Consider the following 57671-nt stretch of genomic DNA (forward strand, 5'->3'; position numbering starts at 1 on the left):
CAGTGCCGATCCGTCAATCGCTATTATGGCGGTGATCATGTGATCTTTCTCGGTGCGGTCGAGGCCTATGCCTACAACGCAAAAGAGCCGCTGCTGTTTGCGCGGGGCGCGTATGGCCGGTTTTTGGCCGATGACGAGCGCAAGAAGTCGCCGTAGGACATCCAGGGAAGCCGGTCGGTTCAACGGTCCGTGGCCGAGAGCTTGTAGATTTCCAGAGCGTCCGCGTCTGCGCCGCGCGCAGCCTTGGCCAGCCTGAAGATCTGTCCCGCGAGCTTTGCCATCGGCACCGGCGTTGACGTTGCCTGGGCGACATCGGCCACAGTGTCGAGATCCTTTAGCATCGTCGCGATGTGGCCGAGCGGTGGCGAGTGGATCCCCTGGACCATGCGTGGCACGAAGAGCTGGAGCGGGATCGAATCCGCAAAGCCGCCCGCGAGCGCCTCGGGCAATCGACTTGCGTCAATTCCGGCATTCGAGGCAAGGCGCGTCGCCTCCGCGAGCACGGCCATTGCGCATCCGACGATGACCTGATTGCAAAGCTTTGTGGTCTGGCCAGCGCCGATGGGACCCATGTGGGTGAACCTCTGCGCCATGGCTAGGACATAGGGCCGCGCCCGCGCGATATCAGAGGCCGCTCCGCCTGCCATGATGGCAAGCGTGCCTTCTTCGGCACCCTTCGTGCCGCCGGACACCGGTGCGTCGATCCAGCCTGCGCCATTCGCAGCTTTCAAACGCGCCGCAAGCCCACGAGCGGCCTCGGGATGGATCGATGAGAAGTCGACCACGAGCTTGCCTGCGCCGGGAGCGGCCGCAAAACCTTCCGGTCCGAAGATTACCTCTTCGACGGCAGCGGCATCTGTCACGCACATGAACACGATGTCGGAGTTCGCCAGCAGGTCGCGCGGCGTGTCCGCGCGCTCGGCGCCGGCGTCGACGAGCGGAGCGACCTTGCCTTCCGAGCGATTCCAGACGCTGACGTGATAGCCGGCCTTGAGCAGGCGCCGGACCATTGGCGTCCCCATCAGTCCGAGGCCGAGATAGCCGAGCTTCTCGACGCTTTGCGGGTTTGCCTTGCTCGCATCAGCCATAGGTTGCCTCCATGTGTCGCGGCGCAACGCCGCGCGACCGCTGCGCACCATACATAACGGATCCCGCCGCGAAACCGGCCGCCTTGCATGGCTTGCCTGATTGTTTGAACCATGAAACATTTGGAGCGGTCGGGTCGGGTGGCGTCGGTCGGCGCCCGGAGCAACGGAGTGGGCACGATGCGGGCAGTTTCGACGTGGATGCTGGCAATAGGGGCCGTGGCGGCCATGATCGCGGGCGCAAGTCCCTCGCGGGCGCAGCAGACGATCCGGGTCGGCTGGACCATCCCGGCCGAGGAATCCAAATACTGGATGATGCGCAGGCCGGCCGAATTTCCCGATATCGGCAAGACCTACAACATCGAATGGACCCAGTTTCAGGGCACCGCGCCGATGACGCAGGCCTTGGCGGCCGGCGCACTGGATTGCGCGACGCAGGCGCCACTCTCGCTTGCCAACGGCGTGGTCGGCGGCAATCTCAAGGCCTACATCGTGGCGCAGCATGTCTTCGAGAAGCCCGGTGGCTTCTCGGTCTACTGGGCGGTCATGGATGACTCGCCGATCAAGACCATTGCGGATCTCAAGGGCAAGACAGTCGGAATTTCCGTGATCGGCGGCGGCACGCAAGGCCCGTTCAACCTGCTGCTGAAGCAGAACGGCGTCGATCCGGCCAAGGACATCAAGCTGGTCGAGGTGGGCTTTGCCGTGTCCGAAGATGCCCTGCGTCAGGGTCGGGTCGACGCGGTCAACATGAACCAGCCGTTCGCGGCGCGAGCAGAGGCTAAGGGCGGCACAAGAAAACTGTTCTCGCTGTCGCAGGCCATGCCGAATATCGTGCACATCCTGGAAGCCTGCCGTGCCGATTTCGTCGACAAGAATCCTGAGCTGGTCAAGGCCTATGTCCGTGATATCACGTCGGGCATGAAGAAGGCACTCGCGAACCGCGAGGAGACGTTGAAAGTGGTCAATGAAGTCTTGAAAGCGCCCATCCCGGTGCTCGACACTTATCTGCTCAAGGATAACGATTTCGGTCGCGACCCCGGTGCGGCGCCGAATTTCCCGGCGATCCAGAAGATGCTCGACATCTATGCGGAAACCGGAATGCTGCCGAAGCTGGATGTCGCGCAGTTCAAACACCCGACGATTGTCGCCCCACTGCAATAGGCGATCGGGCGGTTTGCTGGATCAATGAGGTCGCAATGTCCCGCCGCGCAGGACATTGCATGAAGATGATGCAGGCATGAAGAAGTTGCGATCACGGATAACGACTGACGGCCTCGACCGGGCTCCGCACCGTGCCTTCATGCGCGCGATGGGGCTGGACGACGCGGCCATTGCCAAGCCGATGGTCGGCATCGTCAGCATGAAGGGCGAGCAGACGCCCTGCAACATGACCCACGACTTCCAGGTCGCTGCGGCCAAGACCGGGATCGAGGAGGCCGGCGGTACGCCGCGCGAATTCTCAACCATCTCGGTGTCCGACGGGATCAGCATGAATCACGAGGGGATGAAGTTCTCGCTGTTCTCGCGTGAGCTGATCGCCGATTCCATCGAGGCGGTCGTCCACGGCCTCGCCTACGACGCGCTGATCGGATACGGCGGATGCGACAAGACGCTTCCGGGCGTGATGATGGGCATGGTTCGTTGCAACGTGCCTGCCATCTTCATCTATGGCGGCAGCTCGCTGCCGGGCCGCGTGGATGGACGCACGCTGACTGTCCTCGACTCTTACGAGGCCGTGGGCAGCTACATGACTGGAGAGATCGACGCTGCGACGCTCGAGCGGATCGAGCGTGCCTGCCTGCCGACCATTGGGGCCTGCGCCGGTCAGTTCACTGCCAACACCATGGGAATGGTATCGGAGGCGATGGGCCTGACCATCCCCAATGTGTCGATGGTGCCCGGCGTCTATGCCGAGCGAGCGCAGATCTCGCGCCGTGCCGGACGCCTGATCATGGAGATGCTCGAACGAGGCGGGCCGGTGCCGCGTGACATCGTAACGCGGAGATCTCTGGAGAATGGTGCCGCGATTGTTGCCGCCACGGGCGGGTCCACCAACGCCGCGCTGCATCTGCCGGCGATTGCGAACGAGGCCGGCATTGCGCTTACGATCGATGATGTTGGCGAGGTCTTTGCCAGGACGCCGCTGATCGGAAACCTGCGGCCGGGCGGCAAGTACACGGCAAAGGACGTCTACGACATCGGCGGCGCGGCCGTTGTGATCCGCGAGTTGATTCGAAGTGGGCATATCGATGGCGGCTGCCTAACCATCACGGGCCGTACGCTTGCGGAAGAATATGGCGCCGCCAATGCGCCCGATGGTGAGGTGGTTTACGCGGCCGGCGCCCCCATCATGCCTGATGGTGGGGTGGCGGTTCTGAAGGGCAATCTCTGTCCCGATGGCGCCGTCATCAAGGTCGCGGGCCTGAAGAGCCAATTCTTCGAGGGTGTGGCGCGCGTCTTCGAGGATGAAGAGGGTTGCATCGCGGCTGTTCGCGACCGCAGCTACAAGGCTGGCGAGGTTTTGGTGATCCGCAATGAAGGACCGGTGGGTGGTCCTGGCATGCGCGAGATGCTCGGCGTCACCGCGCTGATTTACGGCCAGGGCATGGGCGAGAAGGTGGCCCTGGTTACGGATGGGCGGTTCTCCGGCGCCACGCGCGGCATGTGTATCGGCTATATATCTCCGGAGGCGTTTGTTGGCGGCCCGCTGGCGATTGTCCGAGATGGCGACAAGATCCGGATTGATGCCGCCCGCCGCCGCATGGACTTGCTGGTCGACGAGCAGGAACTCGCTGCCCGCCGCCGCGATTGGAAGCAACGACCGCCGCGTCATCGCGCAGGTGCGCTGGCGAAATATGCGCGTCTGGTCGGCCAGGCACCAGGTGGAGCGGTCACGCATCAGGGACCGGCGGAGTGGCCGTGGTTCGACTGAAAAGTCGCGCACGTGCGAAATAGCGATCCGTCTGGCAAGTTTCTTGCTAAGCTCGTTCCGCTGATGCAGGACATTCCGCAGGTCGGTTGCGTGACGTTCGCGCGCGAGTGAAGCGAGAGACGGGATGAAGGTAGTGCCTTCGAGATCGAGCGAATGGGTGAGACCGGTGACGTCACAAAAGCCGGCTTCTGCTATCATCGAGATCGACCGCGTCTCGCAGGTCTTCCAGACCTCGGCGCGCAAGGATCATTTGGCACTATCGGATATTTCCTTGACGATCGAGGAGAGGGCGTTCGTTTCGATTCTCGGTCCTTCCGGCTGTGGCAAATCGACATTGCTTTACATTGTCGGCGGCTTCGTCAATCCGACCAGCGGCGCCGCAAAGATGAAAGGACAGGCGATCACGGGGCCGGGTCCGGATCGCGGACCGGTGTTCCAGGAGTTCGCGCTGTTCCCATGGAAGACCGTGCTGGGCAACGTGATGTATGGCCCGCGCCAGCAAGGCGTGAGAGCCAACGAGGCAGAAGCACAGAGCCGTGCTCTGATCGAGATGGTCGGCCTGAAGGGCTACGAGAGCTTCTATCCGAAAGAGTTGTCGGGCGGCATGAAGCAGCGCGTCGCGTTGGCCCGGACGCTGGCCTACCACCCCGAAGTGTTGTTGATGGACGAGCCGTTCGGTGCGCTCGATGCGCACACCCGGACGCGCTTGCAGAATGATCTTCTGAACATCTGGGAGCGTGACCGTAAGACAGTGCTGTTCGTCACCCACTCGGTCGACGAAGCCGTCTTCCTCTCGGACAAGGTCGTGATGATGTCGAAGTCTCCCGGGCGTATCCGGCAGGTCATCGACATCGATCTGCCCCGGCCGCGTCGCCGCAACGAGCTGTTGCTCGATCCGCGCTACCAGAAGTACGTCGTCGACATCGAGCGCATGTTCGATGAAAGCGACGATGCCGGTTCGCTCTCGTGATATCGCCGGCAGCCATTGCGAGACGTGTTGCGCCGGTGCTGGCTTGCATCGGACTGTTGGCGGTATGGCAGGTCGCGTCGCTTGCGCTGAAGAACGACAGCTTTCCAACGGCTATCGAAGCGATCCGCGCGATCCCGGATATCCTGGGCGACCAGGAATCTCTGATCAACATTCTGGCGTCGCTCCGCCGCATGGCGATCGGGTTCGGCATTGCAGTGCTGGTTTCGATTCCGCTAGGCCTGTTGATGGGTCGTAGCCGGGCAGTCGCGGCATTCTTCAATCCGCTGCTGATGGTGATCTATCCGGTGCCGAAGGCGGCCCTGATGCCGATCATCATGCTATGGCTCGGCGTCGGTGACATCACCAAGACACTGGTGATCTTTCTCGGCGTAAGCCTTCCGGTGATCTATCATAGTTTTGAGGGCGCCAAGGCGGTCGAGGAGAAAATGCTGTGGTCCGGCGCAGCGATGGGGCTTTCGCCCTTGCAGCGCCTGGTCCGGATCGTGTTGCCGGCCGCGCTCCCGGAGATCCTGACCGGGTGCCGCACCGGCCTGGTGCTGGCGCTGATCACGATGATCACCAGCGAGATGATCGCGCGGCAATCGGGAGCAGGGAACATCCTGTTCAACGCGCTCGATATGGGCCAATACGACACGGTGTACGCGATGATCATCATCGTCGGCGCGATGGGCATCTGTCTCGATGCGGTCTTCGAGCGCGTCCGCGCAAGGCTGGTGCGCTGGTCCGAGCCTCGGTTTGACATACCGTTGAGCTTCTCATGATGTCGCGTTTCCTCTCGGCCAACGTCATGTTTGGACTCGCGCCGATCGTACTGGTGATCGTGCTGTGGCAAGTGTTGGTGTCATTCGGCTTCGCGCCTGTGGTTTTGTTGCCGGCGCCGGGGGTCGTCTTCAGCCGACTGCTCCAGCAACTCGCGACGTGGACGTTTCAGCAGGAAATCGCGGCAACCCTGATCCGGCTCTTCGCCGGCTTCGCGATTGCGGTCGTCCTCGGCGTCAGTATCGGTATCGCGGCCGCTGCCAGTCCGGCGATCAACGCCATAGTTCGGCCGATCGTGCGGGTGCTGGCGCCATTGCCGAAGGTCGCGCTCTATCCGGCTTTGCTGCTGTTACTTGGCTTCGGTCACGGATCGAAGATCACGCTGGTGGCGGCGGACGCACTCTTCCCTATTCTCCTGTCGACCTATTACGGTGCTTCGACGGTGGAGCAAAAGCTGATCTGGTCGGCGATGGCAGCGGGAACGCCGCGCTATGAAATCCTCTTCAGGGTCGTCTTGCCGGCGGCGATGCCGTCGATCCTGACCGGATGTCGGATCGGCCTTGTCATTTCCTGTATCGTGGTGTTTCTGGCCGAGATGATCACGTCGACCGACGGATTGGGGCACGCGCTCGTGACCGCGGCCCGAACCTTCCAGGCCGTCGATATGTTCGTGCCGCTCATCACGATCTCGCTGCTAGGGTTGATTCTCAACGGCCTGTTGGGCGCCGTGCGATCGTATCTCTTGCGGGGCTTCCCCGAGGCGTGACCTGACGAACAAGAAACCAGAAGACCGGGAGCAAACCATGCTGGCTGATCGCATCGAGGCAAAATGGATCGACGCGTTTTGCGAGATCTTTGAGCGTTGCGCCATCAAATCCGGCGATACCGCGGCGATCCTCTCGGAGACGCAGTCGCGTGCGTTGAATGTACACCTTGCAGAGCTTGCGCTGTTGCGTATGGGGGCGAAGCCTTTTCATGTCGTCATGCCGACGCCACGCAATCGGAATATAGTTCCGGTCCGCTCGACCGGCGCCAGCGAAGCGATCCAGAAGCTTGGGCCGGTCATCACGGCGCTTCAGCAAGCGGGCTTCGTGGTGGATTGCACGATCGAAGGCCTGATGCATGCGGTGGAGACGCCTGAGATACTGAAGGCCGGCGCGCGGATCCTGGTGATCTCCAACGAGCATCCCGAGGCGCTGGAGCGGATGGTGCCGGATCCGGCGCTGGAGAAGCGGGTTCGCGCCGCGGCAAAGATGTTGCGTGGGACGAAGCAGATGCGGATCACCTCGAAGGCCGGCACGGCGCTCGACGTCGACATGGTCGGAGCATCCACGGTCGGCGTGTGGGGCTGGACCGACAAGCCCGGCACGCTGGCGCATTGGCCGGGCGGCATCGTCGTCAGCTTTCCCAAGAGCGGGACGATCAATGGCACGCTGGTGATGGCCCCGGGCGACATCAATCTCACGTTCAAGCGGTATTTGACGTCGCCGGTGAAGATGACGTTGAAGAACGATTACGTCGTCGAGCTGGAAGGCGAGGGCACGGATGCCGCAATGATGCGCGCCTATCTCGCCGCCTGGGGCGATCGGGAGGCTTATGCCGTGTCGCACGTCGGTTTCGGCATGAACCCGGGTGCGCGCTACGAGGCGCTCTCGATGTATGACCAGCGCGACACTAACGGCACCGAGATCCGCGCCGTCTCCGGCAATTTTCTGTTCTCGACCGGTGCCAATGAGTTTGCCGGCCGTTATACCGCAGGCCATTTCGACCTGCCGATGATGGGAACGACCATCGAGCTCGACGGTGTTGCGGTGGTGCGGGAAGGCGTGCTTCAGGACGTTTTTGGCTAACTGCGGTCGAGTACCGGCGGGCGAGCAAGATCGAAGTGCCGGAGCAGGTCGACCATGGCCTGGAGGCGCTTTGCGCGATAGGCGTCAACGTCCATGCCGGAATAGTCGAGGAAGCCGGCCCCCGTGCGCAGGCCGATCCGGCCCTCGTGCATGTTGCGTGAAATCACGTCCGGTGCGCGATAGCGGTCGCTGCCGAGCGCGCCCTCCAGATACCGGCTGGCGTAGTAAAGTATGTCACCGCCGCCCCAGTCGATGAATTCGAGCAGCCCGAGCACGGCATAGCGGAAGCCGAAACCGTAGCGGATCGCCTTGTCGATCTCCTCCGCGCTGGCGACGCCTTCCTCGACCATGCGCGCGGCCTCATTCATCGCCAGCGCCTGGATGCGCGGAACGATGAAGCCAGGTGTCGCCGCGCAGACCACCGGGACCTTGCCGATGCCTTCGAGCAGGGCCTTGACCTCGTCGATGATGGCAGGATCGGTGGCTTTGCCGGGCGAAACCTCGACCAGCGGGATCAGATAGGCCGGGTTGAGCCAGTGCACGTTGAGGAAGCGGCGGGGATTCACGATCGCGCCCGAGAGATCATCAACGAGGATGGTCGAAGTGGTCGATGCAATGATCGTGTCGGGGCCGACCTGTTTTGAAGCCGCCCCCAGCACCTCGCGCTTGAGCTCGACGACCTCGGGAATGCCCTCGAACACCATTCCGGCTTCCGACAACGCAGCGCCGCTCTGGCTGGCCGGCACCACCGAAACTCGCCCGATCAGCGGATCAACGTCGGTCTCGGTCAGCAATCCCAGCTTCGAGAGGCTAGCGAAGGTCTTCCTGACCTCGCCGAGCGCGTCTGCCTCCAGCCTGGCGAACTCCTCCGCTGAACGGGCCTTGATGTCGATCATCGTGACCATGTGGCCCGCATAGGCGAATGCGACGGCGATGCCGCGTCCCATGCGTCCGGCCCCGAGACAGGCAATGTTGGCGCGACGGGTCATCGGTCAGTACCCCCCATGAAGCAGTATCTGCAATTCGGCCTTGTGAAGCTTGCCAAGTCCCAGCGTCTCCAAGGTTCGGCCGCTCTGCGCAAAATCCTCGCCGCAGATCGCGCCGCCAATGGCCAGGAAAGCCTTGGCGAGCGGTGTGGCCACGCCCGCCAATTCGGCGACCGAGACCAGCAAGGATAACCCAAGCCGCAGATCCTCCCGCATGTAGCGGTGCTCGGTCAGCACGATCCGCTCGCGCCAGTCGCCGGAATCCGTCAGGCGATCATGTGAGCCACGGCCATACATCCAGATCTCGCCTTCCTTGGCGTAGTGATGGGCGAGCGGAAAATGCGGTGCGCCATATCCAAGCGCCTCGCGCACGGCGATCCTTTCGGCATCGAGTGCGTCGGTCACCCGTCGGATCGCGGTCTGCGTGCCCTCCTTGTGGATATCCCACCGCTCGAAATGCTCGATGGGGCCCGCATTCATCACGATCAGCGGCGGATGAATGATGCAGCCCGCATTCATCAGCGCGCCGGATAGTGCGTCACCGCACGGCTCGATCACATCGGGGAAGGCGCGTCCAATCACTTCAAGCGCGTGTGGCGCCTGATCGAGCGGGAATACGCCGACCGGCAGCCGCTTGGCCCGGATGGTGATCGCGACCTCGAATGGCCCGTGCTTGCGGGTGAGCCATGGCAGCGTGCCGGTTTCAGCGAAGCTCGCTTTGGCACGATTGCCGGCGTCGCGCGCAGCCTGGGCAAAGATCATCGAGCCGAATGTCGCGGGCGGCAGAAACACGACCTGACCGTCCTGCAGATGCGGAGCGAGAAGCCGGGCGATGTCCTGCTGAGCGAAGGCAGGGGCAGGGCACAGGATCAGCTCGGTATCGCCAACGGCTTCGGCGAGGTCGGTGGTCACCAGCGCCAGCTTCACGTCGTGCTGGCCATTATGGTCCTTTACGAGGATGCGGGAGCCGGCGGCACGGTGTGCTTTGACCTGTTCTGCGTCACGGCGCCATAGCCGGACCTCTTGCCCCGATAGCGCAAAATCGCCTGCGGCCGCGAAAGAGCCGTTCCCCCACCCAGAACCGCAATCTTCAAGATGTCTCTCCTTGCGCGCGTGACTGCGCATCAAGCTGCTTCAGCAGGAAATGCTGAACCTTGCCAAGCGCCGTGCGCGGCATGTCGGCGACGAAAACGATGTCGCGCGGAACCTTGTAGCGGGCGAGCTGAGCCTGAACGTGTGCTCGCAACTCATCTGCTTCAGGTCGGCAGCCCGATCGTGGGATGACATAAGCGATGGGCACTTCGTCCCAGCGCGGGTCCGGCCGGCCGATCACGGCGCATTCGCTGACGTCTGGATGTTCGAGCAGCACCCTTTCGACCTCGGCCGGATAGACGTTCTCGCCGCCGGAAATGATCATGTTCTTCTTGCGGTCGCGCACCCAGAAGTAGCCGTCCGAGTCACACAGCCCTATATCGCCGGTGCGATACCAGCCGTCGTGCAGCGCATCGCGTGTGGCGTCCGCATTGCCCCAATATTCGAAGAAGACGTTGGGGCCGCGCACCGCGATCTCGCCTGGCGCGCCCGCCGGCACCTCGTTGCCGGCCTGATCGATCACTTTTGCTTCGCAGCACAGGCCGGCAAGCCCGGTCGATCCCGTGCGCGACAGGTCGCCGCCGAGGCGAGTATAGACTGCGATGGGGCAGGTTTCCGTCGAGCCATAAACCTGGAGCACCGGCACGCCGCGCGCGACGAAGCGATCGATCAGGTGTGGCGGCACGATGGTCGAGCCAGTGGCGACGGCCTTCAGCGATGAGAGATCGGTCGCGGCCCAGGCGGGGTGCTCGCTGACGGCCTGGATGATCGCCGGCACCATGACCGTCAGGGTCGGCCGATCCCGTTCGATGGCCGCAAGCGCCGTATCCGGGGTAAAGCGAGCGTGGATTAAGACGGTCGCGCCAAGCTGGAGCGCCGCAGTCGTCTGGATGTTGAGCCCGCCGACATGGAAGAATGGTAACACCGTCAGCACATGATCGTCCGACGTCATATTGTGCATGTGCTGGCTCATGACGCCATTCCAGAACAGCGCCTCCTGGCGCAGCACAGCACCTTTCGGCCGCCCTGTCGTTCCTGACGTATAGACGATGAGCAGCGGGCAGGAGAGATCGGCGTGCGGATTGCGTCCGCTGCCTCCTTACGCGCCAGCAGGCTTTCGAACGTCATTCCGCGCGGTGGCACAAAATCGAGGCCGATGACGGTGGTCCCCGGTGCGAGTTCGGCAAGAACTCCATCAAATGCCTGCTCGAGCACCAACACCTTGGCTCCGGCGTCCTTGAGGATGAAGAGTTGCTCGGCGACAGCCAACCGCCAGTTCAGCGGCACCAGCATCGCTCCGAGCCGCGCGCATGCATAGAGCAGGACCAGATAGTCCGGCCGATTCAGGCTCAAGATCGCGATGCGGTCGCCGCGGCCGACACCGAATTCCTTCTTCAAGCCTGCTGCAGTCCGATCGATACGATCGGCGAACGTCGCGTAGCTCAGCCGCTCCCCCTCGAAGACGATGGCGGTCTTGTCTGGCGAAAACGCCGCATTGCGATCGATCAGACTGCAGAGGTCCACCGTCAGTCGTCCGTTTCGCCTGCCTCGTACAGCGCCTCGCGACCGATTCGGTCGAGGCAGAGCTCGGCCGTCCAGGGTAGCATCAGCGAGCCGCAGCGGCTATCGCGATAGATGCGCTCCAGGGGTAGCGAGCGGAGCATCGCCTGCCCCCCGCAGGTACGGATCGCAAGCGCGGCGAGCTCGTTGGCGCCTTCCATCACCGAATATTGCGCGGCATAGGCCCGCAGCACCTGCTCCTTGCTCGGGTTGGCACGCGCTTCGGTAACGGCCTGGAACCAGATCGCCTTGATCTGCTCGAGCTTGATCTGCATCTGCGCGACCGCGATCTGCTTCGTCGGGTACATCCGGCGCTTGACCGGAGGCGTGCCCTGCACCTCGCCGCGCAGATAGCGCACCGTGAAATCGTACGAGGCTTGCGCGAGGCCCATATAGGTGGGCGACAGCGTCAGGAACATATGCGGCCAGCGCATCGCCGCCTGAAAGTAAACGCCGCGCGGCATCAGCGCAGAATCGACCGGCACGAAGACGTCTTTGAACAGCAGCGTTCGCGAGACTGTGCCGCGCATACCGAGCGGATCCCAGTCGCCGACGACGGAAACGCCTTGCGACTTCGCAGAAATCGCAAGGTAAAGGGTGTTGCGGCGCGAGGCCTTTTCACCTTCCTCGATCTCCGTGCAGAGCACGCCGTAATAGTCGGCGTGGCCGGAGAGCGAAGCGAAGATCTTCTTGCCGTTGACGATCCAGCCGCCTTCGACAGGCTTTGCTTCCGTGCCGAAGGCAACGCCGCCTGCGGCCGCCGCGCCACCTTCGGAGAAGGGCTGCGAATAGATCGCTCCGTCCTCGACGATGCGCTTGTAGTGGACGGCCCGCCGCTTTTCGTGTTCGGCGCGGGTCTCCGCATCCATGTCTAGATCATCGGCCAAAGGCCCCGACCACAGCGTCGAACAGACGTGCATGTTCCAGGTCAGCGCGGTCGCGCCGCAATAGCGGCCGATCTCCGCCGCTGCCAGGGCGTAGGTCTGGTAGTTCGCTCCCAGCCCGCCGTGCTTCTTCGGCACGGCGATGCCGAGCAAGCCGACGCGGTGCAGATCGCGATAATTCTCGGTCGGGAACACCGCCTCGCGATCGTAGGCGGCGGCACGACCTGCGAACACGGTTTGGCCGATCTCGCGCGCCCGCGCGATAATCCGGGCTTGTTCGTCGCTCAAGCGGAATGCGACGGGATCGAAGATCGGCGCATCCAGCGCGACGTTGTCGCTCGTGCCAATGGTCTTGCTGACTTGCATGGTCATGGCGCAGTCACCCGTGTTTTGCAGCGACGGAATCGACGAAGCTGCCGAGGGCCTTGTCGAAGGCATCAGGCCGCTCAAGGTTGGCGAGATGGCCAATGCCGGGGAGTTCGACATATTCGGCGGCGGGAATGTAGGTCGCCGTTTCCGCCATCATTGGTGCAGGCGCGTTGTTATCTTTGGAACCAGACAACAGCAGCGTCGGCACGGAAATGTCCTTCAGCGTGCTGCGTTGGTCGAACCCGATCAACGCCAGCATCATGGCGCGATAGCTCGCTTCGGGCACACTCCCCATGCACTCGCGCGCAAGCTCCATTCCCCCGGAATCAGGATCGTCGCCGACGAGCTCCTTCACCAGGGAAGGTGCCAGCGATTTCATGGTCTCGCCGCGATCGAGCGGATCCAGGCGTGCCGCGATGAACGTCTTCTGCCAGTCGCCGTCGGCCTTGCCAAAGGCCGGGCTGGTTTGCGCGAGGACGACCGCGCGCGCCAGTTTCGGCGATTGCACTAGCCATTTCTGGACGATCATGCCGCCGATCGAATGGCCGACCAGAATAGGGCTCGTCGCCCCGATCTGCTCGATGAATTGCTGGAGCGCATCGGCCAGGCCAGCGATGCTGACGCTGGCGAGTGGCGCCGAGCCGCCATAGCCCGGCATGTCCCACGCGATCGCGCGGAAACGATTGCCGAATGTGGTAAGCTGCTGCCGCCAGGCCCGCGCTGCACCGCCAATGCCATGCAGGAAAATCAGGGGTATCGCATCCGGATCGCCCGCCGCTTCATAGGCGAAGCGTCCGTCCTTGTTATCATTGGCGCAGGCTGCGACACGCGACATCCTTTTTGCTTGCCCCCGGCGATGCTAACAGGCCTGTGGGGGATGGGAAGCGATAATTTTATACTTAAAGCAATTTTCAGGCCGATCGCTCCTGCGTGGGGTTTGCGGGCGTCAATCCGCGCTTTCGTTGCAATAATTTGAAGGTTAAAATATATCGGAGGAACGATCAGCAGATATTGAGGGAGCCCGCGTATGTCCGCATTGCCGCATTCGCCGCACGCGCTGGTGACCGGTGGAGGTCGCGGCATCGGCCGCGCGATCGCGGCGTCCTTCTCGACGCTGGCGCCACCGTGACGGTGCTCGGGCGGAACGCGGCTACTCTCGAAGAGGCGGTGAACGCAGGCGTTGCACATTATGCCGCCGTTGCCGATGTCTCGGACGAAGCTGCACTAAAGGCAGCAATCGCCGCGGCGCATGCGCGAAAGCCGATCGATATCCTGATCGCCAATGCCGGCAGCGCCGAATCCGCGCCGTTCGCAAAATCGGACAGCGCCCTTTTTGCGCGCATGATGGACGTCAATTTCATGGGGGTTGTCCATGCTATCAGCGCAGTGTTGCCGGGGATGAAGAACCGCCCCTACGGCCGCATCGTCGCGATTGCATCGACGGCCGGGCTCAAGGGCTACGCTTACGTGAGCGCGTACACGGCGGCGAAGCACGCCGTGGTCGGTCTCGTGCGTTCGCTTGCGCTGGAGATGGCCGGCAGCAACGTGACCGTGAATGCGGTCTGCCCCGGCTTCACCGACACCGATCTGGTCGCGGGCAGCATCGATAACATCATGAAGAAGACCGCGCGAAGCCGCGAACAGGCGATTGCCGAACTCGCCAAGTATAATCCGCAGGGACGCCTGATCAGGCCTCAAGAAGTGGCAAATGCCGTACTGTGGTTGTGCAGTGAGAACGCTGGTGCGATCACCGGGCAGGCGATAGCGGTCGCCGGTGGCGAAATCTAGCGTACGTGGCCGAGGTGCGGAACAAGGAAGCTAAGGAGATCGCATGAGCAGACCAGCCAATCCCGTCACCGTGCCGCTTGCGGACTATTCGCCGCGACACTTCCTGCTGGCCGTGGTCGACGCCGTTGCCACTGTGACGCTCAATCGTCCGGAACGAAAAAATCCGCTGACCTTCGAGAGCTACCGCGAATTGACGGATTTCTTCCGTGCCTGCGCGTTCGACGACGCGGTGAAGTCCATCGTCGTCACCGGTGCCGGCGGCAATTTCTCGTCCGGCGGTGACGTGTTCGAGATCATCGGCCCGCTGGTGAAGATGGACACCAAGGGGCTGACGGCGTTCACGCGGATGACCGGCGATCTCGTCAAGGCGATGCGGGCGTGCCCGCAGCCGATCGTGGCCGCGGTCGAGGGCATCTGCGCCGGTGCCGGCGCGATCATCGCCATGGCGTCCGACATGCGGCTTGCCGCGAGTGGGGCCAAGGTCGCGTTCCTGTTCAACAAGGTGGGTCTCGGCGGCTGCGACATGGGCGCCTGCGCGATCCTGCCGCGGATCATCGGCCAGTCCCGCGCTTCGGAGTTGCTATACACGGGCCGATTCATGACCGCCGAGGAGGGCGAGCGCTGGGGCTTCTTTAGCCGCATCGTCACACCGGAGCAGGTGCTGCCCCAGGCGGAGTTGCTGGCCAAGCAGGTCGCGGAAGGGCCGACCTTCGGCAACACCATGACCAAGCGGATGCTGGCAATGGAATGGGCAATGTCGGTGGAGGAAGCGATCGAAGCAGAGGCCATCGCCCAAGCCCTGTGCATGACGACGGCCGATTTCGAGCGCGCCTTCGAGGCCTTTGCCAAAAAGGCCAAACCGGTTTTCAGAGGCGACTGAGCGGCCTTTTCCTGCGGACGGCCTGGAAGGGGACTTGCCAGAAATTATTTTAGGCTTAAAATAGTTTTCATGGCCGGGTGAATTGGCGAGGCTCCCATGAAAGTCGCGATCATCGGTGGCGGACCTGCAGGTCTTTACGCTGCAATCCTGCTCAAGAAGCAGCGCCCGAACGCCGACATCGCAGTGTATGAGCGTAACCGCGCCGACGACACGTTCGGCTTCGGCGTGGTGTTCTCGGATGCCACGCTCGACAATTTTGAAAAGCACGATCTTCCGAGCTACCGCCGCATTACCCAGGAGTTCGCCTATTGGGACGATATCGCCGTGCATTTTCGTGGCACGGTGCATCGGGTCGGTGGTAACGGATTTTGCGGCTGCTCGCGGCAAAAATTGCTGCTGATCCTGCAAGAGCGCGCGCGCGAACTCGGTGTCAGCCTCAATTTCGAGGTGGAGATCGATGACGAGTCGCGCTTCGCGGATGCCGACCTCGTCTTGCTCGCCGACGGCATCAACAGCCGCTTTCGCGAGAAACATGTCGAGCACTTCCAACCGGAAGTCGATCTCCGGACCAACAAATTCGCCTGGATGGGCTCCACCAGGCCGCTCGATGCCTTCACCTTCATCTTCCAGGAGACGGAGTGGGGGCCCTTTATCGCCCATGCCTACCAGTACGAAGCCGGTCACTCGACCTGGATTTTCGAGACCGATCCGGAGACGTTCGAGCGCGCGGGCCTGGCAGGGCTGAATGAGACCCAGTCCGCTGCACGAATGGCCGATATCTTCGGCTGGTTCCTCGATGGGCACAAGCTGCTCACCAACCGGTCGACGTGGCGAAACTTCCCAATGGTCCGCAGCAAGCGCTGGGTCAAGGACAACATGGTGCTACTCGGCGACGCCAAGGCGACCGCGCATTTCTCGATCGGCTCGGGAACCAAGCTCGCGATGGAAGATGCGATTGCGCTGGCCGACGCCATGGCAAAGGCACCCGACATCAAAGCTGCACTGGATGTCTATGAGCACGGCCGGCGCGAAGAAGTCGAGAAGACCCAGCACGCGGCCGACGTCTCGCTGGTCTGGTTCGAGCATGTCGACCGCTTCTGGGATTTCGATCCCGTGCAGTTCGCCTTCGGCGTGATGACGCGCTCGAAGGCGATCACCTATGACAATCTAAAGCTCCGTGCGCCCGATTTCGTCGCTGAAGTCGAGAAGTCATTCGCCAAGCAGGTGCGCAGCAAAGGCTTTGACGTCAACACCGACAAGCCGATGGTGCCGCTATTCCAGCCGTTCCGACTTCGCGAGATGGAGATCGCCAATCGTGCCGTGGTGTCGCCGATGTGCATGTATTCGGCGAAGGAGGGTGTTCCCGGCGATTTCCACCTCGTGCACTACGGCTCGCGCGCCATCGGCGGCGCCGGCCTGATCTTCACCGAGATGACCTGTGTCAGCCGCGATGCGCGGATCACACCCGGCTGCGCCGGATTGTGGAATGACGAGCAGGAGGCCGCGTGGCGGCGCATCGTGGATTTCGTCCACGGCAACTCCGCTGCGAAAATCTGCCTGCAACTCGGGCACGCTGGCCGCAAGGGCGCGACCAAGTTGATGTGGGATGGCATTGACCGCCCGCTGGACGAAGGCGGCTGGGACGTGGTCTCGGCATCGCCGCTGCCTTACTTCCCCGACAGCAAGGTGCCGCGCGAACTTGACCGGGCCGGCATGAACGCGGTGCGAGCTTCGTTTGTCGCGGCGGCCGAGCGCGGCGAGCGCTGTGGCTTCGATATGCTGGAATTGCACTGCGCCCACGGCTATCTGCTCGCGAGCTTCATCTCGCCCCTGACGAACACGCGCGCCGACCAATATGGCGGCTCGCTTGAAAACCGGCTGCGCTTCCCGCTCGAGATATTTGAGGCTCTGCGGGGTGTGTGGCCGAAGCACAAGCCGATGTCGGTGCGCATCTCCGCGACTGATTGGGCGGATGGCGGCATCACCGGCGATGATGCGGTGGCCATTGCGCGTTCGTTCGCCGAGGCCGGTGTCGATCTCGTCGACGTCTCGACAGGGCAGACCGTGCGCGATGCACAGCCAATCTATGGCCGCATGTTCCAGACGCCATTCTCTGATCAGGTCCGCAACGAGGCGCGCGTGGCCACCATGTGTGTCGGCAACATCACGACCGCGGACCAAGCCAACACCATTTTGGCCGCCGGCCGGGCCGACCTCGTCGCGCTCGGGCGGCCGCATCTGGTCGACCCCTTCTTCACCATGAAGGCGGCGGCCTGGTACGGCGCAAACGACGCGTTCTGCCCGCCGCAATATCTGCCCGGGAAAGACCAGATTTTCCGCAATAGCGTGCGCGACCGGCTGGATATCGAGGAGCTGAGAATTAAGGCTAAGCCAAAGACCCGGGCCGAGCTCAAGGCGGAAGCGACAAAGCCGCTTGCGGCGGAGTGACCGCCCGTGCGACTTTAACTCCGTTGCCTGCGTAGCGAGTGGAGTTAAGGGCGATGAAGGCGATTATCGTCGGCGGCGGTATCGGTGGTCTCACCACGGCGTTGATGCTGCGGGCCCGCGGCATCGGTTGCGAGATTTTCGAGCAGTCCGATACGATCCGCGAACTCGGCGTCGGTATTAATACGCTGCCGCACGCCATGCGAGAGCTTGCCAGCCTCGGCCTGCTGCAGAAGCTCGATGACGTCGCGATCCGCACCGACCAGCTCTACTACCTCAACCGCCATGGCCAGGAGGTCTGGCGCGAAGCCCGCGGGGTGGACGCCGGCCACGACGTGCCGCAGTTCTCGATCCACCGAGGCCGCCTCCAGAGTGTCATCCACCGCGCCGTCGAAGAGCGGCTTGGGACGGAGGCGATCCACACCGGCCGCCGGCTGGGCGCTTTCACGCAGGACGAGGGCGGCGTCACCGCTTACTTCTTCGATCGCACGGGTTCGCATGTCCATACCGCGCGCGGCGATATTCTGATCGGCGCCGATGGCATCCACTCACGCGTGCGCGACACGCTGTTTCCAAACGAAGGGCCGCCGTGCTGGAACGGCCTGATGCTGTGGCGCGGCGCGCGCGATTGGCCGCTGTTCCTCACCGGCAAGTCAATGATCGTCGCCGGTGGCCTCAACGCCAAGGTGGTGATCTATCCGATCGCAGAAGGATCGAGCCCGGCGAGCCGTCTGACCAATTGGGCGGTGCTGGTGAAGGTGGGCGAGGGGAACGCGCCGCCACCACGGAAGGAGGACTGGTCACGCCCGGGCCGGCGCGAGGAGTTGATGCCGCATGTCGCGCGCTTCTCCGTGCCCTATATCGACGTGAAGAGCCTGATTTCGGCGACGCCGGAGTTTTACGAGTATCCCACCTGCGACCGCGATCCGCTGCCCTACTGGTCATCCGGGCGCGTCACGCTGCTCGGCGATGCCGCGCATCCGATGTATCCGGTCGGCTCCAATGGCGCCTCGCAGGCGATCCTAGATGCGCGCTGTCTTGCGGACGCGCTTGTGCGCGCCGAGCATCCGCGTCAGGCCTTGATGGAATATGAGAAGAAGCGTTTGCCGATGACGGCGGATATCGTTCGCTCCAACCGCCGCGGCGGTCCCGAGGGCGTCATCGACGCCGTCGAGCAGCTCGCGCCCGACGGTTTCGACAATGTCGACAACGTGCTGAGCTATTCCCAGCGCGAGGCGATCGTGCGTGGCTACGCCACCAAGGCCGGCTTCGCCGCCGTGCCGGGACTTGCGGCGGTGCGCGCTTAAACCGCGCCGCTAGCCGGCGCCGGGAGGCGGCGGCAAGAAGTGGATGTTGAATTCGGCGGCCATCGCCACCACGTCCTCCGGCTTCTGTTCCTTCATGTTGTGAAGGCCCCAGAACAGGTCGAACAGCTTTTTGGTCGGCGAGACCCAGAACAGCACTTTTGCGGTCTGGTCCGATTTGTTGAAGATGCCGTGCGGCACGCCCATGCCGAGGCGGATCAGATCGCCAGGCGTTGCCTGCGCCTCCGAATTGCCGAGCATGAAGTCGAGCTTGCCCTCCAGCATATAGAGATATTCGTCCTGGTCGGGATGGATGTGCGGCGGCACGAACGTGCCCGGCGGCAGCGTGGCGTGCCAGGAGAAGCTGTTCTCGGTGTTGCTCTTCGGCACATAGGTCTGGCCGAGGATGTTCCAGGAGATGCCCTGGATCCCCTCATTGGCCCGCGTGATGCCGGTGATTTCGCTCTTCATTGCAGTCCTCCCTTAACGCGACGCATATTCTTAGTTGCGCTTTGCAATCCTTGGCATAGCGGTCGCCGTAGTTCTCGAAAACCTTCTGGACGATCTCGGTCTGGAATTTGCCATCGGGACGCTTGGCGACCTTGGTGAGGTAAAAATCCTGGATCGGATAGCCGTTGGTGTTGAACTTGAACGAACCACGCAACGAGGTGAAGTCCGCCCTCTTCAGGGCTGCCGCAACCGCGTCCTTATTGGAGAGATCGCCCTTCACGCCCTTGACCGCACTGTCAATCAGCATTGCGGCGTCATAGGCCTGGAAGGCGTAGGTGCCGGGCACGCCGTTATAGGCGGCCTCATAGGCGGCAACGAACTTCTTGTTCTGGGGATTGTCGAGATTGGGCGCCCAGTTCGCGCCGCCGAACATGCCGACGGCCGCATCTTGCTGTGCCGGCAGGGTCGATTCATCTACCGTGAAGGCTGAGAGCACCGGAATGCCGTCGGCGAGACCGGCCTGCTTGTACTGCTTGACGAGATTGACGCCGAGGCCACCCGGCATGAACGTGAAGAGAGCATCGGGCTTCTGCGACGCAATCTTGGAAAGCTCCGGCTGGAAGTCCAGCGTGTTGAGTGGCATGTAGGACTCTTCGACGATCTCGCCCTTGTAGTCGAGCTTGAAGCCGGCGACCGAGTCCTTGCCGGCCTGATAGTTCGGCACCATGAGATACATACGCTTGTAGCCGCGATCCTGCGCCACCTTGCCGAGGATCTCGTGGACCTGATCGTTCTGGTACGACGTCACATAGAAGAACGGATTGCAGTCCTTGCCGGCAAATGTCGACGGGCCTGCATTGGGGCTGATCAGGAAGGTCTTCGATTCCGTGACCGGCCGGTGGATCGCCTGCAGGATGTTGGAGAAGATCGGCCCGACCACGAAATCGACCTTCTCGCGCTCCAGAAGGCCCTTGACCTTCGTCACCGCCGCATCGGGCTTCAACTCGTCGTCGACCACGACGACCTCGACATCGCGGCCGCTCATCTTGCCCTCAAGATCCTTCACCGCCAGGGCAAAGCCATCGCGAACCTGCTGGCCGAGCGCGGCGCCGGGGCCCGACAGTGTCACCATGATGCCCAGCTTGAGCTTCTCCTGGGCGAGGGCGGGACTCATCGCGGTGCCGAGCAGCAGCGCGGCCGCAGCCAAGGTCATTTGCGTCTTCATGATCTGTCCCCCTGACGGTCGGGCCTGCAGTGCAAGCCGCGTACTCCGATCCAAGCTTATGCCGATGACGGCGCTCGCGGCAAGCCAAGCTCTACGCGCCTCCATCGTGCGGGCACCAGCGCATGCAAGCGTCGCGCCAATTATTTGAAGCCTAAAGAAATTCGCGTGCGGTCGATTGTTGCAGCTTTGGGCTTGCGGCCGGCGTTGATTTATTTGAAGCTCAAAACGTTGTGAATCCGTGGCGGCGCCAATGCCGGCCGTGAGTGACTGCACGAGATGCTCGATTCCGAGACGAAGGCCGTCGAAACGCCGGAGGACCATGCCGAAGAGCTTCGGCTGTGGTTGCGCCTGCTCACCTGCACGACCCTGATCGAGGGCGAGGTCCGCGGCCGGCTGCGGCAACGCTTTGATGTCACGCTGCCGCGTTTTGATCTGATGGCGCAGCTCGACAAGGCACCCGACGGCATGACGCTGTCGGATGTCTCCAAGCGCATGATGGTATCCAACGGCAACGTCACTGGCCTCGTCGAGCGCCTCGTGGAATCCGGCCATCTCGACCGCCGCACCTCGGAGACCGACCGCCGCGTCCAGGTGATCCGTCTCACGAAACTCGGCCGTGCCGAGTTTCGCAGAATGGCCTCGGAACACGAAACCTGGATCGCCGATCTGTTTGCCGATCTGACGCCGAAGGATGTGCGCGAGTTGATGCGGTTGCTGGCCAAGACCAAGGCGTCTGCGCAGAAATCGGCCGCGCGCCGCCGGCCCTAAGGGCGGGCCGACGCGCGCACCTGATCCGTTATGCCGCACGAAAATCCATGGGATGCCCAAAATCCGCTATTGCACCAAATTGTTTTAAGCCTAAAATGTTTCCCGAGTTAGTGCTGCCGGGTGCTTTCCATGCGCAAAGGAGCGTGCGATGGCCAACGCCGCCAAGGTTCAAGTCTCGGGCTCGCATGACGCAAACGCTGCGACGGCCCATGTCGACACATTCGCGCGGCAGCATCTGCCGCCGCCTGAGCTCTGGCCGGAGTTCATCTTCACGCGGCCGGAGCTGCGCTATCCGTCACGATTGAATTGCGTCAGCTATTTCCTCGATCGCTGGGTCGAGCAGGGGCACGGTGACGCGCCTTGCGTCATCAGTCCCGCTGTCAGCTACACCTATCGCGAGCTGCAGGCGCTCGTGAACCGCATTGCCAATGTGCTGGTCGGCAAGCTCGGTCTCGTCACCGGCGGTCGCGTGATGCTGCGTTCCGCCAACAGCCCGATGATGGTCGCAACCTATCTTGCGGTGATCAAAGCCGGCGGCATTTGCGTTGCGACGATGCCGTTGCTGCGCGCCAAGGAGCTGTCCTATCCGATCCAGAAGGCGGAGATCACGCTCGCGCTCTGCGACGGAAAACTGTCCGATGAGATGGAGAAGGCGAAGCTGGCTGCGCCGGGTCTCAAGCGCGTGGTCTATTGGGGCAATGGCGCGTCCGACTCGCTCGAGACGCTGATTGCGGATGCGAGTCCGGAGTTCAGGGCGGTCGACACCGCCGCTGACGACATCTGCCTGATCGCGTTCACGTCGGGCACCACTGGCGATCCCAAGGGCACCATGCATTTCCACCGGGACATGCTGGCGGTGTGCGACGGCTATGCCCGCAACATCTTGCGGGCCGAGCAGAGCGACCGTTTCGTCGGCTCCGCACCGCTTGCCTTCACCTTCGGCTTCGGTGGCGTGCTGTTCCCCATGCACATCGGCGCTTCCTTCGTCGTGCTGGAGAAGACGACGCCCGATGATATCCTTTCAGCGATCGAGCAGTACAAGACCACGGTCTGCTTTACGGCGCCGACCGCATATCGCGCCATGATCGGCAAGCTTCCGGGCCGCGACATCTCCTCCCTGCGAAAATGCGTCTCCGCGGGCGAGACGCTGCCCAAGCCGACATTCGATGCCTGGCTGAAGGCCACTGGTATCAAGCTGATGGACGGGATTGGCTCGACCGAGCTGCTGCACATCTTCATCAGCGCGACCGAGGGCGAAATTCGTCCCGGCGCGACCGGCAAGCCCGTGCCCGGCTATGAGGCGAAGATCGTCGATGATGACGGCAATGATTTGCCGCCGGGCACGATGGGAAAGCTCGCGGTGCGCGGGCCGACCGGCTGCCGTTATCTTGCCGACGAGCGGCAGCGGAAATACGTCCAGAACGGCTGGAACATCACCGGCGACACCTATCTGATGGATACCGACGGCTACTTCTGGTACCAGTCGCGCTCCGACGACATGATCGTGTCATCCGGGTACAATATCGCAGGCACGGATGTGGAAGCAGCGCTGCTCACGCATCCCTCGGTTGCCGAGTGTGGCGTCGTCGGTGCGCCGGACGAGTCGCGCGGGATGATTGTAAAGGCCTATGTCGTTGCCGCACCCGGCGTGACGCCGGATGCAAAGCTCGCGGCCGAGTTGCAGGAGCATGTCAAGCGCGAGATTGCGCCGTACAAATATCCGCGCGCAATCGAGTTCGTGACGCAATTACCGAAGACCGAGACCGGAAAATTGAAGCGCTTCGCCTTGCGGCAATTGGCGCAGGCGGCGGCGAGGTCTTCGGGCGTCGCGGCAGAGTGAGATGAGGATCAGGAATTGTCCGTGATGACGCCGAAAGGCCCACAGCTCGCGGTGCTACCAGATGCAGCCGAGGATGGCGCTAGCTCCAGGGCACAGGTGCTACAGCCGTCAGGCTGGCCGATGCCGAAGGGCTATGCCAACGGCATGGCTGCCGAAGGGCGCATCGTCGTCACGGGAGGCGTGATCGGCTGGGACGCCGAGGAGCGTCTCGCGGACGGCTTTGTCGCGCAGGTGCGCCAGACCCTGAGCAACATCGCGGAAATCCTTGCCGAGGCCGGCGCGCGGCCGGAGCACCTCGTGCGATTGACCTGGTACGTCGTCGATATGGACGAATACCTGGCGAACCTGAAGGAGCTCGGCAGGATCTACCGTACCGTCCTCGGCGCGCACTATCCCGCGATGGCGCTTGTCCAGGTGGTGCGCCTTGTCGAGACGGCGGCGCGCGTCGAGATCGAAGCCACCGCCGTCATTCCACGCTGAATCACGCTCAGGCCGCCTTGGCGGGATTCTCGTCCTAGGGTGAGTTCAGACAGACGCCGGAGATGGCGTCGACCGCGTGTAGAGCTAGTCCTTCGGCCCCGAGTCCGGCGTCAGGTCGGAGGTGCGGAAGGGCTTGGCCTTGTCGAGCTTGCGATAGGCCGTCGAAGCCCTTCGCAATAGCTGCTTTTCTCGCTTGCGATCGGGAAAGCGAATGCCGGCCTCGGGAACGGCCTCGTTCAACGACGCAGCCAGCGCTTGACCGCGCGCATCATCATTCAACTGTCCAAGGGATTTTTGCGCCCTGCGCAATTGCTTAAGGATCGAATTCTGCTTCGTCGTCGAATCGCCGGCAAACAAGTCCTGCAGCGATTCGATCGAATAGGTCAGCCGCTTGTTGAGAATCCGCAGTTTGTGCCGTTTCTCGACGTCGATCTTGCGCAGCTTCTTGGCCTTCCTGAGCAGCATCTTCTCCCATTCGGCCAGTTGCGCCGCCGCGTGGTCGGCGAGCGAGCAGCGGCGCAGCCTGACGGCCTCCTTGCTGCGCCTGGTCGACCAGGGTCCGCTCTCGATCCAGCTCGAGGTCTGCTCGACCAGGTGGCGATATCGTGCCGATTGCAGCGCGCGCGCCAGGAGGCGGTGGCTTTCGGCCCGCTTCTCGTCCCAATGCTGGAGCTCCGCGATCACCGCGAGCTCCTCGCCGCTCTCGGCGACGACCCGTTCAATGGCGACATCGAGGTCCCGCACCATGCCGAGCTGGTTGTTCAGCCATTTCAACTCGGCCCAGACTTTGGGGCGCAAGGCATCGTCGACCATGGGCGAAAAGAAGCGAATGGCGGTCCGTAGATGGGTCAGCGCGATTCGGATCTGATGCAGAGCCTCCGGATCGCCACGACAGGTCCCTTCATGCTGGGCGATGACGGCGGCGAGATGACGCCGGGCGATGATCCGAAAGGCGGTATCGCAGGCCATGCCGGGGCCAAGGCGGGCGGGCAGCGCATTACGGCTCGGGGCCGGCCTGGCGCGGGCCGTCGCCGTCGAACTCGTGGTGGGTCGTGCCATCCTAGCCCGCGCCACTCAGATTGCCTTACCTGCTCTCGGCGATCGCGTCCTGGCAGCTCTGGAGCGTCTGCGCTGGTGTCCCCGATACATCGATGGTCGTCCAACCGATATGGCCGATCCTATAGTGCTCCTGCAATGCGGCAACCTCTTGCGTCGCATCGGATGCGTCGCCGCGGCGACCGCCGATGCGGGCCTGCCGCGTCGCCAGATCCGCGACCAGGAAGAGGCCGGTGAGAGGTACGTTGCAATCCCGGGCCAGTGTAGCGAAGGCGTCTCGCTCGACATCGCGGGCAAACACGCCATCGACGATCGCGGAATGGCCTTGGGTCAGCACACGCCGGGCGTGCTCGGCCAGCGTCGTGTAGACCCGCTCTGCGAGCTCGGGCGTGTATGCGGATGGCGGCAGCCGGTCCGTGTCGGCGACACCGAACATTTGCTTGCGAACGACGTCGCTGCGCAGAACGACGGCGCCCGGCTGCGGAGCGACGGCCGGCGCGAGCGCGCGTGCCAAAACCGTCTTGCCGGTACCGGATAGTCCGCCTACCGCGATCAGACGGGGCGCGGGAGGCCGGATCAGCGCCCGGGCAAGATCGAAATAGCGGCGCGCCTCATCGAAAATGCCGGGATCGCCGGAATGCGAAGGCTTCAGCCGCGCCAGCGCCACCTGGGCCCGGACCGCGGCGCGTATCGACATGAACAGCGGCAGCGCGCCGAGGGCGTCGAGGTTCTCCAGCGGTGTCGCGGCAAGATACCGGTTCAGAACGGTGTTGGCTGCCAGCGGCTGATCGTGGCGCAGCAGATCCATCAGGGTGAAGGCGAGGTCGTAGAGCACGTCGACAGTCGCCATCTTCGCGTCGAACTCGATGGCGTCGAACAGCACGGGCCGCTGCCCGATCAGCACGATATTCGCAAGATGCAGATCGCCGTGGCAGCGGCGCACAAAACCCTGGCGGCTGCGTTCTTCAAGCAAGGGACGGGCGCGCGTGAATGCCGCGTGCGAGGCTTGTGCAAGCTGCTCTATCTCCGCGGTCGGGAGATGATTGCAGCTCCGCAGGCCATTGCTGTTGCCGTCGATCAGAGCGGGGATCGAGGACGTCCAGGCCTTGCCATCAGCGCGCGTCGCCGCGGCATGCGAAGCTGCGATCGCGTCGGCGACGGCCGACGCAAAGTCAGCATCGAACTGTCCGGCCCTCGCCAGATGATCCAACGTCCGGCTCTCGTCGAAACGTGACATCTCGACGGCATATTCGATCGGCCGACCGCGGCCGTCCACCTTCACCGATCCGTCCGGCTCTTCTGTGATGTGCACCACGCGATGATAGATCTGTGGCGCATGCGGCCGGTTGATCCTGACCTCCTCCTCGCAGGCTGCCTTGCGCTTCTCGAGTGTCGAATAATCGAGAAAGGGATATTTGACCGCCCGCTTGATCTTCAGCGCGCGCGTCCCGTCGAGGAAAACCGAAGCCGCATGCGTGTCGATCCGCTTCACGGCGGGATCCGCGGTCAGTGCCGCGAAGATCTCGTTCCTGGGTCGCAGAATTGTCTGTCATACCTGCCGGCATATTGTCAGATGAGGGCGCCAACCGGCCGCAAAGAAGGGTAACGCGACCAGTCCTTGACTTCCGTCAACGCCTGTCGTCGGTTGGGGTGCCGAGTTTTCTCGGCTTGAGGAGGATCAAGCGCCCGCACCGAAGGCGGCCTATTCCGGCCGGCAAGGAGAATCCATGCCCTTCAAGGACGCCTTTCTGCCGCTCATTGGCGAGCCGCGTGCCCCCACGCTGGCTGCGATCGAGAAGTGCGTAGCCGTTGCCGCCGGCCTCGGCGCCAGGGTGACCGGGCTCGCGCTCGAGGATGACGCTTTCGTCCGGCCGAAAGTGGTATTCCCTGATGACCCGGAGTCGACCGAACCCGGCGCTGTGTGCGAGGTCGGTGACATGCAGCAACTCCTGAACGCATTCACCAATGCGGCCTCCCGTATTGGCGCTCGCGCCCAAAGCCGATCGGGCAGGGTGCCGGCGGATCAGATCGCATCGACCCTGGCCGAGCATGCGCGCTTCAGCGACCTCACCCTGGTTCTGGTGAAGCCGCACGACAGTCGCGCGGAGAATATCGTTGAGATCTTCCTGTTCGAATCCGGCCGACCGCTGCTGCTCTGTCCGGAGCAGCACGTGGAGTTGCTACGGGCGGACATCGAGAACGTCATGATTGCCTGGGCGCCCTCGGCCGGCGCGGCACGTGCGATCGCTGACGCGCTGCCGATCCTACAGGCCGCCAATGCGGTGCGCGTGGTCACCGCCACGGACGACAAGACCGACGAGGTCATGCAGTCCGGAACGAACCTTGTCGATCATCTGAGAGAGCAGGGAGTCTACGCAACCGTGAAGGGCAGCGGCAGCTCGATCGGCAAGGTGCTGGGGAGCTGGGCGCAGTCTCACGCGATCGACGCCATCGTCATGGGCGCTTACCACCATTCGCGGCTGAATGAGATTGTCTGGGGTGGCGTGACCAAGACCGTCATCGGCCAGCCACCGTGCTGGGTGATGATGTCGCACTAGCGTCCTGAACCGGAAGTTCGCAACATCGCGTCGTGTTCTGCTGGGGCATTGTATCGGCAGAAGGCCTCGATGGAAGGCTGTCATCGGCGGACTAGGTCCATCGGAGCGGTTTGGCATCCGCGTTGTGTCGGTCCATGAACGATGTGATGTCAGTCCTGAGGGCAGCGACGCTGCACCTGATCTTCTTATCGGTAAGCAGCGCGAAGAAGTGCTCGAGTTGGTTGAGCCATGACGAAACCAGCGGAGTTTGGAAGAGCAACAGTTTCACCTGGTTCTAGACGCTGTCGCGGAGCTTTGAGACCATGCCCTCGAGCCCCGCCGCAAGCCTCTTATTGAGCTAGGGTCCGAGCTACGGCCTGCGACAAGGGGGCACTGGTCACATCCAATTCTCCAAAGCGCGTCACAAGTGATTATCTCCGGGGTCGGGTCGCAGCCGTCGGTTGCCGGTGAGGTGGTCGGCATACGCAGCCGGGATGAGACGTTTCTGCGACGATGAGGGCGCCGGATATTGTAGTCGGCGACAGATCGTGCCGATGGCCTGCTGGTATTTTCTCTCAGCATCTTTCTGGGGCGCTCGATCGGGTGGACGTCAACACTTGGCGCCTACGCCGTCCTTTCCCCGGGCCCCGCGTTCGATTGCGCGCAGGATCATGGAATGCTTCTGCACGATTGCGAGCTGGATCGCTTTCTTTGTTGCAGCTACAAGCTTCGTCGTTGGCCTCAAGCAGACCTTTGGTGAGCGCTGATGATCGAAAGGGTTATTGGGTTCTGAACAAGTCGGGCCCTCATGTATTTGAATGAGGTACCTCCTCCGAGCCATTGGCTGGATAGGTGAACTCAGCGAGTATCGAGGCAAATCGCAGTTCGTCGCGTCTCGCATTCAGCGAGTCGGGGGTCTGTCGTCAGCTGTTTTGAAGAGGCCGAGCGGACCGCGGCAGCGGCGCGCCTAAATCTCTATTGCCGCACTCCGGAGGGGAATTCATGCGGACGCCGAGTAGCCCTCGTTCCGAGACTGTAGCAGCGGTCGTCTTGGAACCTGCTCTCCCGACCGACAGGGCACCGCGATCTTCCACGCTGCGTCTGTCTCATCCACCTTCTGGGGTCGTCGCAGACACGACCGCAAAGAGCAGCGCACCTTGATGAAAAAGGGTGCGCGCATCGAACCGCAATGGAGGACTGACGATCATGACCACGACTCCGAGCCACATTGTCGTCCTTTCCCTGGAAAACGAGAACTACTCCGACATCATAGGTAATCCCCAGGCGCCTTACCTGAACTCGCTGGTCGCTCAGGGGATGCTGCTCACCAACGACTACGGTGTGACCCATCCGAGCCAGCCCAATTACATTGCCCTGTTTTCCGGCTCGACGCAGGGCGTCACCACTAACGGCGCCGTTACCCAGCTTCCGGCCAGCGTACCGACGCTGGCGAGCACGCTCGCCGCCAGCGGTCACACCTTCGGCGGTTACGCCGAAACCACGGCGGCCCCCGAACGCCAACCGTGGATCCACTTCGCCAATTCGGCCAACGACGGCCACGATTTCAGCACTTTTCCTCAGACCGCGGCCGGCTTCGCCAACCTTCCGACGGTCTCCTTTGTTTCCCCCAACGACGCCGACAACATGACGCCGACGAGCGACAATGGCGGCGGGATTCCGGCGGGCGATGCCTGGGTCCAGGCCAATCTCTCGGCCTACGTTGCCTGGGCCGAGGCCAACAATTCGCTGCTGATCGTCACCTTCGACGAAAACAACACCAATCCAGCGGTGACCTACCCCGATCACGTTGCGGCGATCGTCGTCGGCGCGGGAGTCCCGGCCGGGGTCGTCAACGACTCGCCGGCTGGTCCGTATTCCTTGCTCGCCACGATCGAAAGCCTTTACGGCGCTGCGCCGATCGGCGCCAGCGCCGGCGTACCGGCGCTCAACTTCTATTCGGCGACGCCACCGACGTCGTCCACCTCGGTCGATCATTCATTTTCCGGATTGTCCGATCCGACCAACACTCCGCCCCAAAATGCGCTGGCGGTAGGGCCGAGTTACATTTTCACCGCGGAGACCACGCACTACGAGATAACCGACCTTAGCGGCCATATAATCGTATCCAACGGATCATTGTACAGCTTGTTCTCGCCGCTTGGCGCCACGCTTGACAACAACCTTCTCGACGCGCGCGCCACCTATGACAGCTCGACCGGCCACTACGTGGTCATCGCGGATAATTTTCAACCGGGAACCGGGAACTTCGCCACCAATATCGATATCGCCGTGTCGGTGGATAGTAATCCGAACGACGGCTGGTATTTGGCTTCGATCGACACGTCCAACGGCAGCACGACCCAGTCGGACATGCCCTATCTGTCGGTCAGCAACGGCAAGATCTACATCTCCACGCCCGAATTTATCGACGCGGGAGGCGGCTACAACAATGGCGAATTCGTCGTCAACGAAAGCAGCGTAATAGCCGCCGCAAACACCGCGATCACGCCTGACGCCAGCACTAACGTGTCAGGGACCGGCGGCATCATGCGCAATATCGCCGGCGACAACGGGGTGACCTACTATTTGAGCGCCCATTCGACCGCCAGGGAGACCGCGCTCACATATCAAACGTACGATCCGACGCATGGCTTCAGCGGGACCCAAACGCTCTACCTCGGTGACGCCGATATAGGCGGAAGCAACAACACCGCCGCGCAATTGGGCACGACCAAGACGCTCGGCATTGGCGACGGGCGCATCCAAGGCCTTGCCTACAGTTCCTCGGGAGGACACAATTACGTCTACGGCGTGAGCGAAGCCATGCCGAGTGCGGGGGGGCTCGCGCAAATCGAGTGGTTCAAGCTCGATGTCACCGATCCCGCGAATCCGCAATATGTCATCGGGAACGTCATTTCTGGCGCGTCCATCGGCACGGGTGTGGCCGTGTTCACGCCTTCGATTGCGGTCGACCAGAACGGCGACGTGCTCATCAATTTCTCGGCCTCCGGGCCGAACATGTATCCTTCCGACTATTATACGGTGCTCGGCGCCGGCGCTTCCGCCTTCACCGCGCCGACGCTTTATCAGGCGAGCACCACGTTTTTCGATTCAGGCGCTCTGAACGACCAGCGCTGGGGCACCTATTCGAGCGCTATCGCCGATCCGAACAACCCGAACGGGTTCTGGATATCGAATGAATATATCGCAAACGGATGGTGGCAAACCGCAGTAGCTCAGGTCAGCGTCCATCCGGATACGACGGCGCCGGTCCCGCCGACCGGTCTGTCCCTCGACGCGACGGCGGACAGCGGTACGATCGGCGATCGCACTACCAACTTTGCGCACGTCAAGCTCGACGGCACGGCCGAGGCGGGTAGCACGGTGACAGTATATGACAGCAACGGTACCACAGTGCTTGGCACGGGCACCGCGGACCTGAGGACCGGTGCGTTCAATATTACGACATCGGCGCTAACCGAGGGGACGCACAATATCACCGCGAAAGCGACCGATGCGTGGGGGAATACGAGCACTGCGTCCGCCGTCCTTGCCGTGACGGAGGACAGCACGGCGCCGGTCCCGCCGACCGGCTTGACCCTCGACGCGACGACGGATAGCGGTACGATCGGCGATCGCATCACAAATGTCGCGCAGGTCAAGATCAACGGCACGGCCGAGCACGGCAGCACGGTGACGCTATATGACACCAACGGCACTACAGTGCTCGGCACGGGGACTGCGGACCCGACGACCGGCGCGTTCAGTATCACGACATCGGCGCTGGCTCAGGGGACGCACAATATCACCGCGAAAGCGACCGATGCGGCGGGGAATACCGGCGCGGCATCTGCCGTCCTTGCGGTGACGGAGGACACCACGGCGCCGGTCCCACCGACCGGCCTGTCCCTCGACGCGACGACGGACAGCGGTACGATCGGCGATCGCATCACCAGCTTTGCGCACGTCAAGATCGACGGCACGGCCGAGCGCGGAAGCGCGGTGACGCTGTATGATAGCAACGGGACCACAGTGCTTGGTACGGGCGCCGCGGACCTGACGACTGGCGCGTTCAGCATTACGACAGCGGCGCTCGCCGAGGGGACGCACAATATCACCGCGAAAGCGACCGATACGGCGGCGAATACCGGCGCGGCATCTGCCGTCCTTGTCGTGACGGAGGACACCACGCAGCCGGTCCCGCCGACCGGCCTGTTCCTCGACGCGACGACGGACAGCGGCATCAAAGGCGACCACATCACCAGCTTCACTCAGGTGTTGATCGATGGAACGGCTGAGGCTGGTAGCACGGTGACGCTTTACGACACGAACGGCACGACGGTGCTCGGCACAGGCACTGCGGACCTGACGACTGGCTTGTTCAGCATTGCGACATCGACGTTGGCAGAGGGAGCCCATAGCATCATTGCAAAAGCAACTGACGCCGCGGGGAACACCAGCAACGCGTCGAACGCACTTGCAGTGACCACCCTCGACCTGACTGCCAATTTCGATTTCAGCGGCGATGGCCATAGCGATATTCTCTGGCACGATGACAATGGCGCAATGTCGATATGGAACAATGGCGACATCAACCAGGCTCATATCATTGCCCAAGCGGGCGTCGTGCCCGATAGCTGGCATTTCGCCGCGACCGGCGATTTTGACGGCAATGGCCGAAGCGACGTTCTCTGGCGCAACGACAACGGTGCAGTGTCGATCTGGGATAACGGGGACATCAGTAAGGCCCATATCGTGGCCGCGGCGGGCGTCGTCCCCGATAGCTGGCATATCGCCGGCAAGGGCGACTTCGACGGTAATGGCCAGAGCGACATCCTCTGGCGCAACGACAATGGCGCAGTGTCGATCTGGGACAACGGCGACATCAGCAAGGCCCATATCGTGGCCGCAGCGGGCGTCGTCCCCGATAGCTGGCATTTCGCCGGCACGGGCGACTTCGACGGCAATGGAAAGAGCGACATCCTCTGGCGCAACGACAATGGCGCAGTGTCGATCTGGGATAATGGAGACATCAGGAAGGCCCATATCGTGGCCGCGGCGGGCGTCGTCCCCAATAGCTGGCATATAGCCGGCACAGGCGACTTTGACGGCAATGGCCAGAGCGACATCCTCTGGCGTAGCGACAATGGCGCAGTGTCGATCTGGGATAACGGCGACATCAGCAAAGCCCATATCGTGGCCGCGGCGGGCGTCGTCCCCAATAGCTGGCATATCGCCGGCACAGGCGACTTCGACGGCAATGGCCACAGCGACATCCTCTGGCGCAACGACAATGGAGCGGTGTCGATTTGGGATAATGGGCAGATTGGCGCCGCGCATCAAATCGCCAATGCGAACTTGATCCCTAACGATTGGCACATTGCGTAAGCAAAGCCGGGTACGCGCACTGCGGACCTAACTACTGGTGCGTTCAGTATTACGACATCGGCGCTGGCCGAGGGGACGTACAATATCGCGGCGAAAACGACCGATGCGTTAAGAACGCGAGCACCCCGAAGCGGCGGCCAAGCCTGGGCGTGGACCGGCGACCGTCAATAACTGGCGGCAACCGTTTGTGGAATGGCGGGTGGACGGGCTACATGACGAGCTGCGCACCGGAGTACCGCGCGCGAAGCGCTCAAGACCATCTCGGGCGACGTGCTCAAGGAGAACGTCGTGATGCTTGAGATCTGCCGGCAGCTCGGCTTCGAGATCAAGCCGGATCCGACGGAGCCTGATATCTGCGACGTCGGCTGAAGCTTTGATGCGTGCTCTATGTCCGACAGAATTGATCTGGCTCAATCGACTTTGGCGCAGCGTGGACTCTGCCTGTTACGGAGGATAGCCGGCGCCTGGTGCGGTGAATAAGGCTTCCGTGGGGACGATCGAGCCGAATGATCCATTTCTACATCGGGTCTGCGGTCCGCGGCTTCGCGGTTTGTTCGTCGCTGGACCCGGCGATTCTCGCCAGGTCGAAGTGCCACGCGTTGAGCTGCGATTTTGCTGTCTCTGCAACTCTGCGTGGTCGAAAATGCATCCACACACTCTGCGGATGCGCTGTGATGACGCGACCGCGGCATTTCAAGGGCATTTGACTGAACCTGTGTCTGTGCTTTCCGGTTGAAAACCCCCGCAACACTGACTACGCAGGAACTCCAGTGTCTCGCAGTCTTAGAGTCCCGGTGTGCCTCAGGACAAGACCGGCGACCCCCGACAGTCGTCGGGTAACAAACTGTCGGTTCTGCGCAAGCATCCGATCTTCGCAGATCTGGATCCAGAGGCGCTCGATCAGCTGTGCCGCTATGCCAAGCACACCACGGTCAAGCGTGGTGCGACGATCGCCGCCAAGGGCGACCCCGGCAACAACCTGTTCGCGGTGGTCTCCGGGAAAGTGAAAATTTCCTCCTCGTCGCCCGACGGTCGGAACGCCATTCTCAATCTGATCGGACCCGGCGAGATATTCGGCGAGATCGCCGTGCTCGATGGTGCGCCGCGGTCGGCGGACGCGACCGCCAACACCAATTGCGAACTCTACATCATCGACCGCCGCGACTTCCTGCCATTCGTGAAGAGCCAGCCGGCGCTCGCGATGAAATTCATCGAACTGCTCTGCGCTCGGCTGCGGTGGACCAGCCAGCAGGTCGAGCAGGTGATCTTGCAGAATCTACCGGGCCGATTGGCGAGCGCGCTGCTCGGTCTGACCGAGGAGCGCAAGTTCGACTCCGGCAGCGGCACGCTTGCGATCACCCAGCAGGAGATCAGCGAGATGGTGGGGATGACGCGCGAGAGCATCAACAAGCAACTGCGCGCCTGGGCCGGACGGAACTGGGTGCGCCTCGAGCACGGCGCCATCGTCGTGCTAGATATCGATGCGCTGCGCGAGCTTGCGGAAACCGGCCTCGACGGCGAGTGATCTTGCCGGTCTAGCCGTCGATGAAGGCGACGGTGCGGGTTCGGCCCGCGGAGGCGCGTTCGATCTTCACCGGAAAACATGAGACCGTGAATCCGGTCGGCGGCAATTGCTCGAGATTGTGCAGCTTTTCGAGATGGCAGTAGCCGATGTGCCGCCCTGCCTTTTGGCCTTCCCAGACCAGGCTCGCATCTTCTGTTTCTGCATATTTCTTTGCCGTGAGGACGAACGGCGCATCCCAGCTCCAGCCGTCCGTCCCGGTCAGCCGCACCCCGCGGTCGAGCAGGTACATGGTGGCGTCATAGCCCATGCCGCAGCCTGAGTTGACGTAGTCCGCCTGGCCGAATCTTGCACCGGCGCTGGTGTTGACGACGACGATCTCCAGTGGTGAAGCGTGTGGCCGATGCGCTTGAGCTCCTTCTCGACGTCGCCGGCGGTTGCGACAAAGCCATCCGGCAGATGCCGGAAGTCGAGCTTCACACCGGGCTCCAAGCGCCACTCCAGCGGAACCTTTTCGATGGTCCATGAACGCTCGCCGCGATTCCTAGCCGGATGAAAGTGCAATGGCGCATCAAGGTGCGTGCCGTTGTGCGCGGACAGCGAGACCTGCTCGACGGCCCAGCCCTCGCCGTCCGGCAGGGTCCTGGGCCTTGAGCCTTCAAAAACCGCACCATGCGCGGCAGTCCTTGCGGGCGATCGATGTATTGGATCGTCAGGTGATTGCGCGCCGGATCGGCCGGCGCGTCGTTCTGCGCGACACGGAACTGTCGATCAGCTTCCGCAGCATGGACATCTGTTTCGAGATGTTGTTGAGCGACATCCTGCGCGCGGTGCGCCGGCGACGTCAAGTGATGCGCCGGCGCGGTCAGATTCACCGCAGGACGTGACGCGGTAGCCAGAGCGAGATCTCCGGCAGGTAGGTGACGAGCATCAGCACGAACAGCATGACCCCATAGAAGGGCCAGATCTTGCGCATGACCTCTTCGAGCGAGACCTTGCCCACCGCGCAACCGACGAACAGGATCGCGCCGACTGGCGGATGGCATAGGCCGATGCCGAGGTTGAGCAGCATGATCATGCCGAAGTGCACGGGATCGACGCCGAAATTCTGCATCACCGGCAGCAGGATCGGCGTGGCGATCAGGATCGACGGCGCCATGTCCAACAGCGTGCCGAGCAGCAGCAAGAGCACGTTGAGCAGCAGAAGGATCACGTATTTGTTGCTGGAAATCGACAGGAAGAACGCTGTCATCTTTGCCGGCATCTGCGTCAGCGCCATGATATAACCGACGGCGGAGGCGCAGGCGATCAGCGTCATCACCATCGCGACGGTGCGCAAGGTCCGATGCAGCAGCACCGGCAGGTCGCGCCATTTGTAGTCACGATAGATGAACATCGTGACGAAGAACGCCCAGATGCACGCCACTGCGCCGGCTTCGATCGCGGTGAAGATGCCGCCCAGAATGCCGCCGAGGATGATCACGAGCGTGATCAGGCCCCACGCCGCGTCGATCGTGATCTTGATGGCATCCTTGGCTGGCACGGTGCGGCCGTGTGGGTGGCCTTCGCGATAGGCGATCACCAGGCACAGGATGATCAGCGAGAATCCGATCAACAGTCCGGGGAAAACACCGGCCATGAACAGCGCGCTGATCGAGATGGTGCCGCCGGTCGCGAGCGAATAGAGGACGGCGTTGTGGCTCGGCGGCACCAGCAACGCTTGCACCGAGGACGAGATCGTGAGGTTCGTGGCGAACACGCGCGGATAGCCATTCTTCTCCATCTCCGGGATCATCACCGAGCCGATCGCCGACGTGTCGGCCACGGCAGAGCCGGAGATGCCGCTGAGGAAGGTCGTCGCCAGCACGTTGACGATCGAAAGGCCGCCGCGCAGCCGGGTCAAGCCGACCAGCACGTCGGCAAAGGCGACCAGCCGCCGCGCCATGCCGCCTTCGGCCATAATGGCCCCGGCGAGCACGAAGAACGGGATCGTCAGCATGGCAACCTTACTGACTCCGTCCGAGATCTTCAGCATCAGGGCTTCCAGCGGAATGCCGACCGACAGCGCGCCGGCGATCGCTGCCATAGCCAGCGAATAGGCGATCGGCATGCCGATCAAGAAGCACACGATCATCGTGCCGAGGAGGATAAAAATGTCCATTGCGATAACTCCCGGCTCACTCGAAGGGGGCGGTTTCGGAATGCTTGCCGATCGGGTCGGGCGGTACGCCGAGGAAAATCCGTTCGATCACGAACAGGAGCAAACAGGCGCCGCCGATCGGAATCGGCAAATAGGTGACGCCGACCGACAGCGACGGGAAATCGGGGATGGTGTTGTACCAGGTGACCTCGACAAGACGCTCGCCCCAGATCAGCATAAACAGCGCGATCAGCGCCATCAGCAGCTGAACCAGTATCTCCGTCGCCCGTTGCAACGGCGCAGGCAGCTTATTGGCGAAATAGGCGACGCTCATGTGCAGGTTGAGCCGGTAGCCGGCGGCGGCGCCGATGAACGTCAGCACGATCGTCAGCAGCACCGCCGTTGGCTCCGGCCAGGAAGCCGCACTGTTGAGCACGTAGCGCGTAAACACGGCCCACGGGATCACCGCGGAGATCGCGACCAGCGCGGTGCAGCCGACGATCACGCACGACAAGTAGAGAAAGTCCATCGCTCGGCGAAACAATGCGGCCATCCGCGTTTCCTGCTCTGTCAGTGGTTCCGTTTGTCGAGGCCAAGGCGCGATGAGCCGTCATTGCGCCTTGACATTTCGGTCGAGCATGAGCATTCCGGAGGAACGATGGACGCTCATCCGGATCATGCTCAGAGCGCCTGAATGCGCTGGATCATGGCCTGGTATTTCGGGCCATACTTGTCCCACACGGGCTTGACCGCATCCTGGAATGGCTTCTTGTCCGCGATCTCCACGATTTCGCAGCCGGCAGCCTTGGCTTTCTCCATCGCCGTCGTTTCGTACTTCTTCCAGAGCTCGCGCTCCTCGAGCTGGGCTTCGCGCGCGAACTTCCTGATCAGCGCCTGGTCGTCGGCAGACAGCGCCGTCCAGGACCGCTTGGAGAAGCAGAGGATCTCGGGAATGATCAGGTGCTCGGTCAGCGAGTAGTATTTCGCAGCAGTGTAGTGGTTGCTGAACACATAGCTCGGCGGATTGTTCTCGGCGCCGTCGATCACGCCGGTCTGGAGCGAGGAGAATACCTGGTCGTAGCCCATGGCGATGCCGTTGCCGCCGAGCGCGTTGACCATGTCGATGAAGATCGGATTGCCGATCACGCGAAGCTTTAGCCCCTTGATCTCGGCGATCGACTTGATCGGATGCTTGGTGTTGTAGAAGCTGCGCGCGCCGGAATCCATCCAGCAGAGAGCGACCAGATTGGCATTGGGGCTCGCAGTGATCTTGTCGAGGAGCTCCTGGCCGACGTCGCCGTCCATCATCTTCCAGGATTGCGCCACGTTCTTGAACAGGAACGGCATGTTGACGACATTGATGTCATCGACGATCGGACCGACTGCGCCGGCGCTGACGCGCAGCATCTGGATGGCGCCGATCTGGGTCTGTTCGATCGTTTCCTTCTCGGCGCCAAGCTGCGCAGAAGGATAGGTCTGGATCGAGAGGCGGCCTTGGGTCGCTTCGGCGAGCTTCTTGCCCATGCTCTCCACGGCGGCAACCGTCGGATAGCCGACCGGCTGCACGTCGGCGGCCTTGAACACGGCCTTGGTTTGGGCGCGGCCCGACGAGATCGGAGCGATCGTGGCAGCTCTAATCCGGCGCTCAATTTGATGAAATCACGGCGTCTCATGGTAGTCCTCCCTCAGTGCTTGTTTGGTGTGCGTCGTTGTTGACCGGAGATACGGTCATTCCGTGCCGGCGAAAAACTCCGGATTGATGTGTTGGGTCTCGGAGATGTCGCGTAGCAGCAGGTTGAGATGCTGCTCCATCGCAATCCGCGCGCGTTGTGGATCGTGCGCCTCGATCGCGGCGAGGATCGGTTCGTGCTCGGCTATCACCTGCCTCATGCGCCCGGCGACCGGCAGCGTCAGTTGGCGATAGCGGTCGACATGCACTTTCACATGCAGGATCAGCGTCCAGATTCCCGGATATCTCGCGACATCGGCGACGGTGGCGTGGAACAGCTCGTCGGCGTGGTGAAAGGCGACGCGGTCACCGGCTTCATCGGCCTCGCGCTGGCGCTCAACGATCGACCGCAATTGCAGAATCTGGCTTGTGGTGGCGCGTTCCGCCGCGAGCCGCGCAGTGGTCTCTTCCAACGCCTTGCGGATGATGATGGCCTCGGGCAGGGCGGCGAGGGGGATGCGGGAGACGAAGATCCGGATTGTGGGAACACGTCGAGCAGGCCCTCGTCGGAGAGTTTGAGGATCGCCTCGCGCACCGGGGTCCGGCTGACGCCGTAGGTGAGCGCGATGTCGGCCTCCGAGATCACGTCACCGGGCTGACGGCGCATCGAGACCAGTTCGCCGCGCAATTCGCTATAGATGCGCGACGACGCCGTCGCCCGCTGCGGCGGCTTACCGCGGCGCGGGCTGATGCCGGCCGCAGTGGGAGCGGGAGCGGCCAGGGTTTCCTCGTTGTGCGCGTGGGCATGCTTATCGTTGTGGTTGAAACTGATATATTAGTATACGAGGAGATCTGGGAGAAGATCAATTCAACAGATCGGCCGGATGTTGCGTTGCGGTAGGACCCGCAAGGCGCGGCGAGCGGTGAGACGCCGGCTTTCGTCGGGTTCAGCGAATAGCTCCGCGCTCATGTGTCCCTCCTTGAATTCATTCCCCAAGTCTTCCTAGGGTCGTGCGGAGCGGAGAGTCCAAGTTGAAGGGAGTATCGATCGATACCGATTTTGGATTGATGCGGCGACCACGAAGTCGCCAACACTCCAATCGCTTTGTCTTCGCAGGCAGGGATGAGTGCGCTACGACCCGATTTCGAAAACATTGAAGGATAGGTCCGTGACTGACTATCGCAAGCTCTTTGATCTCACCGGAAAGACGGCCGTGGTGCTCGGCGCCGCACCGGGCATCGGCAAATCGTCGGCCGAGGCGCTGGCCGGACTCGGCGCCCGCGTCGTCTGCGCCGATCGCGCGCTTGACGCGGCAGAGGCGACGGCTGCGGGCATTCGCGACAAGGGCGGCTGGGCCGAGGCGGCCGCATGCGATGCTGCGAGCGCTGCCGACGTCAACACGCTCGCCAAAACCGTGATGCGGAAGTTTTCGCGGCTCGACATCGCCGTGACCACGCCCGGGCTCAACATTCGCAAGACCATCCTCGACTACACCGAGGAGGATCTCGACCGCGTCCTGAATCTCAACGTCAAGGGCACGGTCTGGTTCTTCCAGGCCTTTGGCCGCATCATGGTCGAGCAGAAGGGCGGCAGCATCATCGCCTGCTCGTCGGTGCGTGCGGTGACGATCGAGCCGGGCCTCGGCGTCTATGGATCGACCAAGGCAGCGATCGGACTCCTGGTGAAGGGCTTTGCCTCTGAAGTCGGCCGCTCCGGCGTGCGCGTCAACGCGATCGCGCCGAGCATCGCCGAGACCGCGCTGACCAGCCCGTTCAAGCAGCGGCCCGACATCTACAATCTCTACGCGAGCCACACCGTGTTCAACCGCTGGAGCAGCGCCGACGAGGTCGCGACGGCGGTGGCCTATCTCGCCTCGGACGCCGCGAGCTATGTGAGCGGCAGCACGCTGTTCGTCGATGGCGGCTGGACCGGGGTCGACGGTCCGCCGACCGGTCTCACCCAGCTGCACACTTGAGGTTCGCGATCTTAGCCGGCAAAGCCCACGCGCTGGCGCAAGTCCCTGTGATCTGCCGCCGTCAGCAGTGCGATCAGCGCGGCGGCTTCGTTCGGATGCGCTGCTTGCGTGGTCACGCCGGCCGTATACATCGTCACCAGCTCGCAGCCCGGCGGCAGCGAACCTGATAGCGCGATGCCGTCGGTTGCGATGATCTCGGTCGCCTGCGTGCATCCGATCGGCCGCGTCGCGGTGGACGACGCCAGCTCGCGCATGGCTGTTGCGCCGTTCGGAAAGATCTTCAGCCGCGACGTGACCTCATAGGCGATGCCGAGCTGATTCAGCACTTTTGCGACGTGCTGGCCTGCGGTCGAGGCCTTGGTGTCGGGGACGTAAATGGCGTCCGCTGACCGCAGGATTTCGCGGAGATCGGCCTCCGTTTTCACGATCGCCCTGGGATCGCGGTTGCGGACCGCAAGCGCGGTCTCGACCCGGCCGACATCTGCGATCGAGGAGGCGATGACCAGCTTCTCCGCGGCAAGCTTTGCAAGCAGGGTCTGGGTCAGGATCACGAGATCCGCTGGCGTGGCAGCCCGCAGCTTGTCCGCCATCACACCGACCGCGCCGAATTCGCCGTCGATGCCGAAGCCGGTCTGCGTCTTGAAGGGCTCGCTGAGGCCACGTACCAGGCCCTGCGCGGCGCCCCCGCTCAAGAGGTTCACTGTCGTCACGATGCAAGCTCGATGGCAACGATGATTTTGTCGCGTGTGATCGGCAGGTCGCGCACGCGTACGCCAAGGCAATCATGCACCGCATTCCCGATGGCCGCTGTAACCGGGCCGTGCGCCGCTTCGCCGGCGCCGACCGGCTCGGTCTCCGGCCGCCGGATGATTTCGACATCGACCATTGGCACCTCGCTGAAGGTCAGGATCGGATAATCCGTCCACGACGTCGATGTGATGCGCGCCCGATCGAAGCGAATGCGCTCCTTCAACACCCAGCTAGTCGCCTGGATTGCGCCGCCCTCGATCTGGTTAATGACGCCGTCCGGATTGATGGCCTCGCCGACGTCGACCGCAAGCGTCAGCCGCCTCACGCGGATCTCGTCGGCGCCCTCGACTTCGGCGATAGCGGCGCAATAGGCCCCAGTGTTCTTGTAGCGCGCAAAGCCGAAGCCGTGGCCGATGCCGGATCGCCTTTCGGGCTTCCAGGCCGCGCGTCGCGCCGCTGCACGGATGACCTCGCGTGCCCGCTCGTCGCGGAGGTGCCGCAGGCGAAACGCGATCGGGTCCTCGCCGCGCAGGGCGGCGATCTCGTCGAGCAGGGATTCGATCGCGAACACGTTGCCCTGCGCGCCGAGGGTCCGCAGCGCCGACGTACGCACCGGCATTGTCAGCAGGCGATGGCTCGTGATCGTCCAGGCCGGGAAATCGTAGAGCGGAACAGAATTGCGGTCGCCGCCGCCGCCATTGGCAGCGGGCGGGTTCGTCGAGATCATGCGCAGATGGGGATTTGCGATCTCGCTCGCCGCGAGCAATGCGGGCTGCGCCGCACGCCCGGGCCGCGCCGCGTGGCCGTTGCTCCAGATCGCATGACGCCAGCCGACGATCTCGTTGTCCGCATCGAGATCGGCCTCGACCTCGATGGCCATCGCGGCGCCAAACGGCGCGTGGGACATCTCGTCGTGGCGCGACCATTGCACCCGCACCGGGCGGCCGCCGGTCGATTTCGCCAGCAGCACGGCATCGAGCGCGACATCGTCAGCCGCATTGTGCCCGTAGCAGCCCGCGCCCTCCATATGCTCGACGACGATATTTTCGGCCGGCAGCTTGAGCACGAACGCGAGATCGGCGCGGAGCAGATAGACGCCTTGGCTGTGCGTCCAGACATGGACACGGTCACCTTGCCATTGCGCCATCGCGCAGGACGGCGCGATCGAGGCATGGGCGATATAGGGGCGGATATATTGCCGGCGGAGCGTGCGCGTTGCCTTTGCTGTCGCGGCTGCCGTCCTGGTGTCGATGATGGTCGTCTCGACTGGTTGGCTTCTCAGAAAGCCGGCCAGATCGTTTTCGTTGGGAAGCGGCTCGCCGAGCGACCAGGTCGCACCTTTGTGTAGGACCTTCAACGCCGCTTCCGCCGCGACCTCACTGTCGGCCACGACGCCTGCAAAGGCTCCGTCGCGGACGATGCCGATGAGACCGGAAACGCGGCGTGCGGGCGCTTCGTCGAGCCCGATCAGCTTCGCGCCGGAGACGTCCGGCCGCAGCACGCGTCCGTGCAGCAATCCCGGCAGCGCATGATCATGGATGAACCGCGGCCGCGCGAACACCTTGTCGGGAATGTCGATCCGCTGGATCGCATGCCCGGCGACGACGCGTTTGGCGGCCGTCTTCGCCGAAGCGCCAGCGGTCGCATCGTGATCCAACGAGACGTCGCCAGCCAGCTCCCAATAGCTGGTCCTGATATTGCCGGGCCCCGAGATCATGCCGTCCTCGACATCGAGCAGCGCCGCGTCGACGCCAAGACGTTCGGATGCTGCCGCGAGGAAGCGCTGGCGCACCTCAGAGCAGACGTGGCGCAGTGCGCGGCCGGATTGCTGAATCGACAAGCTACCGGAGGTGACACCCTCATTCGGGCTCGCAGCCGTAGAGGCGCGGATCATGTCGATGCGGCCGAACTCCACATCGAGCTCGTCCGCCGCGATCTGCGCCAATGCCGTGACGATGCCCTGGCCGATCTCGACCTTCCCGGGCGAGATCGCCACGCGGCCTTCGCCGGTGAGCCTCACCCAGGATGACAATCTAGGATTGGCTGCGAGGCTGACAGGCAGTTTCGGGGCAGGGGGCGGCGCACTCATGATGTTGCGATCTCCGAAGCCGCCCGGAGCACGGCGCGGACCATGCGGTTGTGCGATCCACAGCGGCACAGATTGCGATCGAGCGCCGCTCTGACCTCGGCTTCCGATGGCGATGGACTGCGTTTCAGCAGCGCTGCCGCGCTGATCAGGATCCCCGAGACGCAGTAGCCACATTGCATCGCCTGTTCGGAGATGAAGGCGCGTTGCAGCGGATGCGGTTGCTCGGCCGTGCCGAGGCCCTCCAATGTGACGATTTGCTTGTCCGCCACCGACCACATCGGCATGGCGCAGGAGGCCACCGCGCGGTTGTCGACCATCACGTAACAGGCGCCGCATTCGCCGGCCCCGCAGCCGAAATGCGGACCAGTGGTGCCGAGCCGGCCACGCAGCACATCGAGCAGCATTTGATCGGGATCGGCATCCACCGCCACTGTCGCGCCGTTGAGCTCGAATTGAATGGTGGGCATGAGCGGCGCGGCCTCAGGATTTGTCGAACTTCTTGACGATTTCGGCCCACTTCGCGATGTCGCCCCGCAGGAACTTGTCGAACTCCTCCGGCGTCATCGACATGGGCACGGCACCCTGCTCGGTCCAGAGTTTGACGATGTCGGGCCGCCTCACCATTGCGTTCACGGCTGAATTGAGCTTGTCGATGATAGGTTTTGGAGTGCCCATCGGGGCCATCAGGCCGAGCCAGATCGTCGCCTCGTAGCCGGGAACGCCGGCCTCGCCGGCAGTCGGCACATTGGGCAGCACCGCGGAACGCTGCTGGCCAGTGGTCGCGAGTGCGCGGACCTGGTTTTCTCCGATGTTCGGCGCCATCGTCGGCACCGCGTCGATCATCATCTGCACCTGGCCGCCGATCACGCCGCTGCGCGCCTCGCCGCTGTTGCGGTAGGGGACGTGGACGATCTCGATGCCGGCCATCGCTTTGAACAGTTCGCCAGCCATGTGATAGGGCGTGCCCTGGCCGGAAGAGGCGTAGTTCAACTTGCCCGGCTTCGCCTTGGCGAGCGCGATGAACTCCTGCAGCGTCTTCGCCGGAACTTGCGGGCTCACCACGATGACGAGATCGGAATAATTTACCGGCGCAATCGGTGCGAGGTCGCGCATCAGTTCGTATTTGCGCTGCTCCGGCGTCAGCAGCGATTCATTTGCGGTCTGGGTGTTGGACATCATCAGCAAGGTGTAGCCGTCGGCCGGCGACTTCGCCGCCTCGACCGTGCCGATGACGCCGCCTGCACCGCTGCGGTTCTCGACCACGAAGGGCTGGCCAAAGCGCTCCTGGAGTGCGTTGCCGATCAGTCGCGCCGCGACATCGGCCGGCCCGCCGGCGCCGAAGGGGACGACGATGCGAACCGCGTGCGCGGGATAGCCTTGCGCCAGGGACGGAGTCGCCGGGAAAGCGGTGAGGAGGCCGGCGGCCAGCGCCAGCATTATTTGTCGGGCCGTCACACCCACCTCCCTGAGTTCGTTTTTGTTGGCCGGCACTGTAGCGGCTACGGGCGCAGACTGTCGACGCCTCACAAAGTTGATTTCAGCTGGAATATCGGGCCGTTTTCGGTGTGGCGGCGGGGCATTCGCCGTCGCGGGGAGGAACAGGCCACGCGCGTGGTTTGAGCATCTTGCATGGGCATTGCCGGATAAATGCCCTCGGCTGTCCAGTATTTTGGTGTTACCAAATTGGGTATGAACCAGCACGCCAAGATCGAGATCCGTCACTCCACCTGTCCGCACGATTGCCCGTCGGCCTGTGCGCTCGATGTTGAGGTGGTCGAAGGTCGCAGCATCGGCCGCGTCCGGGGTCGAAAAAGCAGACCTACACGGCAGGCGTGGTCTGCGCCAAGGTCGCGCGGTACGCCGAGCGTATCCATCATCCGGAGCGGGTGACGTTTCCGATGCGCCGCACGGGTGCGAAAGGCTCCGGCCAGTTTGCGCGGATTTCCTGGGACGAGGCGCTGGACGAGATCGCCGATCGCTTCAACCGGGCCGAGCGCGAGTTCGGTGCGGAATCGATCTGGCCGTACTACTACGCCGGCACGATGGGGCTGGTGATGCGCGACGGCCTCAACCGTCTGACGCATGTGAAAAAATACTCGCGCTTCTACCAGACCATCTGCGCCAATGTCGGGCGTATCGGCTTTGCGATCGGAACCGGCAAGATCGCCGGCGCCGATCCGCGCGAGATGGCGCTATCCGATCTCGTCGTGATCTGGGGTACCAATCCCGTCAATACTCAGGTCAACGTGATGACGCATGCCGCGCGTGCGCGGAAGGAGCGCGGCGCGAAAATCGCAGCGATCGACATCTACGACAACGATACCATGAAGCAGGCTGATATCAAGATCCTCCTGCGGCCCGGCACCGACGGGGCGTTTGCCTGCGGCGTGATGCACGTTCTGCTCCGCGACGGCTATGCCGACCGCGCCTATATGGACAAATACACCGATTGTCCCGCCGAGCTCGAGGCGCATCTGCAGGCTCGCACGCCGGAATGGGCCTCTGCGATTTGCGGTGTGCCGGTGGCGGAGATCGAGGCCTTCGCCAAAGCCGTCGGCGAGACCAAGCGGACCTTCTTCCGGCTTGGCTATGGTTTCACGCGTTCGCGCAACGGCGCGACGCAAATGCATGCAGCGAATTGCATTCCCGCAGTGACCGGTGCCTGGCAGTACGAGGGCGGCGGCGCCTTCTTCAACAATTACGCGCTGTGGCATTTCAATGAAGCCGTCATAGAAGGTCATGATGCACTCGACAAATCGATCCGCGCGCTCGACCAGTCGCAGATCGGCCGCATCCTCACTGGAGATTCCGACGCTCTGCTCGGCAGGGGCCCGGTCAAGGCGATGTTGATCCAGAACACCAACCCGATGACGGTCGCGCCGGAGCAGGCGCTGGTGCGGCAGGGCTTTGCGCGCGAGGATCTGTTCGTTGCGGTGCACGAGCAGTTCATGACCGAGACGGCGCAGATGGCGGACGTCGTGCTGCCGGCGACCATGTTCATGGAGCACGACGATCTCTATTACGGCGGCGGTCACCAGCACATCTCGGTCGGCCCCAAGCTGATCGATCCGCCCGGGGAATGCCGCTCTAATCATCAGGTGCTGCAGGCGCTGGCGCCGCGGCTTGGCGCGGAGCATCGGGGTTTCGACATGACGCCGCGCCAGTTGATCGACGCGACGCTGAAGCTCAGCGACCACGGGGACATCGCCGGCCTCGAAGCCGATATCTGGCGCGATCTGCAGCCGGACTTCAGCACCTCGCATTATCTCGATGGCTTCGCTCATCCCGACAAAAAATTCCATTTCAAGGCTGATTGGGCACATCCGCCATTCGGCCAGACCATGGGCGATTTCGACAAGATGCCCTCGCTGCCGGACCATTGGGCTGTGATCGAGCACACCGACCAGGCTCACCCGTTCCGGCTCGCGACGAGCCCTTCGCGCAGCTTCCTCAACACGACTTTCAACGAGACCCCGTCCTCGCAGGCGCGCGAAGGCAAGGCGAGCGTGATGATCCATCCGTTGGATGCGGCCGCGCTCGACATCGCCGACGGCGATGCGGTGACGCTCGGCAACACCCGCGGCGAGACCTCGTTGATTGCCGTACTGTTCGACGGCGTACGGCGTGGCGTCCTGATCGCGGAATCCGTGCATCCGAACAAGAATCACATCGGCGGCCGCGGCATCAACATGCTGACCGGTGCGGACACCATCGCCCCGATCGGCGGCGCTGCGTTCCACGACAACAAGGTCTGGATCAGGAAAGCGGCCGCGGCCTGAGCTGCGCTCGCACTGATCGCGCGCAGATTTGCGTGGAGGCGCTAAAGCCGCGCCTCGTGGCAGATTGCCCTTGCACCGCGCACCCGAGCTGCCGCAAATGGCTGCAAAACGGGAGCAAGGATATAGCGTCATGACCGACACCGCAGGCGTCATCACCGAGAAGCGCGGGCAGGCGTTCTGGATCACCATCAATCGGCCGGAGAAGCGCAACGCGCTGAACGGCGATGTGATCGCGGGCATCGCACGCGGCTACCGCGATGCGCATGAGGATAAGGATGTCTGCGTCATCGTGCTGACCGGTGCGGGTGACAAGGCATTCTGCGCCGGCGCCGATTTACAGAATTCCGGTGCGGCCTTCGCGATGGATCATTCCAAACCGAATGTCGATTATGCCGATCTGTTGCGCCTGTCGCAGAACGCCACCAAGCCTGCGATTGCGCGCGTCGGCGGCGTCTGCATGGCCGGCGGCATGGGGCTTCTTTCCATGACCGACATGGCGGTTGCGGCGGATCATGTTATCTTCGGCCTGCCGGAGGTGAAGGTCGGCGTATTTCCGATGCAGGTGCTGAGCCTGTTGCAGGAGATCGCACCGCGACGCCTCGTCAACGAATGGGCCCTCACCGGCGAGCCGTTCGATGCGAAATCCGCGCAAGCTGCGGGCCTGCTCAATTACGTCGTGCCCACGGCCGAGCTTGATGCCAAGGTCGACTGGCTGATCGGCCGCATCGTCGACAAATCCCCCACCGCGATCCGCCGCGGCAAATACGCCATGCGCGCCATCGCCTCAATGTCGTTCGACGAGAGCATCGCCTACACCGAAAGCCAGATCGCGCTGCTGGCGATGACCGAGGACGCCAAGGAAGGGCTGAAGGCGTTCGGCGATAAGAGGAAGCCGGTCTGGACGGGGCGCTGAGAGAAGAGGCACGCGCCTCCGGGATATTCGGTAATTGCAGGCTACTGCTGGGACCACGCAAGGTAGACTGCGGTTGTGCTCCGTGTGGCTGAGTTGGCTACCGAGCGCTTGAGCTTTGCTTTGCGGCACGATGGGAGAGGCATCTCAATATCCGAGGTTTCGCAGTCGGGTTAGTCGATCTGCGGACCGGCAAGGTGCCTGTCTTGAAAAATTTGGTGTGGAAAAGGTCGTCTACGGGAAGCTAACTCTCCTTAGCTTCCCTCTCGCGTTTGAGGTGCGCGGTACCGACACATATCGTCGAGGCCTAGTCCTGTGCCACGGACTGGACGAATGTACAACAGGAAGAAGGAGAGATCAAATGTCGACCAGCGCGCTCATCCAGGCGGACGTCAGTAAGTTTCTGAAAGGTTTGTCCCGCAGTATCGAACTCGATCAGATCTACGTCGATTCTTTGCCTCGAGAGCAGTTTCTGGACATGTATGACGACAGCCTGTGGCGTGATTGGCGTCGCGATCATCGCGTGTTCATCGACAAGTTGCTCGCGTCCGCCGATGGCATGACCGCCTCGGCTCTGGAGCGTTTGACCGAGATCGCCCTGAGCTTCGACCCCGTGGTCGTCGGACGCATCATGCAGGAGACCTTCGCCGAGATCGTAAGTGGGAGCTCCGCGGAAGGCTGCGAGACGGCGCAGCACTTCTTCGAGTGGGTGGCCGGCGAAGTCGCGCGGCAGGGCCGTGGTAAGCGCCTCAACCGGATCGCCCGGAAGGCGATGTCGCAGTGGTTGCCTGCGATCGACCCCCTCGGCATCGCGCGGGATCCCGAGTGCGGATATCCCGAGCTCGGCGCGCGTGCCCGTGCTCACCGCATCAACCGCCCGCTGGCCTGAACAGTCGGTCGGTGGGCTGTCCGTCAAAGCAAGCGCCTCGACGACTCGCGGTCAAGTTGGGAGCCGCGCGAGGCGCGCGCGTAAGCAGCCGCCTTATCGTCCGACGCGAACGTCTCATGCGGATCGTCCTGGTATCTGCGCATCTCGAGCCTTTCGTCGTCGCCTCGTCTCGCGAACAACCAGACTCCGCGCGCGCTCACGTCTTCCTGATCGACGTAGTCCTCGACCGGAGCGCAATCGACCTGCAGTAATTCTTGAACGCTCCGAAACTACCCATTCCGCGACCTGGTCTAGCATCTCTCGCAGCTTCGGCGTCGGCGTCGACGCGCTCAGCAACTCGGCTTCGCACTCGAAGCTTCAGCACAGTCGGCGTGATCGCACCGAGCACGCACGCCGCGATGGCCAAGTAGACGCCCGCGAGCCGCAATGCGGGGACACCTACGAGCAATCCAGGGGAAGGGCGACAAGCACGGATACGCTCCGGCGGCGAAGAAAACACCGTGACGGAGCGGGAACTGGCGTCCAACACGAGCAGATGGAGGCCAACTACGACGATGCCGAGCGTCATGATCTGCGAGACTTGAAACAGGGCGAAATCGAGCGCCCATGAAGGGGGCGGTATACCGAGCGCCAAGAGGGCGAGATCGATAGCACGGACTATCGAGAACCTGTGCATGATCAGAACCGCTTCGCTACTTGCCGGCCGAACAGTGCTCCCCTGGAGACCAGCCATCCAGGCTGTGCGAGAAGTCGCATGGTTTGCTTCGGGCCGCTGAGGATTAGGCGGGAAGCAAAAATTTCTTGTCAGGCCGCGGATGGTGCCATCGCTTCCAGCAGGGCCGGCACTGCGAGGATGCTGATCAGCCGCTTGAGATTGTAGCAGAGAACGCCGAGGGCGAGCTCGGCCTTTGCCTTTTTCAGCCCCTTGACCAGGAAGCGGGGACCGGCCATCAGCCATTTCATGGTTCCGAATGGGTGTTCGACGCTCGCTCGTCGGCGGGTCATCCAGATCGGGTCAGCGATGGCCCGCCGGTGCATCGCTTCACGCTCATTCTCGTAAAAATGACGCACGATCACCCGTCGCGCGGCGTTCGTGCATTGCGCCTTGAGCGCGCAGGCCCCGCACGCCCGGTGTATTCCTTCTGCTGGGTCTGCGACGTCTTGAACAAGCTCAGCGTCTCCCCGGCCGGGCAGCGCCAGCTATCGCTCTCACGGTCGTAGCTGAACCGATCCCGGCTGAAGTATTGGGAGCGCTTCGGATTGACTGTCTCCGGCCGCGGCACGATCGCCGTGATCTTGTCCTGCTCGCAAAGTGCTGCGTGCTCGCCGTTCGAATAGCCGGTGTCGGCCACGACCGTGACCTCGCCGGCTTCGACCGCAGCCCTGCCCTGCACCGCCATCGGATGCAGCTGCTGCAGGTCGTTGCCCTCGTTCGTCAGATCGAACGCCACGATCAGCTTGTGCTCGGCATCGACCACCGTCTGCGCATTATAGGCGACCGCATGGCCATGTGGCGTGCGCATCAGCCGCGCTTCCGGCTCGGTCACGACCAACTGGTTGAGCCCGCGTGCCGCCAGATCCGGTGCCTGAGCTTGCAGTTGCTGCTTCTGCGCCTTGAGAGCTTCGATCGCAGCCGCGACATCGACAGGCTTGCCTGCCGAGCCCGCTTCCGTCCGGTCGGCTTCGTCCATCGACGCCAGATAGTCCGCAATCTTACGATCGATCGCCGCGTTCATCTTCGCGATCCGCTGCGGCGTCATCACCTGCTTGCCGCTCGCCACCGCCGCGATCTTGGTCCCGTCAATCGCCAGCAACTCCGCCCCGAACAGCGACTGCTCCCAGCAGAACCGGATGAAGGCACGGTAGACCTTCACGATCGCAGCCGCTTGGTCCTTGCGGAAGCCCGCAATCGTCTTGAACGACGGCGTCAGACGGTTCAGCAGCCACATCACCTGAACGTTGCGCTGCGTCTCCGCCTCCGGTCGGCGGCTCGCCCGCACCCGGTGCAAGTACCGATAAATATACAGCTTCAAGAGGTCGCCCGGTGCGTAGGGCGGCCGTCCCATCTCCTCCGCAACAGTCTTGGAAAATCCGAGCTTTTCCAAGTCCAGCCCCGCGACAAATGCATCAATTACCCGAACCGGATCGTCGCCGCCCACAACTTCGTCCAGAACTTCCGGAAAAAGCGTCGCCTGGTATCGCGATTGACCCGTCACGTGCGCCATCATCGCCTCGAATCAAGCCAAACCCAAAACACTATAACGCGCTGGTTTTCACGCAGCCTGCATCGCTACCACGACGACCAGAAGCGGATCACCGATTTCGACCCACGACCGGCACGTATGTGCCTGACCAGATTTTCCACAATGGCGACTGCGAATCGGCCAGGTACGGCGCCGACTGGATTCGTCAACGCACCGAGCAAGGCACTGGCAAACGCCGACAGGACCGCCGAAAGCATCATGTTCGGCTCGAGATAGATGACTGGGGCTATGAGAGCTCCTGCGATCGATCCGATTGCCGCCGAAACACCCCAAGCCAATGCGTTGACGAAGCGGACAGAAATGCCGACCGCGTGAGATGCCGCACGGCTATCGGCCGCAGCCCTTATCTTCAATCCGATACGGGCTCCGCGGGAAGACGCGAGGAGGGCCCCAAGACGCAGCCGGTCACGGTCAGCATTCCGATCTGATGATCGGAGACGCCACGAAGGCCAGCGCACCCTGAGGCCCCGAAAGATGAAGGGAAGCCCTTGACGGCTGATCCCCAAAGAAGAGCGGCAGCGCCGGATGGCAGCCCCGACCAAAAATGAACCGCAGGCGACGCGACCTTCGGCGTCCGATTCCAGCACGATCTCGGCGAACTGTTCCGGCGTCGACAGTCGGCTAAAAGTCTCGACGCCGATCTGGAAGGGTTCGTGCGAAGGAATCGGCGACTGGGCGCTCAGGCAGATGAGTCCCGATGCGGGGGCATTTGTTTTGAGACGGAGCGAGGAAGGCCTGCTCGATGGTGCTCAGGCAGATGAGTCCGGATGCGAGCGCATTCGTTCTGACACGGAGCGGGTAGGGTTCGCTCGATGGCGCTCTGGCAGACGAGTCCGGATGCGGGCGCATTTGTTTTGACACGGAGCGAGGAAGGCCTGCTCGATGGTGCTCAGGCAGATGAGTCCGGATGCGAGCGCATTCGTTTTGACACGGAGCGGGTAGGGTTCGCTCGATGGCGCTCTGGCAGACGAGTCCGGATGCGGGCGCATTTGTTTTGACACGGAGCGAGGAAGGCCTGCTCGATGGTGCGCAGGCAGATGAGTCCGGATGCGAGCGCATTCGTTTTGACACGGAGCGAGGAAGGCACGCACGATCGATAGTTCTGGAGGATGCGTCTGTGGAGGGAACGATCGAGAGAAGTCTGTGGAGCGTTTGGACGCCTCTCGCTCAATGAATGCTCGTTGCTAGATCAGCGGCTACGCTAGGTCATTCGACAGAGATCAAGCTGGTAGTCTTTGACGGGGAGCAGTTTTCACCAATTGTCCCCGCTATCCACTGCAACTATTGATCGAGTGGACCGTCACGCGATTGATGGACGATCGCGCGGCCAGTATGTGACGAGAAGGTGAACAACTGGCGGAGGTAGCATGAGCGGTCACGTGGCAAACGACTTGATTTTTTCGGAGCCTCTCGACGTTGATTACGACGACGTCGCGGATGATGACGCGGTCGTCATCTACACCGGTACTCCGGACGGCACGACCATCTTCTCCGAGCCGCTTGACGACTACTATGATGAAACCTCCGATTTGTCGGAGGCTGAGATCGCCGCGGGGATCACCTCGGCAGATTATGCCGATGCCGCGCCCTTCCTTGCTGATAGCGACGATTCACGGACGCCCAAGGAGCGCTTCTTCGCCATGGTGGAGCTGTCGTACGGACCGCGTTGGCAGAGGCCCTTATCCAGGAGCCAAAAATACACGCAGGGCCACCTGGGAGCTATCAGGGCCGGCTCCCGCGCCTTGACGCTTGAAGTGAAACGGAAGGTCCTCTCCGCTTGCCTTGCTCAGATCAGGCGAGATGAGGAGCGACTGGCTCGGGCGAAAGCGGCCATCATCGACGCTTTGAGCCGGTAACGGTATTGCCCTTCGGCGGTGCGGTCGGCATCGCCGGCTCGGTCCGTGAGGGAAACTTTGCCAAATCTGAGGGAAAGTCGAAAATGATATTCGAGAATCATCCTCATTTTCAGGAGCTTGCGACGCTCGACGAATCTTATGAATATATGAATACACGGCTCTGCCTTAGATAGCGAGTTTCCCTCAAAGTGGATCGCAGCAGTTGAGGGAAAGTCGGCCAAATCTGAGGGAAGCTCGGACTCGTGTTTCCCAGGCGCCGCCCCACTACTTCAGCGAAGCGGTGATTGAAGTCTCACCGCGGATGAGACAGCGCCAACACGTTTCCGGTCGAGAAGAACGCTCCGCAGAAACGTCTCCATAAAAAAGCCCGGCGAATTAGGACATTGGAGGCGACCGCGTCTGGAAGGCATGTGCCTGTCGTCGACAGGGGCATTTCGCGGTTGACCACGGTGCGCTCGACGGTGCTCGTCGTGGGCACGGTCTCGCTTGGTTGCCTTTGCCTCATGCTGCCGTCACGGACATAGTCCGGATGTGAAGAACTTCCGTCACCGGCATCCCAAAGCTTGTGCTGTGAAGTGGTGATGGAGTCTCGACGAGGATGAAACAACGTCCGTGCCCCTCGGGTCGATAAAAATCGTTCCCGGAGCGCCCCACCAGCAACGTCAGGCGCGGGCCTAAGACATTGGAGACTGTCACCTCTAGAAGGTATGCCTCCGCCGACGACAAGCACATCCGCCCGGTTGACTGCAGCGCCCTGGTCGGGTGGGCACGCCTGTCGCCTCGGATTGACGCGCCTTCGGCCGAATAGCGAAGACGACGCAGCGTCACCGTGTTCGCCAGCCGCGGGTCATAGATCGAGCTGAGAGGATCTGATCCTTGCTCCGTTTCGAAACGACTCCCTCGAGTCGGACGCATCTGCCGGAGCGCCGCCGGGCGGGCTTGCACTTCGCTTCGTTTCAAAATGAATGCTCTCGGGTACGGACTCATCTGCCGAAGCGCCGCCGGCCGGGACCCACTTCGCTCCGTTTCAAAATGAATGCGTCCGGATGCGGACGCATCTGCCGAAGCGCCGCCGGCCGGGATTCACCTCGCTCCGTTTCAAATTGAATGCGTCCGGATGCGGACGCATCTGCCGAAGCGCCGCCGGCCGGGACCCACCTCGCTCCGTTTCAAAATGAATGCGCCCGGATACAGACGCATCTGCCGAAGCGCCGCCGGCCTGGATCGATCTCTTTCCGCTTCAAATGAATACGCCCGGGTACGGGCGCATCTACCCCTGGCGATTGCTCTCTCGCCACGGCCGCCGGCCTTCCGTTCCCGACGGGGAGCCGCTCTTCATGTGGGGCAAGAGGGTGCGGCGCAGGCCAGGTCTGCGAGGCCGCGTGCAACATCGATTGGTTGCTTTGGAGCGTCGCGACCACCGGCACATGCATCCTACAGTCGCCGCGCATTTTCGCGGTTGAATACGGTGCTGTCGACGGTGCTCGTGGTGGGCAGGGGTCTTGTCGCCGGCGAGATCAATCACAGCTACACAGTCAGTCTTGCGGGGATTCCCGGAACTTGCTCGGAACCAAGGGCGAGGCTAGATTTGTGCCTCGTCGGTCGGTTTCCGGCGTGGCTCCGTCTGTTGGCGGTGGTCTTTCCGCGTTCTCGCGGGTCTGCCAATTTCCGCGTTTTTTTAGCGGCTCCGAACCCGGGCATTGCTGTGCCTGGGCGGCAGGCGTCGTCGTAATTTTCACGACGGCTCGATCACCCTTGGTCTATCCCAACTGAACGGAGCTTTCCATGTACATCAAGATCGCCGGTCCTACTGCGTCCGATACGCCGACCTATTCGAGCGGCATTCACGCCGAGCGTCCCGCGGGCCTGCAGCTCGATCTGCGGCGCGGGGACGCGAATCTCGTCCAAACCCATAGCATCGCACTCGTGGTCAGAGGCTGAGAGCGATGATCATTTACACCGTGGATGCAAAGATCAAGGCGGCGCTCGTCGCAAGCCTGACGGCGCACGGTACCGATCGCCTGGTGCTGGCGGGCTTGGGCCGCGTGTCGCGTGAGAACAGCGCCGCCGCAACAGCCTCCATCATCGCGGTCTGGCCGGCGGAGCCTGAAGGTAGCTATCGCATCGCGCTCAGCGACGTGGCCGGCTACATCGTCTGGCGCGCTTACATCTGCGCTGAGATCGGTGCCGGCCGCGGCAGGCGCGAAGACATCGCCAAGTACCAGGCGGCCCTCGGGGTCCAGACCAAGGCCGCCTACAGCTACGTCGCCGCCATAGCAAAGGGCAGCAGCATGCGGCCGTGCTGCGGCTCGGCCTGGTCCGACAATACGCGGTGGGTGGTCTGTAGCGGCGATGCAGAGGAGCCGCGCAGGCGTTGGGCGCGCTCGGCCTGGGCAGCGCGGGCTCGCGCGCACAGGATCCTCACGGAGTTCGGCCTGTCGTTGCCCAGGCAGTCCACCTGGCGACCGATCGCAACGGCGTTGTTCGACGAACCGGTGTGCGTCGTGCCGCTCGCGCCGGAGGACGATGCGGCACTCTCGCTTCTCGCCTGAGGCCCGCGCCCGCGCGCTGCGGCTCCTCCTGACCCCGGCCGCCGGCACCGCCTGATCGTGCCGACATCGACCTCATGCCCGGCGCCGCAAGGCTACCGGGCTCGGGGCATCAGAGGGCGTCGCCGGTGCGGCGTCGAGAGGAGGATTAGATGACAACGTGGGGCGAGCGGAAAGTGTCTTTTGGCATCACCGACCTGGACGGCAGGGAATGCGGCTGCATGTACGAAGTCATGACGTTGTCGCATGACAACAAGCTCTATCTCGAGTGGATCCCGACCAGCAACGGACAAATGAATTGTCAGAAGGGTCACCTCAAGCAGGTCGACAGAGCTATCGCCAAATTTTGGTGACGGCCGGGGCCGGTCAGGCGGCTTCGGTTGTGGGCTGACGGTCGGTCGGCTTTGCGATGACCTCGATCCCGTTGTTGAATGTCACACCGAGAACGAGTTTTGGCAACTGGTTGTGGCGATCGAGACGACGCCAATTTTTCTGGGCGCCCTCGACCAGTTTGAAGACCATCGCGAGCGCGGTCTTGTTGGATAGACAGCCCTTCGATCGGATCGTGCGGTGGCGCACGGTGGCGAAGGTGCTTTCGATGGGGTTGGTCGTGCGCAGGTGTTTCCAATGCTCGGCCGGGAAGTCGTAGAAAGCCAGCAGCGTGTCTCGATCTTTGCGCAGGCAGTCGGCCGCCTTCTCGTATTTCAGCGTGTAGCTCTCGATGAAGGCGTCGAACGCCAGCTCGGCTGTGGCCTTGGTTTCGGCCATCCAGATCTCCTGCAGCGCGCGTTTGGCTTTCGGGTGCTGGCTCTTCGGCAGCTTGGCAAGTACGTTGGCGGTCTTGTGCACCCGGCAGCGCTGCTCGCGCGTTTTCGGCCAGACCTCACCGGCGGCCTTCCAGAACCCGAGTGCGCCATCGGCGATGACGAGCCGCGGGGAAGCATCGAGCCCGCGCCGCTTCAGATCGAGCAGCAGATCGCGCCAGTCGTGCGCGCTCTCGCGGGCGCCATCGGTGAAGCCGACCAGTTCCTTGCGGCCTTCCGGCGTCGCGCCGATCAGCACCAGGATGCACTGCTTTTCGTCCTCGAGGCGGGCTTCGAGATGGATGCCGTCGGCCCAGATGTAGACGTAGCGTTTCGCCGACAGATCGCGCTTCTGCCACGCGGCGTGCTCGTCGAACCAGCCGTCCTTCAGGCGGCCGATGGCGGATGCCGACAACCCGGCAGCATCCTTGCCGAGCAGCGCCGCCAGCGCCTCGGAGAAATCGCCGGTCGAGATACCCTTCAGATAAAGGATCGGCAGCAGCGTCTCGATCGACTTCGACCGGCGCATGTAGGGCGGCAGGATCGACGGTGAGAACCGGATGCGGCCGGGATCGCCGGCGGCGGCCGTGCGGTCGCGCACACGCGGCTGGTGAACGGTGACCGGACCGATACCGGTCATCACCTCGCGTTCCGGCAGGTGACCGTGGCGGACGACGCGCTGCTGACCGTCCTGGGTCTTTAAATCGGCATGCTTGTCGAGGAAGTACGCGACCTCGGCCTCGACCGCCTTGGCAAGCAGCGCACGGGCTCCATTGCGTAAGATTTCGGTGAGTTGATCGTCGAAGAATCCTGGCTGAATCAGTCTGGTGACGTTATCGTTGGGCACGGCATATCGCTCCTTTGGTGGAGAAGTGGAGGCGTCAAGCACCCCCACGATATGCCGCCTTCCCGATTCCCGCCGTCACCAACTTTCGGCGATAGCTCCAGGTCGACTCCGTCGAATCCGGTATGGCGCTCGGCGCTGAGTTGACCGAGAAACACCGCGAGCAGTGCGCGAAGCTGACCTCCGCCCGCAAGGCGACTGCTGACGATGTCCGCGACCACTACAACCGTCGCGGATGCGAGGTCCTCATCTCGGCCAAAGGCAAGGTCAACTATCGCCCGCACGTCTACGACTTCGGCCGCAACACCGTCGGTTGGAAAGCCGGGAAGTTCGTATCGGACTACCTGGTTGACGATGCTGGCATCGTTCACCTGACGTGAGCAGATCGAAGATGACGAAGCTGCCGCCCCGCGCCGCCCGCGTGAAGGCGCCGGACCCGATGCAGCTTCGGCGCCTGACGTAGCGCCGGGATGTCGATGCGCGGATATTTCTCAATCTCGCTGGACATCGTCGCGATCCAGCGGTCGCCGTAGTCGTGGACGGCGTTCGAGTCCTTCGGACGGTGACCGCTGATGAAGCCCTCAATTTCGCGATCCATCTTCACGTGGCGCGCCATCGATTTGAACAAATGCCTCCACGCATGATTGGGCTGAACGTTCCGGATCCCGAGCCCACGGACCTAGTCCGCCACACGCGCGGCTGTCTTTTTTGAACTGGGGATTCGCCGGCTTGCCGCCGCGCGCGCGCCGGGTCCTAGAATAAAGGCTTGCCGAGCTTCTCGCGCTCCGCGACGTAGTCCAGGAATCCTAGCGTTTTCTCGCATGATCAAAGTACACCCAGGTTTAATCGCGCTCAGTTGCGTCACCGAACTAACAAATATCACTTGTTTCAAAATCACCTTGCGAACGTCCGGTTGGTTGTCACCCCAAATGCGATCACGGTCGGATGGGGCAATCTCG

General features: G+C 62.7%; 41 protein-coding genes and 10 pseudogenes (1 of these 51 only partly in view). 26 read left to right on the top strand and 25 right to left on the bottom strand.

The window, feature by feature from the left end; translation table 11 throughout:
* A pseudogene (locus tag ACTGJ9_RS18125) lies at positions 1-156 on the top strand (flavin reductase family protein); it begins 409 nt to the left of the window's first position.
* A 23-nt stretch (positions 157-179) separates the two neighbouring features.
* Here the strand turns inward: ACTGJ9_RS18125 and ACTGJ9_RS18130 are convergent.
* Positions 180-1088 (bottom strand): NAD(P)-dependent oxidoreductase, encoded by a 909-nt coding sequence (locus ACTGJ9_RS18130; RefSeq protein WP_456678153.1) that lies wholly within the window; start codon positions 1086-1088, stop codon positions 180-182.
* Positions 1089-1265: 177 nt separating this feature from the next.
* Here ACTGJ9_RS18130 and ACTGJ9_RS18135 point away from each other — a divergent pair, with 177 nt between their 5' ends.
* From ACTGJ9_RS18135 to ACTGJ9_RS18160, 6 genes are all read left to right on the top strand, one after another.
* Positions 1266-2249, top strand: coding sequence for an ABC transporter substrate-binding protein (locus tag ACTGJ9_RS18135; protein ID WP_456678154.1), 984 nt, complete (start codon positions 1266-1268; stop codon positions 2247-2249).
* A 76-nt stretch (positions 2250-2325) separates the two neighbouring features.
* Positions 2326-4020 carry a dihydroxy-acid dehydratase gene (ilvD, locus tag ACTGJ9_RS18140; protein ID WP_456678155.1) on the top strand — a complete coding sequence of 565 codons (1695 nt, stop codon included), beginning with the start codon at positions 2326-2328 and terminating at the stop codon, positions 4018-4020.
* A 124-nt stretch (positions 4021-4144) separates the two neighbouring features.
* Positions 4145-4990 carry an ABC transporter ATP-binding protein gene (locus ACTGJ9_RS18145; protein WP_456678156.1) on the top strand — a complete coding sequence of 282 codons (846 nt, stop codon included), beginning with the start codon at positions 4145-4147 and terminating at the stop codon, positions 4988-4990.
* Positions 4987-5772, top strand: a complete 786-nt coding sequence (locus tag ACTGJ9_RS18150) for an ABC transporter permease (protein WP_456678157.1) — start codon at positions 4987-4989, stop codon at positions 5770-5772. The genes ACTGJ9_RS18145 and ACTGJ9_RS18150 overlap by 4 nt, the downstream gene beginning before the upstream one ends.
* Positions 5769-6536, top strand: a complete 768-nt coding sequence (locus tag ACTGJ9_RS18155; RefSeq protein WP_456678158.1) for an ABC transporter permease — start codon at positions 5769-5771, stop codon at positions 6534-6536. The genes ACTGJ9_RS18150 and ACTGJ9_RS18155 overlap by 4 nt, the downstream gene beginning before the upstream one ends.
* Positions 6537-6573: 37 nt before the next feature.
* The gene (locus tag ACTGJ9_RS18160) at positions 6574-7620 is read left to right on the top strand and encodes a peptidase M29 (RefSeq protein WP_456678159.1); all 1047 of its coding nucleotides are present in this window, start codon (positions 6574-6576) and stop codon (positions 7618-7620) included.
* Here ACTGJ9_RS18160 and ACTGJ9_RS18165 read toward each other — a convergent pair.
* The 5 genes and pseudogenes from ACTGJ9_RS18165 to ACTGJ9_RS18185 form a co-directional block, all read right to left on the bottom strand.
* Positions 7617-8609, bottom strand: a complete 993-nt coding sequence (locus tag ACTGJ9_RS18165) for a 3-hydroxybutyryl-CoA dehydrogenase (protein ID WP_456678160.1) — start codon at positions 8607-8609, stop codon at positions 7617-7619. The genes ACTGJ9_RS18160 and ACTGJ9_RS18165 overlap by 4 nt on opposite strands.
* Positions 8610-8612: 3 nt before the next feature.
* Positions 8613-9700, bottom strand: a pseudogene (locus ACTGJ9_RS18170) (NAD/NADP octopine/nopaline dehydrogenase family protein).
* Positions 9697-11222 (bottom strand): annotated as a pseudogene (locus tag ACTGJ9_RS18175) (class I adenylate-forming enzyme family protein). Before ACTGJ9_RS18175 ends, ACTGJ9_RS18170 begins: the two co-directional pseudogenes overlap by 4 nt.
* A 2-nt stretch (positions 11223-11224) precedes the next feature.
* Positions 11225-12514 (bottom strand): acyl-CoA dehydrogenase family protein, encoded by a 1290-nt coding sequence (locus ACTGJ9_RS18180; RefSeq protein WP_456678161.1) that lies wholly within the window; start codon positions 12512-12514, stop codon positions 11225-11227.
* Positions 12515-12521: 7 nt separating this feature from the next.
* Positions 12522-13339, bottom strand: a pseudogene (locus ACTGJ9_RS18185) (alpha/beta fold hydrolase).
* 199 nt (positions 13340-13538) lie between these two features.
* Here ACTGJ9_RS18185 and ACTGJ9_RS18190 point away from each other — a divergent pair.
* From ACTGJ9_RS18190 to ACTGJ9_RS18205, 4 genes and pseudogenes are all read left to right on the top strand, one after another.
* Positions 13539-14299, top strand: a pseudogene (locus ACTGJ9_RS18190) (SDR family NAD(P)-dependent oxidoreductase).
* 43 nt (positions 14300-14342) lie between these two features.
* Positions 14343-15179, top strand: a complete 837-nt coding sequence (locus ACTGJ9_RS18195) for an enoyl-CoA hydratase family protein (RefSeq protein ID WP_456678162.1) — start codon at positions 14343-14345, stop codon at positions 15177-15179.
* Positions 15180-15275: 96 nt separating this feature from the next.
* Positions 15276-17627, top strand: a complete 2352-nt coding sequence (locus tag ACTGJ9_RS18200; RefSeq protein ID WP_456678163.1) for a bifunctional salicylyl-CoA 5-hydroxylase/oxidoreductase — start codon at positions 15276-15278, stop codon at positions 17625-17627.
* Between the two features lie 53 nt (positions 17628-17680).
* Positions 17681-18931 carry a flavin-dependent oxidoreductase gene (locus tag ACTGJ9_RS18205; RefSeq protein ID WP_456678164.1) on the top strand — a complete coding sequence of 417 codons (1251 nt, stop codon included), beginning with the start codon at positions 17681-17683 and terminating at the stop codon, positions 18929-18931.
* A 9-nt stretch (positions 18932-18940) separates the two neighbouring features.
* On the opposite strand, the gene ACTGJ9_RS18210 is transcribed toward ACTGJ9_RS18205, so the two are convergent.
* Positions 18941-19399 carry a cupin domain-containing protein gene (locus ACTGJ9_RS18210; RefSeq protein WP_148752669.1) on the bottom strand — a complete coding sequence of 153 codons (459 nt, stop codon included), beginning with the start codon at positions 19397-19399 and terminating at the stop codon, positions 18941-18943.
* 34 nt (positions 19400-19433) lie between these two features.
* A pseudogene (locus tag ACTGJ9_RS18215) lies at positions 19434-20603 on the bottom strand (ABC transporter substrate-binding protein); the annotation flags it as partial.
* A 276-nt stretch (positions 20604-20879) separates the two neighbouring features.
* Here ACTGJ9_RS18215 and ACTGJ9_RS18220 point away from each other — a divergent pair.
* The 3 genes from ACTGJ9_RS18220 (at position 20880) to ACTGJ9_RS18230 (ending at position 23691) form a co-directional block, all read left to right on the top strand.
* On the top strand, positions 20880-21371 hold the full coding sequence (locus tag ACTGJ9_RS18220; protein WP_148776777.1) for a MarR family winged helix-turn-helix transcriptional regulator: 492 nt from the start codon (positions 20880-20882) through the stop codon (positions 21369-21371).
* A gap of 148 nt (positions 21372-21519) precedes the next feature.
* Positions 21520-23211 carry a benzoate-CoA ligase family protein gene (locus tag ACTGJ9_RS18225; protein WP_456678165.1) on the top strand — a complete coding sequence of 564 codons (1692 nt, stop codon included), beginning with the start codon at positions 21520-21522 and terminating at the stop codon, positions 23209-23211.
* A gap of 21 nt (positions 23212-23232) precedes the next feature.
* Complete coding sequence (locus ACTGJ9_RS18230) at positions 23233-23691, top strand: RidA family protein (RefSeq protein ID WP_456678166.1); 459 nt, start codon at positions 23233-23235, stop codon at positions 23689-23691.
* Positions 23692-23775: 84 nt separating this feature from the next.
* Here the strand turns inward: ACTGJ9_RS18230 and ACTGJ9_RS18235 are convergent, their stop codons facing one another.
* Both ACTGJ9_RS18235 and ACTGJ9_RS18240 read right to left on the bottom strand, forming a co-directional pair.
* The gene (locus ACTGJ9_RS18235) at positions 23776-24750 is read right to left on the bottom strand and encodes a CHAD domain-containing protein (RefSeq protein WP_456678167.1); all 975 of its coding nucleotides are present in this window, start codon (positions 24748-24750) and stop codon (positions 23776-23778) included.
* Between the two features lie 25 nt (positions 24751-24775).
* Positions 24776-26300: pseudogene (locus ACTGJ9_RS18240) on the bottom strand (bifunctional aminoglycoside phosphotransferase/ATP-binding protein).
* Between the two features lie 174 nt (positions 26301-26474).
* Here ACTGJ9_RS18240 and ACTGJ9_RS18245 point away from each other — a divergent pair.
* The 3 genes from ACTGJ9_RS18245 (at position 26475) to ACTGJ9_RS18255 (ending at position 34197) form a co-directional block, all read left to right on the top strand.
* Positions 26475-27305, top strand: coding sequence for a universal stress protein (locus ACTGJ9_RS18245; RefSeq protein WP_456678168.1), 831 nt, complete (start codon positions 26475-26477; stop codon positions 27303-27305).
* Positions 27306-28490: 1185 nt separating this feature from the next.
* A complete protein-coding gene (locus ACTGJ9_RS18250; protein WP_456678169.1) occupies positions 28491-32672 on the top strand; it encodes an Ig-like domain-containing protein in 4182 nt (1393 codons plus the stop codon).
* Positions 32673-33468: 796 nt separating this feature from the next.
* The gene (locus ACTGJ9_RS18255; protein WP_456678170.1) at positions 33469-34197 is read left to right on the top strand and encodes a Crp/Fnr family transcriptional regulator; all 729 of its coding nucleotides are present in this window, start codon (positions 33469-33471) and stop codon (positions 34195-34197) included.
* Between the two features lie 10 nt (positions 34198-34207).
* Here the strand turns inward: ACTGJ9_RS18255 and ACTGJ9_RS18260 are convergent.
* From ACTGJ9_RS18260 to ACTGJ9_RS18285, 6 genes and pseudogenes are all read right to left on the bottom strand, one after another.
* A pseudogene (locus ACTGJ9_RS18260) lies at positions 34208-34981 on the bottom strand (cyclase family protein).
* Between the two features lie 84 nt (positions 34982-35065).
* Positions 35066-36355 (bottom strand): TRAP transporter large permease, encoded by a 1290-nt coding sequence (locus ACTGJ9_RS18265; RefSeq protein ID WP_456678171.1) that lies wholly within the window; start codon positions 36353-36355, stop codon positions 35066-35068.
* A 16-nt stretch (positions 36356-36371) separates the two neighbouring features.
* Entirely contained in the window at positions 36372-36887 is a 516-nt protein-coding gene (locus tag ACTGJ9_RS18270) for a TRAP transporter small permease (protein ID WP_456678172.1), read from the bottom strand.
* A 128-nt stretch (positions 36888-37015) separates the two neighbouring features.
* On the bottom strand, positions 37016-37918 hold the full coding sequence (locus tag ACTGJ9_RS18275; protein WP_456678173.1) for a TRAP transporter substrate-binding protein: 903 nt from the start codon (positions 37916-37918) through the stop codon (positions 37016-37018).
* 144 nt (positions 37919-38062) lie between these two features.
* Positions 38063-38476: a GntR family transcriptional regulator gene (locus tag ACTGJ9_RS18280; RefSeq protein WP_456678174.1), complete on the bottom strand. Its 414-nt coding sequence runs from the start codon at positions 38474-38476 to the stop codon at positions 38063-38065.
* Positions 38477-38595: 119 nt separating this feature from the next.
* Positions 38596-38670: pseudogene (locus ACTGJ9_RS18285) on the bottom strand (GntR family transcriptional regulator); the annotation flags it as partial.
* A gap of 502 nt (positions 38671-39172) precedes the next feature.
* Between ACTGJ9_RS18285 and ACTGJ9_RS18290 the strand changes: the two are divergent.
* Positions 39173-39979 carry an SDR family NAD(P)-dependent oxidoreductase gene (locus tag ACTGJ9_RS18290; RefSeq protein WP_456678175.1) on the top strand — a complete coding sequence of 269 codons (807 nt, stop codon included), beginning with the start codon at positions 39173-39175 and terminating at the stop codon, positions 39977-39979.
* Between the two features lie 11 nt (positions 39980-39990).
* Here ACTGJ9_RS18290 and ACTGJ9_RS18295 read toward each other — a convergent pair whose 3' ends face one another.
* From ACTGJ9_RS18295 to ACTGJ9_RS18310, 4 genes are read right to left on the bottom strand one after another with little or no spacing between them, the layout of a single operon-like run.
* On the bottom strand, positions 39991-40689 hold the full coding sequence (locus tag ACTGJ9_RS18295; RefSeq protein WP_456678176.1) for a molybdate ABC transporter substrate-binding protein: 699 nt from the start codon (positions 40687-40689) through the stop codon (positions 39991-39993).
* Positions 40686-42818: a molybdopterin cofactor-binding domain-containing protein gene (locus ACTGJ9_RS18300; protein ID WP_456678177.1), complete on the bottom strand. Its 2133-nt coding sequence runs from the start codon at positions 42816-42818 to the stop codon at positions 40686-40688. The genes ACTGJ9_RS18295 and ACTGJ9_RS18300 overlap by 4 nt, the downstream gene beginning before the upstream one ends.
* Positions 42815-43285, bottom strand: a complete 471-nt coding sequence (locus tag ACTGJ9_RS18305; protein WP_456678178.1) for a (2Fe-2S)-binding protein — start codon at positions 43283-43285, stop codon at positions 42815-42817. The genes ACTGJ9_RS18300 and ACTGJ9_RS18305 overlap by 4 nt, the downstream gene beginning before the upstream one ends.
* Positions 43286-43298: 13 nt before the next feature.
* Positions 43299-44255, bottom strand: a complete 957-nt coding sequence (locus tag ACTGJ9_RS18310; RefSeq protein ID WP_456678569.1) for a tripartite tricarboxylate transporter substrate binding protein — start codon at positions 44253-44255, stop codon at positions 43299-43301.
* Positions 44256-44507: 252 nt separating this feature from the next.
* Between ACTGJ9_RS18310 and ACTGJ9_RS18315 the strand changes: the two are divergent.
* From ACTGJ9_RS18315 to ACTGJ9_RS18325, 3 genes and pseudogenes are all read left to right on the top strand, one after another.
* Positions 44508-46597 (top strand): annotated as a pseudogene (locus ACTGJ9_RS18315) (molybdopterin oxidoreductase family protein).
* Positions 46598-46727: 130 nt separating this feature from the next.
* Positions 46728-47510, top strand: coding sequence for an enoyl-CoA hydratase/isomerase family protein (locus tag ACTGJ9_RS18320; RefSeq protein WP_456678179.1), 783 nt, complete (start codon positions 46728-46730; stop codon positions 47508-47510).
* 358 nt (positions 47511-47868) lie between these two features.
* Positions 47869-48396, top strand: a complete 528-nt coding sequence (locus ACTGJ9_RS18325) for a hypothetical protein (protein WP_456678180.1) — start codon at positions 47869-47871, stop codon at positions 48394-48396.
* Positions 48397-49200: 804 nt separating this feature from the next.
* On the opposite strand, the gene ACTGJ9_RS18330 is transcribed toward ACTGJ9_RS18325, so the two are convergent.
* From ACTGJ9_RS18330 to ACTGJ9_RS18340, 3 genes are all read right to left on the bottom strand, one after another.
* Positions 49201-49473 (bottom strand): transposase, encoded by a 273-nt coding sequence (locus ACTGJ9_RS18330; protein ID WP_456678181.1) that lies wholly within the window; start codon positions 49471-49473, stop codon positions 49201-49203.
* On the bottom strand, positions 49470-50624 hold the full coding sequence (locus ACTGJ9_RS18335) for an IS1182 family transposase (RefSeq protein ID WP_456678182.1): 1155 nt from the start codon (positions 50622-50624) through the stop codon (positions 49470-49472). Before ACTGJ9_RS18335 ends, ACTGJ9_RS18330 begins: the two co-directional genes overlap by 4 nt.
* Positions 50625-50686: 62 nt before the next feature.
* Positions 50687-51247: an ABC transporter permease subunit gene (locus ACTGJ9_RS18340; RefSeq protein ID WP_456678183.1), complete on the bottom strand. Its 561-nt coding sequence runs from the start codon at positions 51245-51247 to the stop codon at positions 50687-50689.
* Positions 51248-52027: 780 nt separating this feature from the next.
* On the opposite strand from ACTGJ9_RS18340, the gene ACTGJ9_RS18345 reads away from it, so the two are divergent.
* The 4 genes from ACTGJ9_RS18345 to ACTGJ9_RS18360 all read left to right on the top strand — a co-directional run bounded on the left by ACTGJ9_RS18345 (position 52028) and on the right by ACTGJ9_RS18360 (position 55418).
* Positions 52028-52516, top strand: coding sequence for a hypothetical protein (locus tag ACTGJ9_RS18345; protein WP_456678184.1), 489 nt, complete (start codon positions 52028-52030; stop codon positions 52514-52516).
* A 1785-nt stretch (positions 52517-54301) separates the two neighbouring features.
* On the top strand, positions 54302-54457 hold the full coding sequence (locus tag ACTGJ9_RS18350) for a hypothetical protein (RefSeq protein ID WP_456678185.1): 156 nt from the start codon (positions 54302-54304) through the stop codon (positions 54455-54457).
* Positions 54458-54462: 5 nt separating this feature from the next.
* Entirely contained in the window at positions 54463-55068 is a 606-nt protein-coding gene (locus ACTGJ9_RS18355; protein ID WP_456678186.1) for a hypothetical protein, read from the top strand.
* Positions 55069-55217: 149 nt separating this feature from the next.
* A complete protein-coding gene (locus ACTGJ9_RS18360; RefSeq protein ID WP_456678187.1) occupies positions 55218-55418 on the top strand; it encodes a hypothetical protein in 201 nt (66 codons plus the stop codon).
* Positions 55419-55431: 13 nt separating this feature from the next.
* Here the strand turns inward: ACTGJ9_RS18360 and ACTGJ9_RS18365 are convergent, their stop codons facing one another.
* Complete coding sequence (locus tag ACTGJ9_RS18365; RefSeq protein ID WP_456678188.1) at positions 55432-56715, bottom strand: IS256 family transposase; 1284 nt, start codon at positions 56713-56715, stop codon at positions 55432-55434.
* Between the two features lie 122 nt (positions 56716-56837).
* On the opposite strand from ACTGJ9_RS18365, the gene ACTGJ9_RS18370 reads away from it, so the two are divergent.
* Positions 56838-57092, top strand: coding sequence for a hypothetical protein (locus ACTGJ9_RS18370; protein ID WP_456678189.1), 255 nt, complete (start codon positions 56838-56840; stop codon positions 57090-57092).
* On the opposite strand, the gene ACTGJ9_RS18375 is transcribed toward ACTGJ9_RS18370, so the two are convergent.
* A complete protein-coding gene (locus ACTGJ9_RS18375; protein WP_456678190.1) occupies positions 57080-57316 on the bottom strand; it encodes a hypothetical protein in 237 nt (78 codons plus the stop codon). The genes ACTGJ9_RS18370 and ACTGJ9_RS18375 overlap by 13 nt on opposite strands.
* Positions 57317-57671 lie beyond the last annotated feature (355 nt).

Source organism: Bradyrhizobium sp. RDM12, assembly GCF_051917485.1.
In the GTDB taxonomy this organism is placed as follows: Bacteria; Pseudomonadota; Alphaproteobacteria; order Rhizobiales; family Xanthobacteraceae; genus Bradyrhizobium.

Coding starts and splice junctions, on each gene's coding strand:
- ACTGJ9_RS18270 (WP_456678172.1), bottom strand. CDS start 36,887: ATGGCCGCATTGTTTCGCCGAGCGATGGACTTTCTCTACTTGTCGTGC.
- ACTGJ9_RS18265 (WP_456678171.1), bottom strand. CDS start 36,355: ATGGACATTTTTATCCTCCTCGGCACGATGATCGTGTGCTTCTTGATC.
- ACTGJ9_RS18320 (WP_456678179.1), top strand. CDS start 46,728: ATGACCGACACCGCAGGCGTCATCACCGAGAAGCGCGGGCAGGCGTTC.
- ACTGJ9_RS18165 (WP_456678160.1), bottom strand. CDS start 8,609: ATGACCCGTCGCGCCAACATTGCCTGTCTCGGGGCCGGACGCATGGGA.
- ACTGJ9_RS18195 (WP_456678162.1), top strand. CDS start 14,343: ATGAGCAGACCAGCCAATCCCGTCACCGTGCCGCTTGCGGACTATTCG.
- ACTGJ9_RS18300 (WP_456678177.1), bottom strand. CDS start 42,818: ATGAGTGCGCCGCCCCCTGCCCCGAAACTGCCTGTCAGCCTCGCAGCC.
- ACTGJ9_RS18310 (WP_456678569.1), bottom strand. CDS start 44,255: ATGCTGGCGCTGGCCGCCGGCCTCCTCACCGCTTTCCCGGCGACTCCG.
- ACTGJ9_RS18130 (WP_456678153.1), bottom strand. CDS start 1,088: ATGGCTGATGCGAGCAAGGCAAACCCGCAAAGCGTCGAGAAGCTCGGC.
- ACTGJ9_RS18335 (WP_456678182.1), bottom strand. CDS start 50,624: ATGATGGCGCACGTGACGGGTCAATCGCGATACCAGGCGACGCTTTTT.
- ACTGJ9_RS18220 (WP_148776777.1), top strand. CDS start 20,880: ATGCTCGATTCCGAGACGAAGGCCGTCGAAACGCCGGAGGACCATGCC.
- ACTGJ9_RS18200 (WP_456678163.1), top strand. CDS start 15,276: ATGAAAGTCGCGATCATCGGTGGCGGACCTGCAGGTCTTTACGCTGCA.
- ACTGJ9_RS18370 (WP_456678189.1), top strand. CDS start 56,838: ATGGCGCTCGGCGCTGAGTTGACCGAGAAACACCGCGAGCAGTGCGCG.
- ACTGJ9_RS18350 (WP_456678185.1), top strand. CDS start 54,302: ATGTACATCAAGATCGCCGGTCCTACTGCGTCCGATACGCCGACCTAT.
- ACTGJ9_RS18160 (WP_456678159.1), top strand. CDS start 6,574: ATGCTGGCTGATCGCATCGAGGCAAAATGGATCGACGCGTTTTGCGAG.
- ACTGJ9_RS18145 (WP_456678156.1), top strand. CDS start 4,145: ATGAAGGTAGTGCCTTCGAGATCGAGCGAATGGGTGAGACCGGTGACG.
- ACTGJ9_RS18325 (WP_456678180.1), top strand. CDS start 47,869: ATGTCGACCAGCGCGCTCATCCAGGCGGACGTCAGTAAGTTTCTGAAA.
- ACTGJ9_RS18245 (WP_456678168.1), top strand. CDS start 26,475: ATGCCCTTCAAGGACGCCTTTCTGCCGCTCATTGGCGAGCCGCGTGCC.
- ACTGJ9_RS18345 (WP_456678184.1), top strand. CDS start 52,028: ATGAGCGGTCACGTGGCAAACGACTTGATTTTTTCGGAGCCTCTCGAC.
- ACTGJ9_RS18210 (WP_148752669.1), bottom strand. CDS start 19,399: ATGAAGAGCGAAATCACCGGCATCACGCGGGCCAATGAGGGGATCCAG.
- ACTGJ9_RS18360 (WP_456678187.1), top strand. CDS start 55,218: ATGACAACGTGGGGCGAGCGGAAAGTGTCTTTTGGCATCACCGACCTG.
- ACTGJ9_RS18250 (WP_456678169.1), top strand. CDS start 28,491: ATGACCACGACTCCGAGCCACATTGTCGTCCTTTCCCTGGAAAACGAG.
- ilvD (WP_456678155.1), top strand. CDS start 2,326: ATGAAGAAGTTGCGATCACGGATAACGACTGACGGCCTCGACCGGGCT.
- ACTGJ9_RS18355 (WP_456678186.1), top strand. CDS start 54,463: ATGATCATTTACACCGTGGATGCAAAGATCAAGGCGGCGCTCGTCGCA.
- ACTGJ9_RS18235 (WP_456678167.1), bottom strand. CDS start 24,750: ATGGCACGACCCACCACGAGTTCGACGGCGACGGCCCGCGCCAGGCCG.
- ACTGJ9_RS18225 (WP_456678165.1), top strand. CDS start 21,520: ATGGCCAACGCCGCCAAGGTTCAAGTCTCGGGCTCGCATGACGCAAAC.
- ACTGJ9_RS18205 (WP_456678164.1), top strand. CDS start 17,681: ATGAAGGCGATTATCGTCGGCGGCGGTATCGGTGGTCTCACCACGGCG.
- ACTGJ9_RS18180 (WP_456678161.1), bottom strand. CDS start 12,514: ATGACCATGCAAGTCAGCAAGACCATTGGCACGAGCGACAACGTCGCG.
- ACTGJ9_RS18305 (WP_456678178.1), bottom strand. CDS start 43,285: ATGCCCACCATTCAATTCGAGCTCAACGGCGCGACAGTGGCGGTGGAT.
- ACTGJ9_RS18135 (WP_456678154.1), top strand. CDS start 1,266: ATGCGGGCAGTTTCGACGTGGATGCTGGCAATAGGGGCCGTGGCGGCC.
- ACTGJ9_RS18155 (WP_456678158.1), top strand. CDS start 5,769: ATGATGTCGCGTTTCCTCTCGGCCAACGTCATGTTTGGACTCGCGCCG.